At 61.5% G+C, this 40,597-nt stretch carries 38 protein-coding genes, 1 other RNA gene and 1 pseudogene; 28 read left to right on the top strand and 12 right to left on the bottom strand.

Annotation, left to right across the window (positions count from 1 at the left end):
- Window positions 1-237: pseudogene (locus GTP90_RS37100) on the bottom strand (hypothetical protein); the annotation flags it as partial.
- On the opposite strand from GTP90_RS37100, the gene GTP90_RS24055 reads away from it, so the two are divergent.
- Window positions 236-2,023: a putative bifunctional diguanylate cyclase/phosphodiesterase gene (locus tag GTP90_RS24055; RefSeq protein ID WP_254452020.1), complete on the top strand. Its 1,788-nt coding sequence runs from the start codon at window positions 236-238 to the stop codon at window positions 2,021-2,023. The pseudogene GTP90_RS37100 and the gene GTP90_RS24055 sit on opposite strands and share 2 nt — an antisense overlap.
- A gap of 7 nt (window positions 2,024-2,030) precedes the next feature.
- Here the strand turns inward: GTP90_RS24055 and GTP90_RS24050 are convergent, their stop codons facing one another.
- The 3 genes from GTP90_RS24050 to GTP90_RS24040 are packed head-to-tail and all read right to left on the bottom strand — an operon-like array spanning window position 2,031 to window position 3,340.
- Window positions 2,031-2,333 (bottom strand): hypothetical protein, encoded by a 303-nt coding sequence (locus GTP90_RS24050; RefSeq protein ID WP_161085910.1) that lies wholly within the window; start codon window positions 2,331-2,333, stop codon window positions 2,031-2,033.
- Window positions 2,334-2,372: 39 nt separating this feature from the next.
- Complete coding sequence (locus tag GTP90_RS24045) at window positions 2,373-2,672, bottom strand: antibiotic biosynthesis monooxygenase family protein (RefSeq protein ID WP_161085909.1); 300 nt, start codon at window positions 2,670-2,672, stop codon at window positions 2,373-2,375.
- Window positions 2,673-2,701: 29 nt separating this feature from the next.
- Entirely contained in the window at window positions 2,702-3,340 is a 639-nt protein-coding gene (locus tag GTP90_RS24040; protein ID WP_161085908.1) for a TetR/AcrR family transcriptional regulator, read from the bottom strand.
- Between the two features lie 190 nt (window positions 3,341-3,530).
- On the opposite strand from GTP90_RS24040, the gene GTP90_RS37095 reads away from it, so the two are divergent.
- Both GTP90_RS37095 and ssrA read left to right on the top strand, forming a co-directional pair.
- Window positions 3,531-4,124 carry a hypothetical protein gene (locus GTP90_RS37095; protein ID WP_254452019.1) on the top strand — a complete coding sequence of 198 codons (594 nt, stop codon included), beginning with the start codon at window positions 3,531-3,533 and terminating at the stop codon, window positions 4,122-4,124.
- A 190-nt stretch (window positions 4,125-4,314) separates the two neighbouring features.
- Window positions 4,315-4,674, top strand: a transfer-messenger RNA (tmRNA) gene (gene ssrA / locus GTP90_RS24030).
- A 67-nt stretch (window positions 4,675-4,741) separates the two neighbouring features.
- Here ssrA and GTP90_RS37640 read toward each other — a convergent pair.
- Window positions 4,742-4,819, bottom strand: a complete 78-nt coding sequence (locus tag GTP90_RS37640) for a hypothetical protein (protein WP_503826773.1) — start codon at window positions 4,817-4,819, stop codon at window positions 4,742-4,744.
- Window positions 4,820-5,651: 832 nt separating this feature from the next.
- Here GTP90_RS37640 and GTP90_RS24020 point away from each other — a divergent pair.
- The 5 genes from GTP90_RS24020 to GTP90_RS24000 all read left to right on the top strand — a co-directional run bounded on the left by GTP90_RS24020 (window position 5,652) and on the right by GTP90_RS24000 (window position 10,712).
- On the top strand, window positions 5,652-7,340 hold the full coding sequence (locus tag GTP90_RS24020; RefSeq protein WP_161085907.1) for an AAA family ATPase: 1,689 nt from the start codon (window positions 5,652-5,654) through the stop codon (window positions 7,338-7,340).
- A complete protein-coding gene (locus GTP90_RS24015; RefSeq protein ID WP_161085906.1) occupies window positions 7,333-8,400 on the top strand; it encodes an HNH endonuclease family protein in 1,068 nt (355 codons plus the stop codon). The genes GTP90_RS24020 and GTP90_RS24015 overlap by 8 nt, the downstream gene beginning before the upstream one ends.
- A 576-nt stretch (window positions 8,401-8,976) precedes the next feature.
- Window positions 8,977-9,240 carry a type II toxin-antitoxin system RelE family toxin gene (locus tag GTP90_RS24010; protein WP_161085905.1) on the top strand — a complete coding sequence of 88 codons (264 nt, stop codon included), beginning with the start codon at window positions 8,977-8,979 and terminating at the stop codon, window positions 9,238-9,240.
- Window positions 9,224-9,556, top strand: coding sequence for a helix-turn-helix domain-containing protein (locus tag GTP90_RS24005; RefSeq protein WP_161085904.1), 333 nt, complete (start codon window positions 9,224-9,226; stop codon window positions 9,554-9,556). Before GTP90_RS24010 ends, GTP90_RS24005 begins: the two co-directional genes overlap by 17 nt.
- A 46-nt stretch (window positions 9,557-9,602) precedes the next feature.
- Window positions 9,603-10,712, top strand: a complete 1,110-nt coding sequence (locus tag GTP90_RS24000) for a DegT/DnrJ/EryC1/StrS family aminotransferase (RefSeq protein WP_161085903.1) — start codon at window positions 9,603-9,605, stop codon at window positions 10,710-10,712.
- Between the two features lie 6 nt (window positions 10,713-10,718).
- On the opposite strand, the gene GTP90_RS23995 is transcribed toward GTP90_RS24000, so the two are convergent.
- Together GTP90_RS23995 and GTP90_RS23990 are read right to left on the bottom strand one after the other, a co-directional pair.
- A complete protein-coding gene (locus tag GTP90_RS23995; protein ID WP_161085902.1) occupies window positions 10,719-11,183 on the bottom strand; it encodes a carboxymuconolactone decarboxylase family protein in 465 nt (154 codons plus the stop codon).
- A 98-nt stretch (window positions 11,184-11,281) separates the two neighbouring features.
- Window positions 11,282-12,169, bottom strand: coding sequence for an RNA polymerase sigma-70 factor (locus GTP90_RS23990; protein ID WP_161085901.1), 888 nt, complete (start codon window positions 12,167-12,169; stop codon window positions 11,282-11,284).
- Window positions 12,170-12,322: 153 nt separating this feature from the next.
- On the opposite strand from GTP90_RS23990, the gene GTP90_RS23985 reads away from it, so the two are divergent.
- Complete coding sequence (locus GTP90_RS23985) at window positions 12,323-13,594, top strand: O-acetylhomoserine aminocarboxypropyltransferase/cysteine synthase family protein (RefSeq protein ID WP_117014760.1); 1,272 nt, start codon at window positions 12,323-12,325, stop codon at window positions 13,592-13,594.
- On the opposite strand, the gene GTP90_RS23980 is transcribed toward GTP90_RS23985, so the two are convergent.
- The 5 genes from GTP90_RS23980 to ompA form a co-directional block, all read right to left on the bottom strand.
- Complete coding sequence (locus tag GTP90_RS23980; RefSeq protein ID WP_161085900.1) at window positions 13,591-14,700, bottom strand: hypothetical protein; 1,110 nt, start codon at window positions 14,698-14,700, stop codon at window positions 13,591-13,593. The two genes, GTP90_RS23985 and GTP90_RS23980, sit on opposite strands and share 4 nt — an antisense overlap.
- Window positions 14,701-14,853: 153 nt before the next feature.
- A complete protein-coding gene (locus tag GTP90_RS23975) occupies window positions 14,854-15,861 on the bottom strand; it encodes a hypothetical protein (protein ID WP_161085899.1) in 1,008 nt (335 codons plus the stop codon).
- Between the two features lie 216 nt (window positions 15,862-16,077).
- Window positions 16,078-16,770 (bottom strand): HAD-IA family hydrolase, encoded by a 693-nt coding sequence (locus GTP90_RS23970; RefSeq protein WP_161085898.1) that lies wholly within the window; start codon window positions 16,768-16,770, stop codon window positions 16,078-16,080.
- 9 nt (window positions 16,771-16,779) lie between these two features.
- Window positions 16,780-17,475 carry a bifunctional 2-polyprenyl-6-hydroxyphenol methylase/3-demethylubiquinol 3-O-methyltransferase UbiG gene (gene ubiG, locus GTP90_RS23965; RefSeq protein WP_161085897.1) on the bottom strand — a complete coding sequence of 232 codons (696 nt, stop codon included), beginning with the start codon at window positions 17,473-17,475 and terminating at the stop codon, window positions 16,780-16,782.
- A gap of 93 nt (window positions 17,476-17,568) precedes the next feature.
- Complete coding sequence (gene ompA / locus GTP90_RS23960; protein WP_161085896.1) at window positions 17,569-18,282, bottom strand: outer membrane protein OmpA; 714 nt, start codon at window positions 18,280-18,282, stop codon at window positions 17,569-17,571.
- Between the two features lie 446 nt (window positions 18,283-18,728).
- Between ompA and gyrA the strand changes: the two genes are divergently transcribed.
- The 19 genes from gyrA to GTP90_RS23865 form a co-directional block, all read left to right on the top strand.
- Window positions 18,729-21,374 carry a DNA gyrase subunit A gene (gene gyrA, locus GTP90_RS23955; RefSeq protein WP_117014754.1) on the top strand — a complete coding sequence of 882 codons (2,646 nt, stop codon included), beginning with the start codon at window positions 18,729-18,731 and terminating at the stop codon, window positions 21,372-21,374.
- A 109-nt stretch (window positions 21,375-21,483) separates the two neighbouring features.
- A complete protein-coding gene (locus tag GTP90_RS23950) occupies window positions 21,484-22,038 on the top strand; it encodes a DUF2059 domain-containing protein (RefSeq protein ID WP_161085895.1) in 555 nt (184 codons plus the stop codon).
- Between the two features lie 29 nt (window positions 22,039-22,067).
- Entirely contained in the window at window positions 22,068-23,162 is a 1,095-nt protein-coding gene (gene serC, locus GTP90_RS23945; RefSeq protein ID WP_161085894.1) for a 3-phosphoserine/phosphohydroxythreonine transaminase, read from the top strand.
- 7 nt (window positions 23,163-23,169) lie between these two features.
- Entirely contained in the window at window positions 23,170-24,243 is a 1,074-nt protein-coding gene (pheA, locus tag GTP90_RS23940) for a prephenate dehydratase (RefSeq protein ID WP_161085893.1), read from the top strand.
- A 28-nt stretch (window positions 24,244-24,271) separates the two neighbouring features.
- On the top strand, window positions 24,272-25,381 hold the full coding sequence (gene hisC, locus GTP90_RS23935) for a histidinol-phosphate transaminase (RefSeq protein WP_161085892.1): 1,110 nt from the start codon (window positions 24,272-24,274) through the stop codon (window positions 25,379-25,381).
- Window positions 25,381-26,307, top strand: a complete 927-nt coding sequence (locus tag GTP90_RS23930) for a prephenate dehydrogenase (RefSeq protein WP_175048207.1) — start codon at window positions 25,381-25,383, stop codon at window positions 26,305-26,307. The genes hisC and GTP90_RS23930 overlap by 1 nt, the downstream gene beginning before the upstream one ends.
- A 15-nt stretch (window positions 26,308-26,322) precedes the next feature.
- Window positions 26,323-27,636 (top strand): 3-phosphoshikimate 1-carboxyvinyltransferase, encoded by a 1,314-nt coding sequence (gene aroA / locus GTP90_RS23925; protein ID WP_161085891.1) that lies wholly within the window; start codon window positions 26,323-26,325, stop codon window positions 27,634-27,636.
- A 14-nt stretch (window positions 27,637-27,650) separates the two neighbouring features.
- Window positions 27,651-28,319, top strand: a complete 669-nt coding sequence (cmk, locus tag GTP90_RS23920) for a (d)CMP kinase (RefSeq protein ID WP_161085890.1) — start codon at window positions 27,651-27,653, stop codon at window positions 28,317-28,319.
- A 105-nt stretch (window positions 28,320-28,424) separates the two neighbouring features.
- The gene (gene rpsA, locus GTP90_RS23915) at window positions 28,425-30,104 is read left to right on the top strand and encodes a 30S ribosomal protein S1 (protein ID WP_043479897.1); all 1,680 of its coding nucleotides are present in this window, start codon (window positions 28,425-28,427) and stop codon (window positions 30,102-30,104) included.
- A 10-nt stretch (window positions 30,105-30,114) separates the two neighbouring features.
- Window positions 30,115-30,420, top strand: coding sequence for an integration host factor subunit beta (locus GTP90_RS23910; RefSeq protein WP_008446215.1), 306 nt, complete (start codon window positions 30,115-30,117; stop codon window positions 30,418-30,420).
- A gap of 79 nt (window positions 30,421-30,499) precedes the next feature.
- Entirely contained in the window at window positions 30,500-30,802 is a 303-nt protein-coding gene (locus GTP90_RS23905) for a LapA family protein (RefSeq protein WP_161085889.1), read from the top strand.
- A gap of 23 nt (window positions 30,803-30,825) precedes the next feature.
- Window positions 30,826-32,001, top strand: coding sequence for a lipopolysaccharide assembly protein LapB (gene lapB / locus GTP90_RS23900; RefSeq protein ID WP_161085888.1), 1,176 nt, complete (start codon window positions 30,826-30,828; stop codon window positions 31,999-32,001).
- A gap of 117 nt (window positions 32,002-32,118) precedes the next feature.
- Entirely contained in the window at window positions 32,119-33,486 is a 1,368-nt protein-coding gene (locus GTP90_RS23895; RefSeq protein WP_161085887.1) for a UDP-glucose dehydrogenase family protein, read from the top strand.
- 20 nt (window positions 33,487-33,506) lie between these two features.
- Window positions 33,507-34,454 (top strand): D-glycero-beta-D-manno-heptose-7-phosphate kinase, encoded by a 948-nt coding sequence (rfaE1, locus tag GTP90_RS23890; protein WP_161085886.1) that lies wholly within the window; start codon window positions 33,507-33,509, stop codon window positions 34,452-34,454.
- 122 nt (window positions 34,455-34,576) lie between these two features.
- Entirely contained in the window at window positions 34,577-34,993 is a 417-nt protein-coding gene (locus GTP90_RS23885) for a ComEA family DNA-binding protein (RefSeq protein WP_161085885.1), read from the top strand.
- A 126-nt stretch (window positions 34,994-35,119) separates the two neighbouring features.
- A complete protein-coding gene (locus GTP90_RS23880; RefSeq protein WP_161085884.1) occupies window positions 35,120-36,475 on the top strand; it encodes a M20/M25/M40 family metallo-hydrolase in 1,356 nt (451 codons plus the stop codon).
- A gap of 12 nt (window positions 36,476-36,487) precedes the next feature.
- Window positions 36,488-37,810: an MBL fold metallo-hydrolase gene (locus GTP90_RS23875; protein WP_161085883.1), complete on the top strand. Its 1,323-nt coding sequence runs from the start codon at window positions 36,488-36,490 to the stop codon at window positions 37,808-37,810.
- Window positions 37,807-38,736, top strand: a complete 930-nt coding sequence (locus tag GTP90_RS23870; protein ID WP_161085882.1) for a polysaccharide deacetylase family protein — start codon at window positions 37,807-37,809, stop codon at window positions 38,734-38,736. Before GTP90_RS23875 ends, GTP90_RS23870 begins: the two co-directional genes overlap by 4 nt.
- A 150-nt stretch (window positions 38,737-38,886) precedes the next feature.
- A partial coding sequence (locus GTP90_RS23865) for a methyl-accepting chemotaxis protein (RefSeq protein WP_161085881.1) occupies window positions 38,887-40,597 on the top strand: 1,711 nt, incomplete at its 3' end.

Genomic DNA, 40,597 nt, shown 5'->3' with positions numbered 1-40,597 from the left:
GATCTCGCAGTGCACCGGCCACACCATCAGCCGGTAGCGGCCGGCCGTCTCCAGTTTGTCGAGGTAGTTCAGCGCCAGCGGCAAGGCGGCCGGATGGCGCGGCAGGTATTTTTCGGCGCGCACGCTGGCCGCGCGCTGGCTGTGGCGCAGCCATCGGCTGGAACGCTGGCTGGGCCCGCTGCTGATCCTGCTCGGCCTGAGCCAGCTGCTGCTGGTGGCGTACGGCGAAGCGGGCATGGCGCCCAACCTGTGCGCCGCCGTGCTGCTGCTGGCCGGGGTCGGCATCCTGTACGGGCTGTCCACGCTGGAGGGCGGGCTGCGCGAGGCCGGCAAGCTGGCGGCCCGCTTCCAGCTGCTGACCGAGCACTCGGTGCAGGGCGTGGTGGTCACCGACGGCAAGCGCATCCTGTACGCCAACCCGGCGGTGCGCGCCATCTACGGCCTGCCGCTGGGGCAGGGCAACTTCACCGTGATCGCCGACCTGCCGCCGGACATCTTCAGCGACGAGCAGCTGCTGCGCCAGCACCGCCTGCTGCAGGAGGGTAAAGTCGACATCGCCAGCTGGGAAGCGCGGTGCGAAGTGGCCGGCGGGCGCGAGCTGGAGCTGCGCTTCGAAGCGTGGCGGGTCGAATGGGACGGCGCCGGCGCCACCCAGATCCTGATCACCGACGACACCGAGCGCAACGCCAGCGCCCGGGCGCTGGTGCACCAGGCCACGCACGACAAGCTCACCGGCCTGCCCAACCGCACCGTGCTGATCCAGCGCCTGAAGGAATACTGCTACCTGGCCGACGGCTCGCTGCACTGCACGCTGGTGGTGCTCAACATCGACCGCTTCAAATTGTTCAACCAGAGCCAGGGCCACGTGACGGGCGACCACGTGCTCAAGGCCTTCGCGGCCAAGCTCAAGGAAGCGCTCGGCGCGCGCGCCGAGCTGATGCGGCTGGGCGGCGACGAGTTCGCCATCGTCGACCCCGACGAAGGCAACGCCGACGACATCGCCGCGCGCCTGCACAACGCCTGCCTGCAGGCGATCAAGGTGCCGGCTGGCGAATACTTCATCGACGCCTCGATGGGCATGGCGGTCTTCCCCGACAACGCCGGCAACGCCGAAGCGCTGCTGCGCGCCGCCAACGCCGCCATGTACCAGGCCAAGCGCACGCCCGGCACCTCGCTGGTGATGGCCGAGCAGCGCTTCGAGCAGATGTCGAGCAAGAGCCTGGACAACGAGCAGGCGCTGCGCAAGGGCATCCGCAACCACGAGATCTACCTGGACTACCAGCCCAAGATCGACGCCGTCACTGGCCGGCTGCTGGGCTTCGAGGCGCTGGCGCGCTGGCTGCGGCCGGGCGTGGGCACGGTCAGTCCGGTGGAGTTCATCGCCATCGCCGAGCGCACCGGGCTGATCACGGAGCTGGGCGGCATGCTGCTGGAGCAGGGGTGTCGCCAGATCGCCGCCTGGTGGGCCGACCTGGGCGACTGCGTGCCGGTGGCGGTCAACGTCTCGCCGATGCAGCTGCTCAACCGGGGTTTCCTGGAGTTGGTCGAGCGCATCCTGGCCGACACCGGCATCCCGCCGCGCTGCCTGACGCTGGAGATCACCGAAAGCGCGGCGGTCGACAACCTCGACGACACGCGGCTGCAACTGCAGCGGCTCAGCGCGTTGGGCATCGACGTCGCGATGGACGATTTCGGCACCGGCTTCTCGTCGCTGAGCATGTTGCGCCAGCTGCCGCTCAGCACAGTCAAGATCGACCGCGGCCTGATCGACCCGCTGCCGGCGCCGGACGCGGTGGCGGTGGTCAAGGCGATCTGCCAGCTGGCTGCCGCGCTCGACCTGCAGGTGGTAGCCGAAGGCATCGAAACGCTGGAGCAGGCGGTGTCCGCGCGCGACTGCGGCTGCCACGCCCTGCAAGGCTTCTTCTACGCCCGGCCGCTGACCGTGGCGGACGCGGGCGAATGGATGCGCCGCGAGCAGGCCGAAGCGGCCGCCGGCAACGCGGCCGGCGTGCTGGCCGATTAATCCCGACTCAGGCCGGATTGGCGCCGAACTCGCCCATGATGGCGTCCGCCTTCGCGCCTTCGTCGGCATCGTAGATATCGATGGTCAGCATGGCGCCGCTGCGTTCGCGCGCGTGCGCGGCCGCCGCCGGCCCGCCCGGCGTGAGCGAATCGAGCAGATTGCCGACCATGCTGGTCGACACGCTAGGCGGCAGCGTCACATGCTTGGTCAGCTTGACGCAGGACGGCGGGAAGCCGTTCGCCAGCAGCGCGCTGCGGGCGCTTTCGGCATCGGTCACCTGTTCGAAATTGCGGTGGATGGTACGTGTCATGATTAGCCTCCGTCTTGAGACTGCACAGTCGTGTTGGCGTTAAAAGCCGGCCACCACGGTTTCAAAATGTTCCACTTTCGGTGGCAGGGCGAAATGGCTGCCCACCAGTCCGCGCCAGGTCAGGAAACCCTCGCTGCCGCGGAAATCGACCACATGGTTGTCCAGCGTCTGCCAGCCCACCACCAGATGATACGTGTCCGGCGTTTCGATGTCGCGGTCCAGGCGCATCGACAGGCAGCCGGTGGCGGCCTTGAACACGGGGATGGCCTCGGCCACCGCGGCCTGGAAGGCGGCGTGGGATTCGGGCTTGATGTACAACTCGGCGATTTCATAGATCATAGTAGGGGCATTCCTTTCAAGATACGCCTCTATTGTGCCTCAAGCGCGGCCGGCGTGCGCAAGATGAACAGCATTGCCTGCTGGGCCAGTTGCTTGACGTCGACGCCGCTGCCCGGTTTGTACCATTGCACGGTCCAGTTCAGCGCGCCGAAGATCAGCAGGCGGTCGAACTGCGACGGCATGGCCCAGTCGCCGGAGCGGTGCAGGGCGGCGATGGCCTCGTCCCACACGGCCTCGTAGCGGTCCTTGAGCGCGACGATGCGATCGCGGGCGGGCTGGTCCAACGAGCGCCACTCGTACAGCAGCACGGCGATGAAATGGTGGTCGGGCGCCAGCAGCGTGTGCAGATGGGCCTCGACCAGCTGGCGCAGCAGGTCGCACGGCGGCAGCGGCTGGCTGGCGATGGCCTCGATCTCGGCCAGCGAGCGGGCCAGGCCTTGTTCCATGATGGCGGCCAGGATGTCCTGCTTGGATTTGAAATGGTAGAACCAGCTGCCGGCCTGGATGCCGGCGGCGGCCGCGATCTCGCGGACGGTGGTGTTGTCGTAGCCTTTGGTGCGGAACAGCAGGGCCGACTTTTCCAGCAACTCCGCGCGCAGGCCGCCGCCTTCCCCTTTCTGGGGCCGACCGCGTTTCTTCGGGGCGGGAGCGGCTAGGGCATCGGACATGATGTAGATCAGAGTAGGAAAGTGTGGCTTTCATTTTAATGCAGCGTCCGCTTCGCACTCGAGAAAAACCGTGCGGAGCGCGGAGTTTGTGCTGCATTGCAACAACGTTGCGCAAGGGAGGGCTTGAGGCAGATCGGAGGTGTGGTCGGAAGCCAGGATTAAGCTGTCCAGATAGCGTAGGGGCCGTGTGATGAATGCGAAAATTAAGGCGTTAGCTCGGCTTGACAACGGCGGTTGCAGTGTCGAGGATGAGGATATGGACACGGGGATCGAAACACTAAGGCAGGAGCTGGGCCTGGGCTTTAGGGAAGTCAATGCCCGGATCGACGAGACGCACCGCGAGGTCAGCGCGCGGATTGACGAGTTGCGCAAGGAGACTGCTGAAAATTTCAAGCTGGTGGATGCCAAGATTGAGCAGGTCAGAAAGGAAGCAAAAGACAATTTTGAGCAGGTTCGCAAGGAAGCAGCAGACAATTGCAGGTTGATCGATTCCAAAATTGAACAGGTCCGTAGGGAAACCGCAGACCACTTCTTGACAGTGGACGCACAAATCCACGAGTGGCAGAGGGACTCGACTGCGCGGCTGGACGGCATGCATAGGGATATCAGCAGTCGCATTGACAATATGCATCGGGAGACCAACGTCCGTATCGACACATTGATCTATGAAAGCCAGAAGCGCATGGATCGCAGCGATGCGCAGTTCCGTTGGTTGGCCGCGCTGATCATCTCCAGCTTCTTGGGAATTTTCGGCCTGCTGGCCAAGACCCGCGACATTCTTTAGCTGATTGGGGATGTTGGTGCCGGTATATTTCCCGACCGCCGGCGCCGGTAGTAGCCGCCTCTGGGAGGCGCTAAATGGTCGTTCTGTGTGAGAACTGCGCTCATCATATCGGGCAAATATGACGGGCGTTTGACGTGTCGCCGGGTGGGGTGTGCGCTGTGGTGGAAAGTGCGGTAGAATGGAGTTCTGTGGGGTCGACCTGGTTTCGACGTGGGTTGCAAAGCAGAGCAGGGCATACCGAGGGCTGGTTACCTCGTAAATACACCCAGAAAAACTTAACTGCAAACGATAACTCGTACGCACTGGCAGCTTAATTGCTGTTAGCTCCTAAACGCTTCTTCCCTGGGGCGGACCGTTAAAAGTCATGGAGTCATTTACAGGGAATCGCGCTGTGAGGGGTCACTTCAATCCGCGCTAAATCTAAGGTGAATCGCTAGTCCAAAACGTGCACGTCCGTGTTGTACTGGTTAAATTAAATGATAGTGCTAAGTATGTAGAACTGTCTGTGGAGTGCTTGCGGACGCGGGTTCGATTCCCGCCGACTCCACCATGATTTTGAAAAGCCGTTGATTAGTCAACGGCTTTTCTTTTTGATGTCTAGATCTTCGGCTATTTGATCAAATAGTCGTCTTATTTTTTACATCCAACGACTTAGGAGCGCGTCCGCGCCCGGTCCACTCATCGTCGGCGGCAATATCACGATATTTTGCTGGAACTGCCTTCCGGATGTTCGTTTGCTGGCAGGATTGCCCCTCTCAGTTTGCCCCTCCCGCCATGCCCTGGCGAACGTCGCCACTCTGTCGTAAGCCCCCTCGAATCCCAATTCCTCCAAGTCCTCATTGATCTGTTTCAGTGTGCGCCGCTGTTTGCGTGACTTGGCAGCCTCACTCTTGAACAGTGCTGAAAGTTGGAATGCGTGTTTATCGATGGCGCGGCTGCAACACCGCTAAGTGTAGGCTGGTTCGATGGTTTCCGACCGCAGATAGCGTCGGACGGTGTTTCTAGAAATGCCTAAACGCCCGGCGCGCGCTCTCATGGGACTTGGTCGCGAACGTGCCAGCGTCGAATCATGCCTAGCAATGCACGTCGATTACTCCGATTCCCCGCTCAATATCATGAGTAGGATTGTGTCTTATACGGGGTCAGTTCGGCTTGCAAATTAAGCGGTAAATTGGATCAGATTTCGCCCTGGCGATCTCTCTCAATGGGATCCGGTCGCGAATGTGCCAGCGTCGAATGATTCCCGGTGACTCCACGTCGGTCACTCAATTTTTCCGGCTAAATGTCGTGAGCAGGATTGTGTCTTATGCGTGTGGCAGATTCGCCTGCAAATTATGGGGAAGTGGGGTGGTTCTCAGTGCAAATTAACAAGCTTAGCCCGGGACGTTCGGAAGGTAGTTGTGATATTTCGATAGATTTCAGTATTAAGGAAGTAATACAATAGTAGTTGTCTCTTTGTGTTGCTAACTCGCTAAAAAAATAAATGCTAAACAGCGGAAAAATAATATATAAACTAATCGGTGCTTTATGAAAATTTGTTTTCTTTGGGTTGAGAAGTTTAGAAATCTCAAAAAATTTAATCTTAATTTAGATAGTGGCCAGACGTTTTTTTATGACCCACAAAAAAATGCAATATCGCGCAAGGCTTTGGACTCTTTGCCGGAAGATTTTTTTCCGTCAGTTATTTCAGACGTAGCAGCGATAGTGGGGCCGAATGGCGTAGGGAAAAGTAATGTTTTGGAGTTGTTGTGTAAACTTCTAAAAAATGGGAGTTCTGCAAAGTTTGATTATTTAATAATATATCAGAATGAAGACGGCTATCAGTGTTTATGCAATTTTCATAAGGGCCAACGTCCAGAGTGCGAATTCAAAATGAATTTTTATGATAACGTAGGGATTGAAGATCTGGAGGTAATGTTTTACTCCAACGTTTTCTCGGATCGCGACCGTGCACTGGGATCTGGTGTTGTAGATCTGTCACCGGATGCATTTTCAAAAGGCCGCTTACAAAATGAAGATCGTAGAACAGAAGATTTTCTAAAACAGATTCTTTTTGTTAATTCTAATTCAGGTTTTAAACAGACAGGAATTGAGCTTCCAAGCCATGTTTCCATTAATATCGCACGCGGGCCTAAGGATCCGGGTATATCTCGTGTAACTGGTGGGCCATTGAGTCTGTTTAGAACCGCTTCGACTCGGATTCGAGAGCGCATCAGACGAATAGACCCCAATCGAAAATTTTTAACATTTCTGACTCTAATTTTCTATTTTAGAGTATTGAGTAGCATAAAGTTAGAGGCTGACCATATCATTGATATTGAAAAAACCTCGTTTTCTGGTTTTGAGGAATTTTTATTCAGGTTAGAGGAAGTTCCACCTGGTGGGATTTCAGAAAAATTGGTGGAGTATTTTGAGGGGTTAATTAAACACCTCCCTAAAGCTGGCTCCCATAGCGGCCCTTTTTCTCATTTAAAAGATTCAAGCCTTAGAAATTTACATGAAAAGATAAAGTATTTAAAAAAACTCCATAGTGAGATTTTTCGATTCGACATAGAGGAAGAAGATGCTGATTTTCGAAATATGTCGTCCGTTACATTCAAGATTGCCTTTGAGCCTCATAGTAGAGAATACCTGATTGAGTTATTGGAACGATTCCAGGGAATGCAAATGTTTTCCATGAATTGGGAAGGCATAAGTTCTGGTCAGCGGGCGTACTTGAGTCTCTTCTCGCTAATCTCAGCTCAATTGACAAAGACTGATAGGAAATTTGTATTCTTGGCGATTGATGAAGGTGATTTGTATCTTCATCCGATGTGGCAAGTAGAGTTTTTTAACCGACTTCTAGATGTTGTGCAGCGCGCTTATGGAAAACGTGGGAAGTGCCAGCTTCTGCTTACTACCCATTCGCCCTTTCTGCTTGCAGACTTACCGAGGCAGAACTTCACAGTGCTCTCCATGAACAGACCGGAGAAAGAAGAACAGTCCATGCTTAAGCAAGAGACCTTTGGTGGAAATCTTTATGATCTATACGCTGGGCCACTCTTCATCAATACTCTTGGGACTAGCGCCTTTGCACAAGAGAAAATCAAGGTCATTGCTGAAAAGGCCAAAGTGCGGCCTATGTCGACGGCCCAGAAAAGTAAAATATTAAGGGAAATTGACTTAATCGGCGACGAAATCGTGAAAAAACTAATCCTCCGGAATATTAATGATTAAATTGCAACTACATCTTAGCGAAGATGATGTTAATTCAAAAAAATTAGTAGGTAATTTGCTAAATGCTCACTGGGATTTTTTAAATAAAAGATACGCAAGAAAACCCTATTCTTTACAAAAATACTCTTTGATAAGAAAATGCGAAGATGCGATAGAGAACTTAAAAAAACCAGGCCATCGTAAAGATAACGGTTTAAGTGATGATGGGGCACATAGTCTTTCCACTTTCTTGGTCGAGATTTTAAAAACGGATCAAGAGTTACTGAAAAAAATAATACTCTCTGATCCGGAAAATCTTTTAAAATTAACTAAAGAGATAAAGATAATTCTCCAAGATGATTTGTTATTTAGCAAAACAAAAAATGGCTATGCGCAAACTAGCGTGGGAATTTATTTAAGTGAGATAATTTTCGACTATAAAAATTTCAGGAATAGTAATCAATGCGCGACGATGTTTCGCGAAGGCATGAATTCTAACCTTTTCAGTTGTCCTTATTGCAATTTGAATAAAATAACGATTACAGATATGTCGAAGTCAAAAGAAGAGGATCCTACGGCATATTTAGATTTAGATCATTTTTTTCCAAAAAGTCGATACCCATACTTTGCAGTTTCTTTCTATAATCTAGTTCCAAGTTGTCATGACTGCAATTCAAGAGAAAAAGGAGCTAAAGAATTTGATTTGCACACCCATATACATCCATATGTGGAAAGCTTCGATGATCACTATATCTTTTCAATAAATACAGATGATTTTTTTGAGGGGGAAATCACTATTGAAGGTCGATTACGTGATAAAAATGTTCGTAATGACAAGTCGATGAGCGATTTAAATTTAATTGATCGATATCAGGCTGATGTCACCCAAATTAAAGCTGTATTGAGTTATTACAAGTCACGTTTTTCAAAAATGAAGCTTGATCCTGCTGAGTATATTGATTTCTTCACTTCACATTTTTCATTTAGGAGAAGCGAAATTTTGCGTAGTCCTCAATCAAAATTATTGCGTGATGTTGTAGCGCAAATAGATGAAGAAAATTTGTTGCAAATTATGAAGTGACCCCGTTTACCCTTGGCCATGAGGGCCGCAATGCACTTTTGCGGCTCCCTCGATAGGCGAAGTATGGATAGAAATAAGGGGAGGAACAAACGATCACTCGTACGTACTGACAGCTTAATTGCTGTTAGCGTCCTAAACCCTTCTTCCCTGAGGCGGACCGCTAAAAATCATGGAGCCATTTATAGGGAGTCGCGCTGTGAGGAGGCACTTCAATCCGCGCTAAATCTAGTCGCTAGTCCAAAACGCGCATGTCCGTGTTGTACTAGTTAAATTGAATGATAGCGATAAGTATGTAGAACTGTCTGCGGAGTGATGCGGACGCGGGGCGGAGCGGGGACTTCGCCCCGCATGCGGGGCGCCCGCGAAGCGGGTTGCGCTTGCAAGCGCAACCCTCTCCGATTCGTCTGATCTCAAAATCGCCTTTGGCGATTTTGCGGTGGCGTCATCTATAAAGAAAATCGCCGAGGGCGATTTTTCCTCCCGGCATTAAATTCCACACAGAAGCTTGATCAAACTCGATACCAGGTTTACGTTATAGCCTTAGATTGGTAAAACTATATTTGAGCTATAATTCTCGTGAACTCAATCTTCTGGATGCCTCGGGCCGTGCGTCAGCTTCGCAAGATCGCGGAACAGGCGAAGCGCGAGGCTATCTATGACGCGGTTCAGAATTTAGCAACATGGCCTATGTGCAATGGCGATATCAAACGCCTGCAGGGCCGCCAAGATTACCGATTGCGCATCGGCGACTATCGAGTAATTTTCGAAATTGACCAGCGTGGCAACCCGATCATCGTCACAATCTCGCAAGTGAGTAAGCGAAATGAACGCACCTATTAACATTCAGATTCTGAACGGACCGGATGGCTTGCCGGCGTTTGCCGTCATTCCTTATGGCGATTATCTGAACATGACCAAGTGCCAACCGGAGCGTACCGTTCCCAATGAAGTGGTCGGCAAGGTCATCAAAGACGGACTTACTCCCATCCGTGCCTGGCGCGAACACTTGGGCCTGACGCAAGCGGAAGTTGCCAGCCGCCTGGGCATCGCGCAGTCGTCCTATGCAGTCCAGGAGAGCAGCGCCAAGCTGCGCAAATCGACTCGCGAAAAAATCGCTGTAGTCTTGGGCGTGTCGTTAGAGCAGCTGAACTTTTAAATATGCTTCTAAGGTGTCCGTCGCGGCGCGCTGTTAGAATCGCTCCATGCTCAAATTCGCCCAACCCCAACTCGATGAAGACACCATCCAGGCCGTAGCCGCTGTGCTGCGCTCGAACTGGATCGCCACTGGCCCCAACGTCACCGAACTTGAACGCGCCTTATCGGAGAGCTTCAACGGCCGCCCGACGCGCGTGCTCACCTCGGCCACCGGCGCGATGGAGATCGCGCTGCAGGTCTGCGGCATCGGCCCTGGCGACGAGGTCATCACCTCCGCGCAAAGCTTCTTCTCCGCGATGAACATGATCGTCAAGGTCGGCGCCACGCCGGTGTTCGTCGATTGCGAGCTGCATACCCGCGCCATCGACCTGGCGCAAGTGGAGGCGGCCATCACGCCGCGCACCAAGGCCATCATGCCGACCCACTTCCCGGGCGCGCTGGGCGACATCGACGCCTTGTACGCATTGGCCAAGCGCCACCAGCTGCGCGTGATCGAAGACGCCGCGCTGGTACAAGGCTCGTACTGGAAAGACCAACCGGTGGGAGGCTTCGGCGACATCGCCACCTTCAGCTTCCACCCGAATAAAAACATGACCACCATCGAAGGCGGCGCCATCGTCGTCGCCAGCGAGGACGAGGCGAAGCTGGTGGACCTGCTGCGCTTCCACGGCATCCAGCGCCTGCCGGACGACACGCGCGACGTCGCCATGGCCGCCGGCAAATTCAACATGTCCGATGTGTCGGCGGTGATCGGCGTCCATCAACTCAAGCAGCTGCCGCGCTTCCTCGAACAGCGCGCAGCGCTGGCCGAACGCTACTTCGAACAATTCCCGCCGCTGCCCGGCGTCGTGCTGCCGCCGCGCGGCCAGCCGCGCCAGAGCTGGAACATGTTCAATGTGCTGATCCCCTACGAACAGTTCGGCCTCACGCGCAAGAGCTTCCGCGCCGCCTTGCAGGAGCAGGGCGTCGGCACCGGCATGTCGTACGAGGCCTGTCACCTGACCACCGTCGGCCGCGGCTTCGGCTACACCGATGGCCAGTTCCCCATCGCAGAGCGCATCGCGCGCGAGACCGTCACGCTGCCGCTGCACGCGGCGATGACGCTCGAAGACGTCGACCACGTCTGCGCCGTGGTCGCACAAGTCCTCAAGGCCTGATCGAGCTTACATGCCGGGCGCCGGTACTTCCGGGATCTGGTTGCGCAGGCTGGCGTTGATGCTGTTCCAACCCTTGATCACGGCGATGCTGTAGCTGATCTCGGCGATCTCGTTGTCGGTGAAGTGCTGCTGCAGCAGGGCGAAATCCTCGTCGCTCGGATGACGGTGCGGAATCGCGTTGACCGCCTCGGCCCAGTTCAGCGCCGCGCGTTCGCGATCGCTGAAGAAGGGCGCTTCGCGCCAGCCGGCGATGGCGTTCAGGTGGCGCGGATCGGCTTCCTGCTTGATCAAATCGCGCCAGTGCATGTCGATGCACACGCCGCAGCCGTTGATCTGCGATACGCGCAGGTTGATCAGCTCCACCAGGCGCGCGCCCAGCGAGCTTTTCTTGATGGTGCCGGACATCGTGATCATGGCGTGCAGCTGGGTTTGCGCCAATTGGAAGAATGCGATGCGTGGAGCGTGGTTCATGATGAGTGCCTTTCAGTCAGCGAGGGCGCACCATTGCGCCCTCCATACCTGTAAGACGCCCCGGCTTCGCGTTCTGTGACAGCCCGCCGAAAAAAATCTCAAATAAATTGAGGCAGCGCGGTCAGCTTGTCCGGATTGCGCATGATGAAGATCGCGGTGATGCGGCCATCCTCCACCTGGAACGACTGCGCCGATTCCAGCTTGCCGTCCACGTAGCGCACCAGTCCCGGCGTGCCGTTGACGCGCGCCGGACGATAGACCACGCGGTTCGGGTTCTCGTTTTCCAGCGCCCAGTAGATGCCGGCCACGCGCCCCGCGCCGTGCAGGATGTGGGTGAATGCCCGGACCTTGCCGCCGCCGTCGGCCACCAGTTGCACGTCGCCGTCCATCATCGCCTTCATGGCGGCGCGGTCGCCGACCTTGGCCGCCTCCATGAACCGCACCAGCAGCTCGCGGTGCTGCTCCTTCGGCACCTCGAAGCGCGGCTTCTGCTGCTGCACGCGCTCCTGCGCGCGATGCACCATCTGCCGGCAGGCCGATTCGCTCTTGCCCAGCATGCCCGCGATATCGGCGTAATCGTGCTCGAACACCTGCCGCATCAGGAAGGCCGCGCGCTCCTCTGGCGACAGGCGCTCCAGCACCCACAGGAAGGCCATCGACACCTCGCTCGCCAGCTCCGCGCTGCTCTCCGGCGTGTGCTCGTCCAGTTCCACGATGGGCTCCGGCAGCCACCAGCCGACATACGATTCGCGCTCCGCCATGCGCCCGCGCAGGCGGTCGATGGCCAGGCGGGTGGTGACGGTCACCAGCCAGGCCTCGGCCGATTGCACCGCCTGTTGGTCGCTGCCGTGCCAGCGCAGCCAGGCATCCTGCATCACGTCCTCTGCGTCGGCGCGCGTGCCGAGCATGCGGTAGGCGATGGAGAACAGCCGCGGGCGCAGCGCGGCGAAGGTGGCCAGTTCGGCGGGGGAGGTGGTATCGGTCATGGCAGGTAAATGTAGTGGTCCTCAGGCATAGACGCGCCAGCCGCCCATTCTGTGACATTTTGCATAAGCTAGTGAGATTTAATTCCTTGCGTGCGCGGCCCGCTCCTCCTATCCTGCAAGATGCTCATTTTGCAATGCTAACCGGGAGACCTCATGAAGCTGGAAACCATCGCCGTCCACGGCGGCTATCAACCCGATCCCACCACCCGCGCGGTGGCGGTGCCGATCTACCAGACCGTCGCCTACGCCTTCGACGACACCCAGCACGGCGCCGACCTGTTCGACCTCAAGGTGCCCGGCAACATCTACACCCGCATCATGAACCCGACCCAGGACGTGCTGGAGCAGCGCGTGGCGGCGCTGGAGGGCGGCGTGGCGGCGTTGGCGCTGGCCTCGGGCCAGGCAGCCGTGACCTACGCGATCCAGACCATCGCCGAGGCGGGCGACAACATCGTCTCCGCCTCCACGCTGTACGGCGGCACCTACAACCTGTTCGCCCACACGCTGCCGCAGTTCGGCATCACCACCCGCTTCGCGGACGCCCGTGACCCGTCCTCGTTCGCGGCGCTGATCGACGAGCGCACCAAGGCCGTGTTCATCGAGTCGATCGGCAACCCGCTCGGTAACATCACCGACATCGAGGCCATCGCCGCCGTCGCCCACCAGCACGGCGTGCCGCTCATCGTCGACAACACCGTCGCCACGCCCTACCTGCTGCGCCCCATCGAGCACGGCGCCGACATCGTCGTGCATTCGCTGACCAAGTACCTGGGCGGCCATGGCAATTCGATCGGCGGCGCCATCGTCGATTCCGGCAAGTTCCCGTGGGCCGAGCACAAGGAGCGCTTCAAGCGCCTCAACGAGCCGGACGTGTCCTACCACGGCGTGGTCTACACCGAGGCGCTGGGGGCGGCGGCCTACATCGGCCGCGCGCGCGTGGTCCCGCTGCGTAACACCGGCGCGGCGATCTCGCCGTTCAACGCCTTCCTGATACTGCAGGGGATAGAGACGCTGGCGCTGCGCATGGAGCGCATCACCGAGAACGCGCGCAAGGTGGCGCAGTTCCTCAGCGGGCACGCCAAGGTCAAGTGGGTCAACTACGCGGGGCTGGAGGATCACCGCGACCACGCGCTGGCGAAGAAGTACCTGGGCGGGCGCCCTTCCGGCGTGCTGACCTTCGGTGTCGAAGGCGGTGTGCAGGGTGGCGCGCGCTTCCAGGATGCGCTGAAGTTGTTCACGCGCCTGGTCAACATCGGCGACGCCAAGTCGCTGGCCTGCCACCCGGCGTCTACCACGCACCGCCAGCTCAACGAGGAGGAGCTGGCCAAGGCCGGGGTGACGGTCGACACGGTGCGCCTGTCGATCGGCATCGAGCACAGCGACGATCTGCTGGCCGACCTGGAACAGGCGCTGGCGGCGGTCTAGGGCTTGGTCTTGACCTTGTCCGGCACGCGGGTGACCAGCACCTCGCCATCGTCGGCGATGGTGCAGTCGATGATGTGGCTGCGCGACACGCCCGCGTGGGGGGAAAACAGGTCGTGGTATTTGCCCGGATTTTCCAGCCGCAGGTCGATGCGGAAGCTCTCCAGGTGGTTGATCTCCTTGACCTGGCGCACGCGCTGCTTGCGGATATCGGCTTCCTTGTCGCTGCGGCCGTGCATCTGCGGACCTTCGAAATAGCGTATCAGCGCGCATTCCACGGCGTCGATGCGGTCCTTCAGCAGCACGTCGGCCGCCACCGGATTGTCGTTGGCCGGCAGCTCGGCCGGGTCGCCATCGTCGGAGATCACCTCCACGTTCATGCGCTGGATCAGCAGCAGCATGTCGTTGTCCTCGCTGTTGTTCTGGTGGACCTTCTGCACCGCGGGCAGGCGCGCGCGCGCCAGGCGGCCAAGCGGGTCCCTGGTCTGGCCGACATACTGCACCTTGCTCTGGAAGGTCAGCGCATTCTCGTATTGCTGCAGCACGTCGTGGATCGACAGCGCCTCGATCAAGCCGCCCCAGTTCAGCGTGATGAAGCGGTCGGTGACCACCACGCTGGGCTTTTTCAGCGTGGCCGCGAACGGCACTTCGAGCTCGATGGTGATGCTGTCGCGCTTGCCCTCGGCGCCCACCAGGATGGGCACCGTCAGCTTGAGCGAGAAGAAGCCCCAGCTGGTGCTGCGCGACGGGTCGAAGCGCACGCGCGGACGGTTGACGGCGAAATAGATCAGCCGTTTTTCCATCGTCGCTTCCAGGTCGAACTGCATGCGGCGCAGGTGGCGCCCGACCGGGTCGCGGATGTCGGGGATTTCCGGGAAGCCGGCCACCAGGTCGTACCAGTGGAATTTGGCGTCGGCCACCGTCACCACCCAGGTCTGGGGCGCGGCGGTACGTTGCGGCATCAGCGGCAGCAACTCGTCGATCTGCTCGGCCGGCGCGGCCAGCAGGTCGTGGAACGGCTCCGGCGCTTCGGCGAACAACTCGCCCACGCCCAACTCGTCCAGCGATGGGTCTGGATAGTCGTCCTCAGCGATCAAATCGCTCGTCATGGCCTGCGCTCCTGGATCTATGTAAGTATTTTCCACAGTATAGTATGCTTCCCGGAACATTTCCATCTGGCAAGTCTATAGCAGTGGGAATCTTCACGCAATGTAACACCACGGCGTCCGGCACGCACGTGGCGCACGGCAAGCGGGCGCGCCTCAGCCCTTGCCGGGTTTTGCCGGCGGCGGCAGGGGAGCGACCATGGCCTGGCCGTCGGCGATGAAGCAGCTCAGCAGGTGCTGGCGGGCGCTGGCCACGTGTTCGGAGCACAGGTAATTGTAGCGGCCGGCGTCCTCGTAGCGCAGGTCGATGGTGTACTGCGTCAGGTTGTGCTGGGCCTGCAGCGCGGCCAGGCGGGCGGCGCGCAGCGTGCGCTGCTCGGCGGTGCGGCTGCGCGCGGAGGCACCCTCGAAATAGCTGACCAGTGCCGCCTCGATCAGTTCCATGCGCGTCTCCTGCAGCGCGTCGGCCGCCACCGGATCGGCGTTGCGCGCGGCGCCGGCCGGATCGCCGTCGGCGCAGCTGACCTGCACCTCCAGCTGCTGCACCAGCAGCAGGGTGTCGAAATGCCCGCTGTGCTGCGCGTGCAGCCTTTGCAGCGCCGGCAGGCGGCCCTTGCCCAGGCGCGCATCGTCGTCGCGGGTCTGGCCGACATGCACCACCTTGCTCGGGATCTTCAGCGCGTGGGCGTAGTTTTGCAGGATGTCGTGGACCGAGAACGCCTCGATCAGGCCGCCCCAGTTCAGGGTGACGAAGTTCGGGGTCAGCGTCACGGTCGGCTTTTTCATGGTGGCGGCGAACGGCACCTTGAGCTCGATGGTGATGCTCTCCCTGGCCTCGTCCGCGCCCATCAGCAGCGGCAGCGTCAGCTTGAGCGAGAAGAAGCCCCACTGCACCGCGCCCTTGATGTCGAAGCGCACGCGCGGGCGGATCACGGCGAAGAACAGGTGGCGCTGGGCCGATGCGGCCTCCAGCTCGAACTGCATGCGGCGCTGGTAGCGGCCGATCGGATCGCGGATGTCCGGCGCCTGCGGGAAGCCCGCCACCAGGTCGTACCAGTGGTATTTGGCGTTGGCCACGCTGACCGTCCAGCTTTGCGGCGCGCCCGGCCCGGATTGCTCGGAACAAGGCTGCGAAGTCGGGGCAGCCAGCTCAGGAAAAGTCATAAAACCCCTGAAAAGGAAAGTTGAGATAGTGGTGACTGTCTCCCTTCCCGTTCAGCGAGTTTGTGGCTTGCAGGAAATAAGTAATACTACGCAGTCGGGGCGATTATACGTAGTTAAACTGCTTGAACAACCGATTAGTGTTCCTGCTCAAATGGTAGCGTTTTCATTGAGTGGTCTATACAACAGTTAGCGTTATCAAGTGCAAAATCGCTCATTTCAGGCGGCCAGTTCGGATCTGCTGGACAATGTTTCTTGTAGCAATGCCAATAGTTGTGAAGGGCTATCAAACAGATAGTCAGCGTGCCAGCCCTGCGGTTCGACCGGGCCGCAGTAACCCCAGCCGCAGGCGATGGTCGGCATGGCGGCGGCCTTGCCGGCCTGGATGTCGCGCAGGTCGTCGCCCACGTACCAGCACTGCTCCGGCGCCAGGCCGAGGCGGGCGGCCGCCTCGAGCAACGGCGCCGGGTGCGGCTTGGCGTGGGGCGTGGTGTCGCCCGACACCACGCAGGCCGCATGGCCCAGGCCGATCTGCGGCAGCAGCGGATCGGTGAAGCGCGCCGGCTTGTTGGTGACGACGCCCCATTGCAGCCCGGCCTGCTCGATGCCGGCCAGCAGCTCGACAATGCCGGGGAACAGCGAGCTGTGCACCGCCATCGCCGCCTGGTAGTTGGCGAAGAAGCCGTCGCGCAGCGGGATGAAGCCCTCGTCCTCCGGCTTCAGGCCGAAGGCCGCGCCGATCATGCCGCGCGCGCCGGCCGAGGCGGTCGGGCGCAGCAGCTCGTAGGCGGTCGGTTCCAGGCCGCGCTCGGTGCGCAGCAGGTTGACGGCGGCCGCCAGGTCGGGGGCGGTGTCGGCCAGCGTGCCGTCGAGGTCGAACAGGATGGCGCGCGGAGGATTGATCTCGGTCATAAAGAGTCTTTACAGCGGACGGGTGGTGGCGACCAGGTAGTTGACGCTGGTGTCGTCGTTCAGGGAATAGATCTTGGTCAGCGGGTTGTAGCCCATGCCCTTGAAGCCCTGCACGTCGAGGCCGGCGCTGCGCACGTACTGCGCCAGCTCGGCCGGGGTGATGAATTTGTCGTAGTCGTGGGTGCCCTTGGGCAGCATGCGCAGCAGGTATTCCGCGCCCAGGATGGCGAACAGGTAGGCCTTGGGATTGCGGTTGAGCGTGGAGAAGAACACGTGGCCGCCCGGCTTGACCAGGGTGGCGGCGGCGCGCACGATGGCGCTCGGGTCCGGCACGTGCTCCAGCATTTCCATGCAGGTGACGACGTCGAACTGGCCCGGCTCCTGGGCCGCCATTTCCTCGGCGGCGACCAGCTTGTAGCGCACCGCCACGCCCGATTCCAGGCTGTGCAGGTCGGCCACCTTCAGCGCTTTTTCCGACAGGTCGATGCCGGTCACGGTGGCGCCCTTGCGCGCCATCGATTCGCTCAGGATGCCGCCGCCGCAGCCGATGTCGATCACCTTCTTGCCGGCCAGCGGCGCGCGCGCGTTGATCCACTCCAGGCGCAGCGGGTTGATCTCGTGCAGCGGACGGAACTCGGAGGTCGGGTCCCACCAGCGATGGGCGAGGTCGGAGAATTTTTGCAGTTCTAATGGATCGGCGTTCATCGGTTCAGCTCATAGGGACTAATCCCGCTATTCTAAAGCAGGAGGCGTAAAAAAACCCCGCCGTAGCGGGGTTTCGAGCAGCTAGGCAGGCAATTACTTGCTGGTGCCGACTACTTCGATTTCTACGCGACGGTTCTTGGCGCGGCCTTCTGCAGTTTTGTTGTCTGCAACTGGCTGTTTCTCGCCTTTGCCTTCGGTGTACACGCGGTTGGCTTCAACGCCTTTGGAGATGATGTAGGCTTTGACGGCTTCAGCGCGGCGTACCGACAGCTTCTGGTTGTATTCATCGCTACCAACGGAGTCGGTGTGGCCGACGGCGATGATGACTTCCAGGTTGATCGAACCCAGTTTCGAGGTCACGTCGTCCAGTTTCGCCTTGCCTTCTGGTTTCAGAACGGCTTTGTCGAAGTCGAAGAACGCGTCGGCTGCGAAGCTGACTTTTTGTGCGGTTGGCACTGGAGCGGCTGGCTTAGGTGCCGGTGCCGGGGCAGGTGCTACTGGCGCTGGTGCGGCAGGCGCTGCTGGAGCGACGCATTTGCCGTCAACCAGTTTCTCTGGCTCAACGCACAGTGGCGCGTCGCAACCTGGAACGGCATCAGCCGGGGTCCAGTAGCCGGTGCGCCAGCACAGGCCGAACGGGTCACGGGCGATCACGCCGCGCGCGTCTTGCACATAAGCGCTCTTAGGGGTGGCTGCCTTGATGTCCTGGGTGACAGGCGCATACGGAGGAGCGGTAGGCGCGGTTTGTGCAATAGCCGAGCCAGCGAATGCAGCCGATACGGCCAGCATCGAAATCAGTTTTTTCATATTTTTCTTCCTTTCGGGGGTGATATCCGCAGAAAAACTGCGCGACGTAGTAATACGTGGGGCGAATTCTACCACGTGGGTACGGCGCGCCTGTCTCCCGATTGCGAAACGAGCAATTAACTTCTAATCCATTTTGCCACAAGCGATCTTTGGGCGTGAAAAGGGCGTGACACGAGTCCTTTTTGATTCCGACCAAAATGTTGTTTTGTTGCAACGTGATTATCGATAATAATTGAGTAATGTGTCATGACTATTACATGGCGTTACAACGTGCGCCTGACCTGCGGGCCCCAGCAATGGCGGGCGCCGTGCCGGAATTGTGCTGGTTGCTGTGCGCGCATGCTAAAATCGCACGCTTGCCTGTCCGTAGTGAGAGGCGCTAGAAATGCAGTACGTGCGGCATACATTGCTTAATAAACCACAGTCAAAGATCAGTCGACCCGCCAATGGATCAATTCGCAAAAGAAACAATCCCTATTTCCCTCGAAGAAGAGATGCGCAAGAGCTACCTCGATTACGCCATGAGCGTGATCGTGGGCCGCGCCTTGCCTGACGTCCGAGACGGCCTCAAGCCGGTGCACCGCCGGGTTCTGTTCGCGATGCACGAAATGAACAACGTGTGGAATCGTCCTTACGTCAAATGCGCCCGTGTGGTGGGCGAGACGATGGGTAAGTACCACCCGCACGGCGACGCGTCGATCTACGACACGCTGGTCCGCATGGCGCAGGACTTCTCGCTGCGCTACATGCTGGTCGACGGCCAGGGCAACTTCGGCTCGGTCGACGGCGACGGCGCGGCGGCAATGCGTTACACCGAGTGCCGCCTGGACAAGATCTCCGCCGAGCTGCTGGCCGACATCGACAAGGAAACCGTCGACTTCCAGCCCAACTACGACGGCAAGGAAAAGGAACCGACGGTCCTGCCGACCCGCATCCCCAACCTGCTGATCAACGGCTCGTCCGGTATCGCGGTCGGCATGGCGACCAACATCCCGCCGCACAACCTGCATGAAGTGATCGCCGGCGCGCTGCACGTGCTGCGCAATCCGCAATGCACGATCGACGAGCTGATCGAACTGATCCCGGCGCCGGACTTCCCGACCGGCGGCACGATCTACGGCGTCTCGGGCGTGCGCGACGGTTACCGCACCGGCCGTGGCCGCGTGGTGATGCGCGCCAAGACCCACTACGAGGAATACGGCAAGGACGGCGGCCGCACCGCCATCATCGTCGACGAGCTGCCGTACCAGGTCAACAAAAAATCGCTGCTGGAACGCATCGCCGAAAACGTGCGCGACAAGAAGCTCGAAGGCATTTCCGACATCCGCGACGAGTCCGACAAGTCGGGCATGCGCGTGGTTATCGAGCTCAAGCGCGGCGAAGTGCCGGAAGTGGTGCTGAACAACCTGTACAAGCAAACCCAGCTGCAAGACACCTTCGGCATGAACATGGTGGCCCTGGTCGACGGCCAGCCGCGCCTGCTGAACCTGAAGGAAATGCTGAGCTGCTTCCTGTCGCACCGCCGCGAAGTGGTCACGCGCCGCACCGTGTTCGAGCTGCGCAAGGCGCGCGAGCGCGGCCACGTGCTGGAAGGCCTGGCCGTGGCGCTGGCCAACATCGACGACTTCATCGCCATCATCAAGGCGGCGCCGACGCCGCCGGTCGCGAAAACCGGCCTGATGGACCGTTCCTGGGATTCGTCGCTGGTGCGCGAGATGCTGGCCCGTACCGGCGACGGCACCACCGCCGGCGGCATCGACGCCTTCCGTCCGGAGCACCTGCCCAAGCACTACGGCATGCAGGCCGACGGCATGTACAAGCTGTCCGACGACCAGGCGCAGGAAATTTTGCAGATGCGCCTGCAACGCCTGACCGGCCTGGAACAGGACAAGATCGTCAACGAGTACAAGGACGTGATGGCCGAAATCGCCGACCTGCTGGACATCCTGGCCAAGCCGGAACGCGTGACCACCATCATCACCGACGAGATGACCCACGTGGTCAACGAATTCGGCGACCCGCAGAAGGATCCGCGCCGCTCCAACATCGAGCACAACGCGACCGACCTGGGCACCGAGGACCTGATCACGCCGCAGGACATGGTGGTGACGTTGTCGCACACCGGCTACATGAAGGCGCAGCCGATTTCCGAGTACCGCGCGCAGAAGCGCGGCGGACGCGGCAAGCAGGCCATGGCGACCAAAGAGGAAGACTGGATCGACCAGCTGTTCATCGCCAACACCCACGACTACATCCTGTGCTTCTCCAACCGCGGCCGCATGTACTGGCTCAAGGTGTGGGAAGTGCCGCAAGGCTCGCGCAACTCGCGCGGCAAGCCGATCGTCAACATGTTCCCGCTGGCGGACAACGAGAAGATCACGGTCATCCTGCCGCTGTCCGGCGAAAACCGTACCTTCCCTGAAGACCACTACGTCTTCATGTCGACCAGCCTGGGCACCGTGAAGAAGACGCCGCTGAAGGACTTCAGCAATCCACGCAAGGCCGGCATCATCGCGGTCGACCTGGACGAGGGCGACTTCCTGATCGGCGCCGCGCTGACCGACGGCCAGCACGACGTGATGCTGTTCTCCGACGCCGGCAAGGCGGTGCGTTTCGACGAGAACGACGTGCGTCCGATGGGCCGCAACGCCCGCGGCGTGCGCGGCATGAACCTGGACGAAGGCCAGCGTGTGATCGCGCTGCTGGTGGCGGAAAACGAGCAGCAGTCGGTGCTCACGGCCACCGAGAACGGCTTCGGCAAGCGTACTCCGATCATCGAGTACACCCGCCACGGCCGCGGCACCAAGGGCATGATCGCGATCCAGACTTCGGAACGCAACGGCAAGGTGGTGGCGGCGACGCTGGTCGATTCGACCGACGAGATCATGCTGATCACCACCGGCGGCGTGCTGATTCGCACCCGCGTCTCCGAGATCCGCGAGATGGGCCGCGCCACCCAGGGCGTGACGCTGATCGCGGTCGAAGACGGCACCAAGCTGTCCGGCCTGCAGCGCGTGGTGGAGACGGACATCGACGAAGTCGAACTGGAACCGGGTCCTGATGCCAAGCCAGACGAAGCTCAAGCTGAGTAAGTCGTAGCACACACCGCCCCGGACCTTGGTCCGGGGAGAGCGGGGTCAGGTTTATTGCGCGGATAAATGCGACAATAAGACTGGCTCCTTTTTTTATTGGAAAACGCGTATGAAAAAGTTGATTGCAGCCGTCCTCACCACGCTGGCATTCACCGCCGCCGCGCCGTCGTTCGCCCAGGCACCGCAAGCCGCGCCGCTGGACCCTGCCAGCGTGGCAGCCGCGCGCGAACTGTTCGAGTCGATGAACTATCGCGCGACGATGGTCGACATGATGAAGCAGATGTCGAGCAGCGCCATGGGCTCGATCCGTCCGGCGATGGAAGGGGCGATCAACGGCGACAGCAAGCTCGATGCGGCGGCCAAAAAGCAGGCGCTGGAAAAACTCGCGCGCAAGATGCCTGAGATCGAAAAGCTGATGAACGAATTCATGAGCGATCCGGCACTGGTCGATGAAACGCTGGAAGCGTCGATTCCGCTCTACGCCCGCACCTATACCGTCGACGAGATTCACCAGATCGCCGCCTTTTACCGCACCCCGGTTGGCGTCAAGATGTTGGCCACCATGCCCCGGCTCTCCGCGGAGCTGATGCAGAACACCCAGGGCATGATGACCAAGCGCCTGGGGGCGCTGATGCAGCGCATGATGAAAATATTGGAAGACTAGATTTAACTGATTGAATAAGGGACTGCATAGTGACTCATATCTATAACTTTTCGGCCGGCCCCGCTGTCTTGCCGAAGGAAGTGCTGGCGCAAGCCGCTGCCGAGATGCTGGACTGGCATGGCAGCGGCATGTCCGTCATGGAGATGAGCCACCGCGGACCGGAGTTTATTTCGATTTACAAGGCAGCGGAGCGCGACCTGCGCGAGCTGCTGGCAGTACCGGACAACTACAAGATCTTGTTCATGCAGGGCGGCGGACTGTCGCAGAACGCCCTGGTGCCGCTGAACCTCGTCGGCCACAAGCCGCAGCCAGCGACCATCGATTTCATCCAAACCGGTTCGTGGTCGGGCAAATCCATCAAGGAAGCCGCCAAGTACGCCAACGTGAATGTCGCCGCCTCGTCGGCGACGCAAGTGCCGCCGCAGTCGGAGTGGAAGCTCACGCCCGGCGCGGCCTACCTGCACATGTGCACCAACGAGACCATCGACGGCATCGAGTTCGACTTCGACGCCGGCGTGCCGGCGCCGCAAGAAGGCGTGCTGCTGGTGGCCGACATGTCCTCGCACATCCTGTCGCGCCCCATCGACGTATCCAGGTATGGCCTGATTTTCGCCGGCGCGCAGAAGAACATCGGCCCGGCCGGTGTGACCATCGTCATCGTGCGCGAAGACCTGCTGGGCAAGGCGCTGCCGGCCTGCCCGTCGGCGTTCGACTTCAAGCTGGTGGCCGACAACGAGTCGATGTACAACACGCCGCCCACCTACGGGATCTACATCGCCGGCCTGGTGTTCCAGTGGCTGAAGAAGCAGGGCGGCGTGGCCGAGATGGAGAAGCGCGCCATCGCCAAGGCCAGGCTGCTGTACGCGGCGCTCGACGCCGACGATTTTTACCAGACCCGCGTGGCGAAACAAAACCGCTCGCGCATGAACGTTCCTTTCTACCTGAAGGACGAGAGTCAGAATGAGGCATTCCTGGCCGGCGCCAAGGCGCGCGGCCTGCTGCAATTGAAGGGCCACAAGTCCGTCGGCGGCATGCGCGCATCGATCTACAACGCCATGCCCATCGAGGGTGTGCAGGCGCTTGTGGACTACTTGAACGAATTCGCAGGCCGCACCGGAAAATAACCCCATCATGACTGACAAACTGACACCCTTGCGCGAGCAGATCGACGCCATCGATGCCCAGATCCTCGACCTGTTGAACCAGCGCGCCAAAGTGGCGCAGCAGGTCGGCCACGTCAAGGCCGAAACCAACGCCCCTGTGTTCCGTCCCGAGCGCGAGGCGCAGGTGCTGCGCGGCGTGGCCGACCGCAATCCCGGCCCGATGGGCGACGTCGAGCTGCAAACCATCTGGCGCGAAATCATGTCCGCCTGCCGCTCGCTGGAGAAGCGCGTCACCATCGCCTTCCTCGGCCCGGCCGGCACCTACACCGAGCAGGCCGCGTACCAGCAGTTCGGCACCGCCGTCGACGTATTGCCTTGCTCGTCGATCGACGAAGTGTTCCGCGCCACCGAGGCCGGCACCGCCGAATTCGGCGTGGTGCCGGTCGAGAACTCGACCGAAGGCGCCATTGGCCGCACGCTGGACCTGCTGCTGCATACCTCGCTGTCGATCAGCGGCGAGGTGTCGCTGGCGGTGCGTCACAGCCTGCTGAGCGGCACCGGCAACATGGACGGCGTCACCGCCATCTGCGCCCACGCGCAGGCGCTGGCGCAGTGCCAGATCTGGTTGAACAACAACTACCCGGACATCGAGCGCCGCGCCGTCTCGTCCAACGCCGAAGCGGCCCGCATGGCGCGCGACGACCACACCATCGCCGCCATCGCCGGCGAGCGTGCCGGCGTGCGCTACGGCCTGGGCACGGTCAAGGCCAACATCCAGGACGACCCGCACAACCGCACGCGCTTCGCCGTGATCGGCCAGTTGCAGGCCGGCCGCTCGGGCCAGGACCGCACCTCGCTGGCGCTGGCCGCACCGCACAAGGCGGGTTCCATCTACCGCCTGCTTGGATCGCTGGCGCGGCACAATGTGTCGATGACGCGTTTCGAATCGCGCCCGGCCCGCACCGGTACCTGGGAATACTACTTCTACGTCGACGTCGAAGGCCATGTGCAGGACGAAGGCGTGGCCAAGGCGCTGGAAGAGCTGCAGAACAACGCGGCCTTCTTCAAGGTGCTGGGTTCCTACCCGGTCAGCCTGAACTAATTTTTTTAACGAGAATCTGAGAGAGACCATGTCCAAGAATTACGGCCCCGAATACGTCCGCGCTATCGCTCCTTACCAGGCGGGCAAACCGATTGCGGAAGTCGCACGCGAATTCGGCCTCGATGAAGAGGCGATCGTGAAGCTGGCGTCGAACGAGAACCCGTTCGGCGTGCCGGCATCGGCGGTGCAGGCGATGAATGCCGCCGCCGCTGAATTGGGGCGCTACCCGGACGCCAATGGTTTCGATCTGAAGGGCGCGCTGTCCAAGCGCTATGGCGTGCCGGCCGAGTGGATCACGCTGGGCAATGGCAGCAACGACATCCTGGAAATCGCCGCCCACGCTTTCGTCGAGCGCGGCCAGTCGGTGGTGTACTCGCAGTACTCGTTTGCCGTGTACGCGCTGGCGACGCAGGGCGTTGGTGCGCGCCACATCGTGGTGCCGGCCAAGGACCATGGCCACGACCTGCCGGCCATGCTGGCGGCGATCGAGGAAGACACGCGCCTGGTCTTCATCGCCAACCCGAACAACCCGACCGGCACCTTCATCCCGGCCGCCGAGATCCAGGCCTTCCTGGACAAGGTGCCGGCTAGCGTGGTGGTAGTGCTGGACGAGGCCTATAACGAATTCCTGGCCGAGGAAAACCAGTTCGAGTCGGCCGAATGGGTCAAGAAGTATCCCAACCTGCTGGTCTCGCGCACCTTCTCCAAGGCGTACGGCCTGGCCGGTTTGCGCGTGGGCTTCGGCATCGCCCAGCCGGCGCTGACCGATTTGATGAACCGCATCCGCCAACCGTTCAACGTCAACTCGCTGGCGCAGGCCGCGGCCATCGCGGCGCTGAACGACAAGGAGTTCCTGAAGCAGAGCGCCGTCAATAACACCGCCGGCTACCAGCAGTTCACCGAGGCCTTCGACAAACTGGGCCTGCAGTACGTGCCGTCGTATGGCAACTTCGTGCTGGTCAAGGTCGGCGACGATGCCGGCGCCGGCGCGCGCGTCAACCTGGCGTTGCTGAAGCAGGGCGTGATCGTGCGCCCGGTCGGCAACTACGGTCTGCCTGAATGGCTGCGCATCTCCATTGGCCTGCCGCAGGAGAACGCGGTGCTGATCGCGGCGCTGACCAAGGCCTTGGCGGAGTAATGTTGAACAAGGTCGTCATCTTTGGCGTGGGCCTGATCGGCGGATCGTTCGCGCGGTCGCTGAAGAAGGCCGGCGCCGTCGGCAGCGTGGTTGGCATGGGGCGGTCCGCCGCCTCGCTGAAGCGCGCGCAGGAACTGGGCATCATCGACGTGATCGGCGTGGCCGACGCCGGTGGTGGCGGCTGCACGATGGCCGAGGCGCTGCAAGGTGCCGACCTGGTGCTGCTGGCCGCGCCGGTGGCGCAGACCGAGGCGATCCTGGTGGCGATGGCACCGCACCTGCAGCCGGGTACCGTGGTCACCGACGCGGGCAGCACCAAGTCCGACGTGGTGGCTTCGGCGCGGCGCGCGCTGGGCGGCAAGATCGCCCAGTTCGTGCCGGGCCATCCGATCGCCGGCCGCGAGACCAATGGTCCCGAGGCGGCGATCGACGATCTGTACGTCGGCAAGAAGGTGGTGCTGACGGCGCTGGATGAGAATTCGGCGCAGGATGTCGAGCGTGTGGCCGCCGCGTGGCGCGCCTGCGATGCGATCATCCACCGTTTGACGCCGCAAGAACATGACAAGGTGTTTGCCGCCGTGAGCCATTTGCCGCATTTGCTGGCCTATGCGCTGGTGGACGACATCGCGAACAAACCGCATGCGGATTTACTGTTTCAGTATGCGGCCAGCGGCTTCCGCGATTTCACAAGGATCGCGGGGTCGTCGCCAGAAATGTGGCGCGACATCAGCCTGGCCAACCAGTCGGCATTGTTGACGGAGCTTGATGCCTATCTGGCACAATTAACGGGCCTGCGTGCCCGTCTCGCCGCCGGTGACGGGGTAGGGCTGGAGAGCGTGTACGCCAACGCCCAGCGCGCCCGCCACCAGTGGATTACAGCGATCGAGGCGGCCGAGGCGCCGCCGTCGCAGGACAAAGCAGACTAAAATCAGGGAATCAGTATGACCCACGAATATATCGACCTGCAAACGGTCGCCCACGTGCAGGGCGCGGTGCGCCTGCCCGGCTCCAAATCCATCTCCAACCGCATCCTGCTGTTGTCCGCCCTGTCGCAGGGCGACGTCGACATCGTCGACCTGCTGGCCTCGGACGACACGGCCGTGATGCTGGCGGCCCTGCGCTCGCTCGGCGTGCAGTGGACCGAGGAGAAAACCGCCACCGGCACCATCCACCACGTCAAGGGCGTGGCCGGCGTGCTGCCGAACAAATCGGCCGATCTCTTCATGGGCAACGCCGGCACCGCGATCCGTCCGCTGACCGCCGCGCTGGCCGTCATCGGCGGCGACTACACGCTGCACGGCGTGCCGCGCATGCACGAGCGCCCGATCGGCGACCTGGTGGACGCGCTGAACGCCGCCGGCACCAACGTCGAATACACCGGCAACCCAGGCTTCCCGCCGCTGCACATCAAGCAGGGCAAGATCCACGCGCAGCGCCTGTCGGTGCGCGGCGACGTGTCCAGCCAGTTCCTGACCGCGCTGCTGATGGTGGCGCCGCTGATGGCGCGCGACCACGCGATCAGCATCGACGTGATCGGTGAGCTGATCTCCAAGCCGTACATCGAAATCACGCTCAACCTGATCCGCCGCTTCGGCGTGACGGTGGAGCAGAACGGCTGGGAGTCGTTCACCATCCAGCCCGGCCAGGTGTACCAGTCGCCGGGCACCATCCACGTCGAGGGCGACGCCTCGTCGGCGTCCTACTTCCTGGCGGCCGGCGCGATCGCCGGCGGCCCGGTGCGGGTCGAGGGCGTGGGCAAGGACAGCATCCAGGGCGACGTGCGCTTCGCCGCCGCGCTGGAGCGGATGGGCGTGCAGATCACCATGGGTGACAACTGGATCGAGGCCAAGTCGAACGGCGTACTGAAAGCCATCGACGCCGACTTTAACCACATCCCCGACGCCGCCATGACCATCGCCATCGCCGCGCTGTACGCCGACGGCACCAGCACGCTGCGCAACATCGCCAGCTGGCGCGTCAAGGAGACCGACCGCATCGCCGCCATGGCGACCGAGCTGCGCAAGGTCGGCGCCATCGTGGAGGAGGGCCCCGACTACATCAAGGTCACGCCGCCGGCCGTCATCACGCCGGCCACCATCGACACCTACGACGACCACCGCATGGCGATGTGCTTCTCGCTGGTGTCGCTGGACGGCGCCGCCCGCAAGGGCAATGTCATGCGCATCAACGATCCCAAGTGCGTGGGCAAGACCTTCCCCGAGTATTTCGCCGCCTTTGCGGCAATAGCAAAATAAATAATCTAAATCAAATGGCCACTTCCCCAATTCCAGTCATCGCCATCGACGGCCCCACCGCATCCGGCAAGGGCACCGTCGCGCACCGCGTCGCCGATAAGCTCGGCTTCCACTACCTGGATTCTGGCGCCCTGTACCGTTTGACGGCGCTGTCGGCACTCCGCCGCGGCACCGATCTGAACGACGAGCACGCGCTGGCCAAGCTGGCCGAGCACCTGCAGTGCAGCTTCCAGGGCGGCGACATCATTCTGTCGCACGAAAACGTCACCGAGGCCATCCGCGCCGAGGAGGTCGGCAACACCGCTTCAAAAATTGCAACATTTCACGCCGTGCGCCATGCGCTGCTGGGGCTGCAGCTGGGCTTCCGCAAGGCGCCGGGCGTGGTGGCGGACGGGCGCGACATGGGCTCGGTGATCTTCCCGAACGCCGCGCTGAAGGTGTTTTTGACCGCCAGTGTGGCGGCGCGCGCGGAACGCCGCTATAAGCAATTGATTGGCAAAGGAATTTCTGCTAATATGGAAGACCTACTGATGGATTTGCAGGCGCGGGACGACCGGGATACAAACCGGACCATCGCGCCGCTGGTCCCCGCAGAGGGGGCGCATGTGCTCGATACCTCGAATATGACCGCTGATGAAGCGGTCGCCCAGGTGTTGCAGTGGTATGCGGCCATCGGTAAATAGCTGGTGTCGCGGTCGCTCTGATGGCCGTGGCGTTTATTAACCCTAACCCAACTGAAGTCGCATCTCGCGAGCCTTGTTGGTAACCTGGAAGTTACAATGTCTAATATGGAAAGTTTTGCAGCCCTCTTCGAAGAATCCCTGTCGCGTCAAGACATGCGTTCGGGCGAAGTGATCTCGGCTGAAGTCGTTCGTCTGGATCACAACTTCGTGATCGTCAACGCCGGCCTGAAATCGGAAGCATTCATCCCAGTTGAAGAATTCAAGAACGACCACGGCGAACTGGAAGTCAAAGTAGGCGACTTCGTTTCCGTGGCGATCGAATCGCTCGAAAACGGTTTCGGCGACACCATCCTGTCGCGCGACAAAGCCAAGCGTCTGGCTTCGTGGCTGGCACTGGAAAAAGCCATGGAATCGGGCGAAATCGTTGTCGGTACCGTCAACGGTAAAGTCAAGGGCGGCCTGACCGTTCTGACCAACGGCATCCGCGCCTTCCTGCCAGGCTCGCTGGTTGACACCCGTCCAGTCAAAGACACCACCCCATTCGAAGGCAAGACCCTCGAATTCAAAGTGATCAAGCTGGACCGCAAGCGTAACAACGTCGTTCTGTCCCGCCGCGCCGTCATCGAAGCTTCGATGGGCGAAGAGCGTCAGAAACTGATGGAAACCCTGAAAGAAGGCACCGTGGTGACCGGCGTCGTCAAAAACATCACCGACTACGGCGCGTTCGTGGATCTGGGCGGTATCGACGGCCTGCTGCACATCACCGACCTGGCATGGCGTCGTGTGCGTCACCCATCGGAAGTGCTGACCGTTGGCCAGGAAATCACCGCCAAGGTCCTGAAGTACGATCAAGAGAAAAACCGTGTGTCCCTGGGCGTGAAGCAACTGGGCGACGATCCTTGGACCGGTCTGTCCCGTCGTTACCCACAAGGCACCCGCCTGTTCGGTAAAGTCACCAACCTGACCGACTACGGCGCGTTCGTTGAAGTTGAACAAGGCATCGAAGGCCTGGTACACGTGTCCGAAATGGACTGGACCAACAAAAACGTCGCTCCAAACAAAGTTGTCCAGCTGGGCGACGAAGTTGAAGTGATGGTTCTGGAAATCGACGAAGAGCGTCGCCGTATTTCGCTGGGCATGAAACAGTGCAAAGCGAACCCATGGGATGACTTCGGCGTGACCCACAAGAAGGGCGATAAAGTCCGTGGCGCGATCAAGTCGATCACCGACTTCGGCGTGTTCATCGGCCTGGCCGGCAACATCGACGGCCTGGTGCACCTGTCCGACCTGTCCTGGACCGAAACCGGCGAAGAAGCCGTGCGTCGCTTCAAGAAAGGTGACGAACTGGAAGCCATCGTTCTGGCCATCGACGTTGAGCGTGAGCGCGTTTCCCTGGGCGTCAAGCAACTGGAAGGCGACCCATTCAACAACTTCGCAGCCATGAACGACAAGGGCGCGCTGGTTACCGGCACCGTTAAATCGGTTGAGCCTAAAGGCGCCGTGATCCAACTGTCCGAAGAAGTTGAAGGCTACCTGCGCGCGTCGGAAATCTCGCGTGACCGCGTGGAAGATGCTGGCACCCACCTGAAAGTCGGCGATTCCGTCGAGGCTCTGGTGATCAACATCGACCGCAAAGCACGTTCGATCCAACTGTCGATCAAAGCTAAAGACAGCGCTGAAACTGCAGAAGCCATGCAGAAGATGGCCGCGACCGACAACAACGCAGCTTCGGGCACCACCAGCCTGGGCGCGCTGTTGAAAGCCAAGTTCGATAACAAGAACTAAGAACTAGTCGATGACTAAGTCCGAGTTGATCAACCGCCTGGCTGAGCGTTACTCTCAGCTGGTGGCCAAAGATGCGGAGTATGCCGTCAAGACCATTCTGGATGCGATGACCAACGCCCTGGCGACCGGTCAGCGCATCGAGATCCGCGGTTTTGGCAGCTTTGCTCTGAACAGCCGGCCACCGCGTATCGGACGTAATCCGAAGTCGGGCGACAAAGTGATGGTGCCTGAAAAACGGGTGCCGCATTTCAAGCCGGGCAAGCAATTGCGCGAGCGGGTCGACGCGATGGTCGGGCAACCGATCATCGAGGACTAAAGCGTCTGATGAGTTAAAATAAAAGCGGCGTCTACGGATGCCGCTTTTTTTTAGAATTACTGAACAGGAAACCTGGCTAATGAAATTCATATCCACGATTATTGGATTCGTTCTTTTCGTCCTGTTTTTTGGCTTTGCCCTGAAGAACACGCAGGAAGTCGATCTGCATTTCTTCCTGCACTATGACCTGCACGGGCCTCTGGTCCTGATGCTGTTGGGCTTTTTCGTGGCCGGCGCCGTCCTGGGCGTGCTGGCGCTGACGCCCACCGTGTTCCGCCACCGCCGCGAAACCAACAAGCACAAAACCACCATCACCACGCTGCAGTCGAGCGCGCTGCAGGCCAACGCCCAGCCGCAGCCGGACAGCGTTAATACACAATAAACACACAATAAAAAACATCAAGCATGGAATTCGAACTCTGGTGGTTATTGGGGATCCCGGTCTTCTTCGGACTGGGCTGGGTCGCCGCGCGCGTCGACATACGTCAACTGGTGTCGGAATCGCGCACGCTGCCGCGCGCCTACTTCAAGGGCCTGAACTTCCTGCTCAACGAGCAGCCGGACAAGGCCATCGACGCCTTCATTGAAATCGTCCGCATGGACACCGAAACGGCCGACATGCACTTCGCGCTGGGCAATCTGTTCCGCCGCCGCGGCGAGACCGAGCGCGCCATCCGCGTGCACCAGAACCTGCTGTCGCGCCCGGACCTGCCGCAGGAGCAGAAGGAACACGCGCAGTACGAGCTGGGCATGGATTACCTGAAGGCCGGCCTGCTGGACCGCGCCGAGGAAACCTTCACTGCCATGGTCAGCGGCCAGTACGCGGTGCCGGCGCGTCGCGCGCTGCTGGAGATCTTCCAGCGCGAGAAGGAGTGGCCGCGCGCCATCGAGGCCGCGATCGGCCTGCAGGAATCGGGCGCCGGTGCGCGCCAGAAGGAAATCGCGCAGTTCTACTGCGAGCTGGCGCAGGACGCGCTGGTGCACATGCATCCCGAGGAGGCGCTGCCGCTGCTGGATAAATCGCTGCACGCCGACCGCGTCAACGTGCGCGCCACCATGCTGAGCGGCGACGCCCAGCTGGCGCAGGGCGATATCGAGGGCGCGCTGCTGACCTGGCGCCGCGTCGAGCAGATCAGCGTGCCGCACACGGCGCTGGTGGCGCAGCGCATGATGGATGCCTACCGCAAGGTCGGCCGTCCGCAGGAAGGCGTGAACCTGCTCAAGTCCTACCTGGAGCAGGCCTCGTCGATCGACCTGATCGAGGTGGTCTACAAGGCGGTGCTGGAGCTGGACGGCGTGGACGCCGCCAAGCAGTTGGTGAGCAACGAGCTGCGCCGCACGCCGACCCTGCTGGGCCTGGACAAGCTGCTGGAGGCGCGCCTGATGGATGCGCCGGCCAGCCTGGTGCCGGAACTGTCCATGGTCAAGAACCTGGTCCACGGTTATACGCAAAAGCTGGCGCGCTACCAGTGCAGCCACTGTGGTTTCAAGGCGCGCCAGTTCTACTGGCAGTGCCCGGGATGCAGCCGCTGGGAGACCTACCCGCCGCGCCGCACCGAAGAGCTTAATGTCATGAATTAAACACGGCGCCGCCGCAGTCGTTCCCGCGCAGGCGGGAACCCATGCTGAGTATGGCTTCCCGCTTGCGCGGGAATGACGGCGGGGCGGCGGCGCTGCTAACAAGAAGGCGGAACAAACATGAAAATTACAATTATCGGCACCGGTTATGTAGGCCTTGTCACCGGCGCTTGCCTTGCCGAGCTGGGCAACGACGTTTTCTGCCTCGACGTCGACCAGAAGAAAATCGACCTGCTGAACAACGGCGGCATCCCGATCCACGAGCCGGGCCTGGAAGAAATCGTCGCGCGCAACCGCGCGGCCGGCCGCCTGCAATTCTCCACCGATGTGGCCGCCTCGGTCGCGCACGGCTGCCTGCAGTTCATCGCGGTCGGCACGCCGCCGGATGAGGACGGCTCGGCCGATTTGCAATACGTGCTGGCCGCTGCCAGGAACATCGGCAAGTACATGACCGAGTTCAAGGTCATCGTCGACAAGTCCACCGTGCCGGTCGGCACGGCCGACCGCGTCAAGGCTGCGGTGCAGGCCGAGCTGGCCGCGCGCGGCGATGCGTCCAAGTTCTCGGTGGTGTCCAATCCCGAGTTCCTGAAAGAGGGCGCGGCGGTGGAAGACTTCATGCGTCCGGACCGTATCGTCATCGGCTACGACGGCACGCCCGAGGGCGAGAAGGCCCACGGCCTGATGAAGAAGCTGTACACGCCGTTCAACCGCAATCACGAACGCACCTTCTGGATGGACGTGCGCTCGGCCGAGTTCACCAAGTACGCGGCCAACGCCATGCTGGCCACCCGCATCTCGTTCATGAACGAACTGGCCAACCTGGCCGACCAGGTGGGCGCCGACATCGAGGCTGTGCGCCACGGCATCGGCTCCGATCCGCGCATCGGCCACAGCTTCCTGTACGCCGGCGCCGGCTACGGCGGTTCCTGCTTCCCGAAAGACGTGCAGGCGCTGGAACGCACGGCGCGCCAGTACGACCAGGACCTGCTGATCCTGCGCGCGGTGGAGGCGGTCAACGACAAGCAGAAGCTGGTGCTGGGCCAGAAGGTGGTCAAGCGCTTCGGCGACGATTTGCGCGGCAAGCACTTCGCCATCTGGGGCCTGGCCTTCAAGCCGAACACCGACGACATGCGCGAAGCGCCGGCCCGCGTGCTGATCAAGCAGCTGCTGGACGGCGGCGCCACCGTGGCGGTGTACGACCCGGTCGCGATGACGGAGGCCAAGCGCGTGCTGGAGCTGGACCTGGGCGCCGAAGAGATGGCGCGCATCCGCTTCGCCACCAGCCCGATGGACACGCTGGCCGCCGCCGAGGCGCTGGTGATCGTCACCGAATGGAAGGCCTTCCGCAGCCCGGACTTCGACCGCATCAAGTCGTCGCTGAAGCAGGCCATCATCTTCGACGGCCGCAATCTGTTCGAGCCGGAAGTGATGGCCGAGGCGGGCTTCGAATACCACGGCATCGGCCGTTCCATCCTGACCCGCGTGTGATTGTTGAAGAAGAGGATTCTGTGAGCACAGACGTTACGATTTATAAAGCACCGGCGCTGGAGCAAGTGCGCATCCTGGTGGTAGGCGATGTGATGCTGGACCGTTACTGGTTTGGCGACGTCAGCCGCATTTCGCCGGAAGCGCCGGTCCCCATCGTGCGCATCGAGAAGCGCGAAGCGCGCCTGGGCGGCGCGGCCAACGTGGCGCGCAATGCGGCCGCGCTGGGCGCACGCGCCGGCCTGCTGGGCGTGGTTGGCGCGGACGAGGCCGGCAATGAAGTGGAGCACATGCTGCAAAGCGGCGGCATCCACAGCTACCTGAAGCGCGACGACGCCATCTCCACCATCATCAAGCTGCGCGTGATCGGCCGCCAGCAGCAGATGGTGCGCATCGACTTCGAAGAGCCGCCGACCGACACCGTGCTGCGCGACAAGCTGCTGCAGTTCAAGGCGCTGCTGCCCGACTACGACGTGATCGTGCTGTCGGACTACGCCAAGGGTTCGCTGGTCAACGTGGCCGACATGATCGCCTCGGCGCGCGCCGCCGGCAAGGTGGTGATGGTCGATCCCAAGGGCGACGACTTCAGCCGCTACGCCGGCGCCACCGTGCTGACGCCGAACAAGTCGGAAATGAAGCGCATCGTCGGCAGCTGGAACAGCGAAGAGCAGCTGACCGCCAAGGCGCAGGCGCTGCGCGCCGAGCTCAAGCTGGACGCGCTGCTGCTGACCCGCTCGGAAGAGGGCATGACGCTGTACACTGACGGCCAGCAATTCCACATGCCGGCGCAGGCGCGCGAAGTGTTCGACGTCTCCGGTGCGGGCGACACGGTGATCGCCACCATGGCCGCCATGCTGGGCGCGGGCGTGGGCTGGAACGAGGCGGTGCAGACCGCCAACCGCGCCGGCGGCATCGTGGTCGGCAAGCTGGGCACGGCGACGGTCACGCGCGAGGAGCTGTTCAACGCTTGACGGCCGGGCTTTGACGCTTGTCATAAAAGCTTCATGAACGATCTGTCAACCGTCGCCGAGGCTGGCCGTTAAGGGTGTTCAAGGCGCGCTTGCCGCCTTTCACCCACCACGGAGATTGAGACATGTTCAAGAAACTTTTGCTGGCTGTTGCAACCCTGATTGCAACGATGGGCTTCGCTTTCGCGCAGGTCGACGTCAACAAGGCTGACGCGGCCGCGCTGGATTCGGTCAAGGGCATCGGCCCGGCCAAATCGAAAGCCATCATGGAAGAGCGCAAGAAAGGCGATTTCAAGGATTGGGCGGACTTCGAGAAGCGCGTGAAGGGCATCGGCGAGAAAAACGCCGTCAAGTTGTCGCAAGCTGGCCTGGTAGTGAACGGCAAGCCACTGGACGGCGCGCCAGCCGCCACGGCGCCAACCGCCAAGGCTGACAAAGCTACCGACAAGGCCGCCGCCAAGGCAGACAAGGCCGCAGCGAAAGCCGCCAAGGCCGACAAAGCCGCCGCAGCATCCGCTCCAGCAGCAGCGCCCGCCAAGTAATCGCGACGCACGCCGACAACCCGCAGCCTCAGCCGCTGCGGGTTTTTTGTTTGTGTTTTGTTTCTTGGTCAAAAATCGCCGGCGATCCGTGAGAAGATATTGCGATCTTTTCACCGGAGTCCGACGATGTATTGCAAGTCCCTCATCTTGTCCCTGCTGGCCGTCGCGCCAGCCTTCGCGGCCGCGCCCGACACCAATCGCCACCAGGCCCAGATCGACCAGATCGTGCGGGAAATTTCTCCGGCCCGCATCGAAGGCTATATCAACAAGCTGGTCGGCTTCCGCACGCGCCACACGATGTCGGACACGGTTTCCGATACCGAAGGCATAGGCGCGGCACGGCGCTGGATCAAGAGCGAGCTGGAGCGCTGCGGCGCGGCCCAGGGCGGGCGCCTGCAGGTGGCGTTCGACAGCCATGTGGCGCCAGTCTCCGCGCGCATCAGCCGTCCGACCGAGATCGTCAACGTGGTGGCGACCTTGCCGGGCACTCAGGCGGCGTCGGTGGACCGCCTGTACGTGGTGAGCGGCCACTACGACTCGCGCAACACCGACATCATGGACGCCAAGGGTGATGCGCCGGGCGCCAACGACGACGCTTCCGGCACGGCCGCCGTGATGGAGATGGCGTGCGTGATGGCCAAGTACAAGTTCGACGCCACGCTGGTCTTCATGACGGTGGCGGCGGAAGAGCAGGGCCTGCTGGGCGCGGCGCACTGGGCCGAGCAGGCGAAGCAGAAAAACCTGAACATCGCCGGCATGTTCACCAACGACATCATCGGCAGCTCGCACGACGAGCACGGCAAGGTGGACAACACGCAGGTGCGCCTGTTCGCCGAAGGCTTGCCGGTGCAAAAGGAAAACAGCGACGCCGTGCGCACGCTGATCCAGACCGGCGGCGAGAACGATTCGCTGTCGCGCCAGCTGGCGCGGGCGGTGAAGGAGGCCGGCGAGCGTTATGTACCCAAGTTCAAGGTCAACGTCATCCAGCGCCGCGACCGCTACCTGCGCGGCGGCGACCACATGCCTTTCCTGGAGCGCGGCTACGCGGCATTGCGCTTCACCGAGCCGGCCGAGGACTTCAACCACCAGCACCAGAACATCCGCATCGAAAACGGCGTGCTGATCGGCGACCTGCCGCAGTACGACGACTTCAACTACATCGCCCAGGTGGCGCGGGTGAACGCGGCGGCGTTGTCGTCGCTGTCGCTGGCGCCGGCCGCGCCGGCCAAGGTGCAGGTGCGCACCGCCAAGTTGCAGAACGATACCGAGCTGGTCTGGCAAGCCAACGGCGAGCCCGACCTGGCAGGCTACCGCATCGTCTGGCGCGACACCTCCGCGGCCGAATGGCAGGGCAGCCAGTTCGTCGGCAAGGTGACCGAATTTACGGTGCCGCTGTCGAAGGACAACTACTACTTCGGCGTACAAGCCATCGACAACGACGGCAACGCCAGCCCGGCGAGCTATCCGACGCCGTTGCGGTGATAACATGGCGGGATGACACTAAAAATCTCCCGCATCCTGCACGCAGGCTATGTCTTCGAATGCGACGGCACGCTGATCGCCTTCGATCCGATATTTGAAAACCCGTTCAGCAGGAATTGCCACGCCTTTCCCGACGTGCGCTTCGATCTTGCGCTGATACGCGGGATGAAACCGGACGCGGTCTTCATCTCGCATTTCCACGACGATCACTGCTCGCTGGAGAGCCTGGACCTGCTCGACCGCGCCACGCCGATCTACCTGTATTGCCTGTTCGACGAATTGTTCGCGCTGATACGCGAGCTGGGTTTCGTCAACGTGCTGCGGCTGGAGGTGGACGCGCCGGTGCAAGTCGGCGCGATCGAGGTCATTCCGCGCCGCGCGCTCGATGCCGATGTCGATTCGATGTTCCACATCCGCGCCGCCGGCCTGAATGTGCTCAACGTGGTCGATTCGTGGATGGACCCGGAGACGCTGGAACAGCTCAAGCCCTACGCGCCGTGGGACATGGTGCTGTGGCCTTTCCAGACCATGCGCGAGATCGATGTCATCGCGCCGTCGCGCGCGCAGGGCGGCGCGCCCGAGCTGCCGGAGGAGTGGCCGGAGCAGCTGCAGGCGCTGGCGCCGCGCCATGTGGTGCCGAGTTCCTGCCAGTTCGTGCAGGAGCCCTGGTCGTGGTACAACCATGCGCTGTTCCCGATCACCTACCGCCAGTTCGCGCGGGAGGTGGGCGCGTGGCTGCCCGATGCCGCCATCGTGCGCCTGAATCCATCGGTGTCGGTGGAGCTGACGCAGCAAGGGCTGGCGCCATCCGCGCCGCTGCCTTGGGTGCTGCCGGTCGGCGAGCAGGATGTCGACTACGAGTACGACGCCGATATCGTGCCGCCGCCGACGTCCGACATTGCCCGCCACTTCGCGCCGCTCGACGCCGGACAGACCGCGCTGGCGCTGGACTACTGCCGCAGCGGCCTGCGGGAAAAGTATGAGGACATGGAGCTGCCGCCGGACAGCTACTTCGCCACGCCGTGCATCTGGCAGCTCTCGGTCTACGACCACGAGGGCGCCGTGCGGCAGTTCCGCTACCGCGTCCACGGCGACAGCATCGCGCTCACCGGCGACGAGGAAGCGCCCACGTGGATGACCGAAATCCCCATCGCCAAACTGTATGCCGGCCTGGCGCTGGGCGAGTCGCTGACGTCGATGTACATGCGCATCAACGGCGCGCCGCCCGATGCCGATATCGTTGATGATCCCCTGATCCGCTGCCTGTTCAACGACGCCTTCGGCGCGTACCAGTCGGCGCAACTTCAACGCATCAATGAGAGGACCGCTCAATGACATTCGGCCGTGCCCTGCTTATCGCCGCGACTTTTTTCGCCTCCACCGCGCAGGCGCAATCGGTGGCCTTCACGTTTGACGATGGACCCAAGCTGGAAACCACGCCGCTGCTGTCGCCGCAGCAGCGCAACCAGGCGCTGCTCGGCGCGCTGGCCGCGCATCATGTGCAGGCGGCGCTGTTCGTCACCTGCGGCTACGGCGCGGACAAGCCGGAAGGCTATGCGCTGGCCAAGGCCTGGGGACAGGCGGGCCACGCGCTCGGCAACCACACGATGACCCATCCGGACCTGAACGACGCCAAGCTCACGCTGGCGCAGTACCGGCAGGAGGTGCAAGACTGCGACCGCATCACGTCGACCTTGCCGGGCTATCAGAAGTGGTTCCGCTACACCTTCCTGCGCGAGGGGAACACGCCTGAAAAGCGCGACGGCATGCGGGCGTTCCTGAAGCAGAGCGGCTACCGGAACGGCTACGTCAGCCTCGATACCAGCGACTGGCGGCTGAATGAAAAACTGACCGACGTGCTGCGCGCCGATCCCAAGGCCGACATCGAGCCGATCCGGCTGGCCTACCTGTCGCACCTGCGCCAGCGCGCCATCGCCTATCGCGACCTGTCGCGCAAGCTGGAGGGGCGCGACATCGCGCAGGTCATGCTGATGCACCACAACCTGATCAACGCGCTGTGGCTCAACGATGCGATCCAGCAGTTCGTCGACATGGGCTGGACCATCGTCACGCCGGCGCAGGCATATGCCGATCCGGTCTACCAGTTGCAGCCGGATCGCCCGGCGCCGGGACAGAGCCTGCTGCTGTCGATCGCGCGCACGCGCGGCATGGGCAGGTTCGAGGGCTGGGAGCGGCTGGTCGACGACGGCGATTTCGAGATCAATGCGCTGGCCGGCTCCGGCGGTGCGCCGGCGCGCTGAGAACTGCGACGTTGCAGCAGTGCGCGCCGCTGCCGGACCAGGCCGCATCAGCGCTATCGCCAAGAAACAACAGTCAGGAAAACCGTCCCGTACGGCGCGCCAGATTGGTGCGCATTGAGTCTACAATTGACTCAATAGTCGGGGGCGATCATGAAAAGCACATTCTCCATCAAGAATATTTTCATTTTGTTCTTTCTGGTCAGTCTGGCGCTGTCCTGCCTGACCTTGTGGGCGCTGGTGCGCATCTCGACCAAGGAGGCCGAGCTCAACCACGCCAACGAGGCGCGCTACCACTCCTATCTGCTGGCCGACGAATTACGGCAGAGCTCGGACGACCTGACCCGGCTGGCCCGCACCTACGTCGTCACCGGCGATCCCAAGTACGAAAAAGAATACCTCGACATCCTTGATATCCGCAACGGCAAGAAGCTGAGGCCGCAGCACTACGAGCGCATCTACTGGGACTTCGTCGCGGCCGGTGTCGACAAGCCCACGCCGGACGGCGAGACCGTCGCGCTGGCGGACCTGATGCGCCAGGCCGGCTTCACCGAGGAGGAGTTCGGCAAGCTGAAGGAGGCGCAGGCCAATTCGGACGGGCTGGTGAAGACCGAGGTCATCGCCATGAACGCGGTCAAGGGCTTGTTCGACGACGGCACCGGCAAGTTCACCAAGACCGGGCCGCCCGATCCCGAGATGGCGCGCAAGATCATGCACGACGAGCAGTACCACAAGAACAAGGCCAGGATCATGCGGCCGGTGAACGAGTTCCTGGTGCTGCTGGACCAGCGCACGGGCGCGGCGGTCACCAACGCGGCCCATAGCACCAACATGGCGTTCTGGACCGCGATCGCACTGCTGATCCTGCTGGTGGGCGCGTCGCTGCTGTGCCTGTTCATGATCTACCGCCACATCAAGCTCAGCTTTGATCACGCGATCGACACCGCGCGCAATATCGCCGAGGGCGACCTGAGCCACGACATCCGCGTCGAGCGCGACGACGAGGTCGGCCACCTGATGGATGCGATGAACACCATCAACACCAACCTGACCGGCATGATCGGCCGCATCCGCTCCAGCACCGACGAGATGCTCATGGCGACCGACGAGATCGCGCGCGGCAACGCCGACCTGTCCTCGCGCACCGAGGCCCAGGCCAGTTCGCTGGAGCAGACCGCCAGCTCGATGGAGCAGCTGACCGACACCGTCAAGCAGAACGCCGACAGCGCGCGCGCGGCCAACCAGTTCGCGGCCGACGCCTCCACCGTGGCGGTGCAGGGCGGGGCGATGGTGGCGCAGGTGGTCGACACGATGGGCTCGATCAAGGCCAGTTCCACGCGCATCGTCGACATCATCGGCGTCATTGACGGCATCGCGTTCCAGACCAACATCCTGGCGCTCAACGCGGCGGTGGAGGCGGCGCGCGCGGGCGAGCAGGGGCGCGGGTTCGCGGTGGTGGCGTCGGAGGTGCGCAACCTGGCCCAGCGCAGCGCGGCGGCGGCCAGGGAAATCAAGGAGCTGATCGGGGCGTCGGTGGAGACGGTCGATGCCGGCAGCAAGCTGGTGAACGACGCCGGCAGCACCATGACGGTGCTGGTGGCGTCGGTGCAGAAGGTGGCCGGCATCATGGCGCAGATCACCGAGGCCAGCCAGGAGCAAAGCACCGGCATCGGCGAGGTCAACCGCGCGGTGACGCAGATGGACGATATCACGCAGCAAAACGCGGCGCTGGTGGAGCAGGCCGCCGCGGCGGCCGAGAGCCTGCAGGAACACGCGCAGGCGCTGGCCCAGTCGGTGCAGGTGTTCCACCTGAAGGGCGAGGCGGCCAACGCCGCGCGCCGGCCGGGGCTGGCCCCGCCGCGCG

Origin of the sequence: Duganella vulcania (assembly GCF_009857655.1) — a bacterium.
Classification (GTDB): Bacteria; Pseudomonadota; Gammaproteobacteria; order Burkholderiales; family Burkholderiaceae_D; genus Rugamonas; species Rugamonas vulcania.
The sequence above is the reverse complement of the archived record's forward strand: the minus strand, read 5'-3'. Positions and strand labels throughout refer to the sequence as shown.

Excerpts from the sequence above, each read along its gene's own strand:
- GTP90_RS24055 (WP_254452020.1), top strand. The coding sequence starts at position 236 with ATGGCGCCCAACCTGTGCGCCGCCGTGCTGCTGCTGGCCGGGGTCGGC.
- GTP90_RS24050 (WP_161085910.1), bottom strand. The coding sequence starts at position 2,333 with ATGACACGTACCATCCACCGCAATTTCGAACAGGTGACCGATGCCGAA.
- GTP90_RS24045 (WP_161085909.1), bottom strand. The coding sequence starts at position 2,672 with ATGATCTATGAAATCGCCGAGTTGTACATCAAGCCCGAATCCCACGCC.
- GTP90_RS24040 (WP_161085908.1), bottom strand. The coding sequence starts at position 3,340 with ATGTCCGATGCCCTAGCCGCTCCCGCCCCGAAGAAACGCGGTCGGCCC.
- GTP90_RS37095 (WP_254452019.1), top strand. The coding sequence starts at position 3,531 with ATGAATGCGAAAATTAAGGCGTTAGCTCGGCTTGACAACGGCGGTTGC.
- GTP90_RS24020 (WP_161085907.1), top strand. The coding sequence starts at position 5,652 with ATGAAAATTTGTTTTCTTTGGGTTGAGAAGTTTAGAAATCTCAAAAAA.
- GTP90_RS24015 (WP_161085906.1), top strand. The coding sequence starts at position 7,333 with ATGATTAAATTGCAACTACATCTTAGCGAAGATGATGTTAATTCAAAA.
- GTP90_RS24005 (WP_161085904.1), top strand. The coding sequence starts at position 9,224 with ATGAACGCACCTATTAACATTCAGATTCTGAACGGACCGGATGGCTTG.
- GTP90_RS24000 (WP_161085903.1), top strand. The coding sequence starts at position 9,603 with ATGCTCAAATTCGCCCAACCCCAACTCGATGAAGACACCATCCAGGCC.
- GTP90_RS23995 (WP_161085902.1), bottom strand. The coding sequence starts at position 11,183 with ATGAACCACGCTCCACGCATCGCATTCTTCCAATTGGCGCAAACCCAG.
- GTP90_RS23990 (WP_161085901.1), bottom strand. The coding sequence starts at position 12,169 with ATGACCGATACCACCTCCCCCGCCGAACTGGCCACCTTCGCCGCGCTG.
- GTP90_RS23985 (WP_117014760.1), top strand. The coding sequence starts at position 12,323 with ATGAAGCTGGAAACCATCGCCGTCCACGGCGGCTATCAACCCGATCCC.
- GTP90_RS23980 (WP_161085900.1), bottom strand. The coding sequence starts at position 14,700 with ATGACGAGCGATTTGATCGCTGAGGACGACTATCCAGACCCATCGCTG.
- GTP90_RS23975 (WP_161085899.1), bottom strand. The coding sequence starts at position 15,861 with ATGACTTTTCCTGAGCTGGCTGCCCCGACTTCGCAGCCTTGTTCCGAG.
- GTP90_RS23970 (WP_161085898.1), bottom strand. The coding sequence starts at position 16,770 with ATGACCGAGATCAATCCTCCGCGCGCCATCCTGTTCGACCTCGACGGC.
- ubiG (WP_161085897.1), bottom strand. The coding sequence starts at position 17,475 with ATGAACGCCGATCCATTAGAACTGCAAAAATTCTCCGACCTCGCCCAT.
- ompA (WP_161085896.1), bottom strand. The coding sequence starts at position 18,282 with ATGAAAAAACTGATTTCGATGCTGGCCGTATCGGCTGCATTCGCTGGC.
- gyrA (WP_117014754.1), top strand. The coding sequence starts at position 18,729 with ATGGATCAATTCGCAAAAGAAACAATCCCTATTTCCCTCGAAGAAGAG.
- GTP90_RS23950 (WP_161085895.1), top strand. The coding sequence starts at position 21,484 with ATGAAAAAGTTGATTGCAGCCGTCCTCACCACGCTGGCATTCACCGCC.
- pheA (WP_161085893.1), top strand. The coding sequence starts at position 23,170 with ATGACTGACAAACTGACACCCTTGCGCGAGCAGATCGACGCCATCGAT.
- hisC (WP_161085892.1), top strand. The coding sequence starts at position 24,272 with ATGTCCAAGAATTACGGCCCCGAATACGTCCGCGCTATCGCTCCTTAC.
- GTP90_RS23930 (WP_175048207.1), top strand. The coding sequence starts at position 25,381 with ATGTTGAACAAGGTCGTCATCTTTGGCGTGGGCCTGATCGGCGGATCG.
- aroA (WP_161085891.1), top strand. The coding sequence starts at position 26,323 with ATGACCCACGAATATATCGACCTGCAAACGGTCGCCCACGTGCAGGGC.
- cmk (WP_161085890.1), top strand. The coding sequence starts at position 27,651 with ATGGCCACTTCCCCAATTCCAGTCATCGCCATCGACGGCCCCACCGCA.
- rpsA (WP_043479897.1), top strand. The coding sequence starts at position 28,425 with ATGGAAAGTTTTGCAGCCCTCTTCGAAGAATCCCTGTCGCGTCAAGAC.
- GTP90_RS23910 (WP_008446215.1), top strand. The coding sequence starts at position 30,115 with ATGACTAAGTCCGAGTTGATCAACCGCCTGGCTGAGCGTTACTCTCAG.
- GTP90_RS23905 (WP_161085889.1), top strand. The coding sequence starts at position 30,500 with ATGAAATTCATATCCACGATTATTGGATTCGTTCTTTTCGTCCTGTTT.
- lapB (WP_161085888.1), top strand. The coding sequence starts at position 30,826 with ATGGAATTCGAACTCTGGTGGTTATTGGGGATCCCGGTCTTCTTCGGA.
- GTP90_RS23895 (WP_161085887.1), top strand. The coding sequence starts at position 32,119 with ATGAAAATTACAATTATCGGCACCGGTTATGTAGGCCTTGTCACCGGC.
- GTP90_RS23885 (WP_161085885.1), top strand. The coding sequence starts at position 34,577 with ATGTTCAAGAAACTTTTGCTGGCTGTTGCAACCCTGATTGCAACGATG.
- GTP90_RS23880 (WP_161085884.1), top strand. The coding sequence starts at position 35,120 with ATGTATTGCAAGTCCCTCATCTTGTCCCTGCTGGCCGTCGCGCCAGCC.
- GTP90_RS23875 (WP_161085883.1), top strand. The coding sequence starts at position 36,488 with ATGACACTAAAAATCTCCCGCATCCTGCACGCAGGCTATGTCTTCGAA.
- GTP90_RS23870 (WP_161085882.1), top strand. The coding sequence starts at position 37,807 with ATGACATTCGGCCGTGCCCTGCTTATCGCCGCGACTTTTTTCGCCTCC.